A 57,671-nucleotide genomic window follows, 5' to 3' on the forward strand; every position below is an offset into this window, starting at 1 on the left:
TTTGAACGCCGATTGACACCTATGACTGGCAGAAGCAGTCGCCGCACGACGTGCTGCTTCTGATCGGCACCAACGACATCGGCTATCCGACCTGCGATATCGCCTGGGGTATCCTGACTGCGGTCAAGACCGTGCACGCTACATTCCCGAAGGCGCATGTCATGGTGGTCAGCATCCTGCCCCGGGGCACCAATCTGATGGGCGCGGATGACAAGATCCGCGCGGTGAACGCCACGTTGCAGCAGGCGTCGGCCTCCGCCAGGTTCGCCTTTCTCGACGTGCACGATGCCTTCGAATGCGGGCACAAGACGCCGTGTCCGCTGTTTCAGCCCGACCTCAATCTGCATCTGACCAGCGCCGGCTATGACCTGCTCACCGGGCTGCTGCGGAAGTCCATGGCCGCCGAGCCGCATAGAAACTAGCGCGTGATTTTCCTGCGCCTTCTGCGCCAGCGTGCGTTCCGCGAACGATCCGCCAGGATCGTGCGCTGCTGAAGCGTCGGCAACTGACCGGGTCTGCTGACTTTACCGTGCCGGCAGAACGAAGACCTGGCCGGGATAGATCAAATTTGGATTGCGGATCTGCTGCGAGTTGGCGCGATAGATCACCGCGTAGCGCTGCCCGGCGCCCAATGCGCGCTGGCTGATGCGCCACAGGCTGTCGCCGCGGGTCACCGTGGTCGTGGTGATGTTCGGCACGATCACCGCGGACGGCGAGCTCACATCAGGCGCGGTGGTTGCTGCCGCCGCAAGCTGCGGCGAGCCTGCACCACTGGACGACGCTGCCGGCGCCGGGATCGATGCCGTCGTCGTGTCCGGAACGTTGAACGGCACCTCGGCGCGTGCGCGCACCTTGCCGGAACTCGGGTCGACGTCGTCAAGCCGGATCCGATAGTCGCCGGGCGTCACGCCCTTGTTGATCGTGACCGAGAGGCGTCCGGCCTGGTCGGCCGTGCCTGACGTGATCAAGCTGCCGTTGAGATAGAGCCTGACGGTCGCGCCGGGAGCTGCCTGAGCACTCACATGGAGCTTGCCCCCCGGTTCGGTCTCGACTGTCTCGACAGCCATCTTCCCCGCAGCCGATGCCGTGGCCGCGGGTTGCGACAGCACCCGGACCGGCGTGTCCGGCGTCATCAGTGCCACCACCGGGCGCTCCCTGGCTGCGGCCTCGAGCGCCACCGCCACGCTCTGCTTCGAGGTCACCTGCTTGCCGTCGCGCGTGATGCGCAGGGTCAGGTCATGGTTTCCCGGCGGAAGCGGGCGCGGGACGATGACGAACTGGCCCGATTTGTCCGCCACGGCGCGATCGTACACCTCGCCATTGCGAAGCAATTCCACCGTCGCGTCGGGCAGCGCCCGGCCGGCGACGACAGTCTCGCCGGTCGGCTCGACGTTGACGATGTCGAACTCCGGCAACGCGTTGCCGTCAGGTGCTGGCGTCGGCCCTGCCAGCGCGTCGGTCAAGGCCGCGGTCTCGGTCTGCACCTTCGCCAACGCAGCCTGGTGCTGGTCTCGTGCGGAAGCCTCCGGCGCGGACGGCGCCGCCGCCATCAAGGGCGTGCTCGCGCCCGGACTTTGCTGGCTCTGACGGACGCCGAAGACGAACATCGCAGTGCCGCCGGCCGCAAGTGCCAGCAACGCTATGACCAGTTTCATCGCCGTGGCGTTCATGATCGTCATCCGCGGATGAACCCCCCGCGTGATCCAGCACCCCGTGGAAGTTCCTGGAGAGACTGCGCTCGTTTGCACCACCCATCAAGTCGGATGAAAGGATTACTCTTCTCGGGGAGCCAGGCTTGCTCTGAAGCTCACCGCCGCTCCGCGCCAAGGCATGCCGACGTCGGCGCTCGGCGTGACGCGTGAGACCGCAGTCGATGACGCGCGGCGCCATGGGCAGCTTCTGATGCAGGCTCAAAACTCCAGCGCCGCATTGTCCACCACCTCCTTCATCACGAAGAAGGTTCGGGTCTGCCGCACGCCGGGCAGCGCGATCAGCTGGTCGCCATGGATCCGGTTGAAATCCTCCATGTCGCCGACGCGGATCTTCAGGAAGTAGTCGAAGTCGCCGGCGACGAGGTGACAGTCGAGCACGAAGCTCAGCTTGGCCACCGCCTGTTCGAAGCTCGCAAAGCTTTCCGGGGTCGAGCGGTCGAGCACGACGCCGACCATGACCAGCGTGCCCTTGCCGAGCTTGCGCGGTGCCACCATGGCACGGACGCCGCTGACATACCCGTCGTCGAACAGCGCCTGGGTCCGGCGATGGCAGGTGGCGGGGCTGACGCCGACCTGATCGGCCAGCTCGGCATTGCTGAGCCGGCCGTCCTTTTGCAGCAATCTCAGTATCTTAAGATCGGTACGATCGAGCCAGTCAGGCATGGAAGAATCTTTCATCAATAACCAAATTAGTGAGAGAAAATATATCACTAGACGAAAATTCAGCAATATTCAGTAGATCGCGATGCAAAATTAGAGAGCACCTTTCGCGCCGGTGATGATAGGTCTTGTCGCTGTTCCAGACCACCAAAGAGGATGCCAGCATGCTGGAGAAATTCGCGCGCTATCCGCTCACCTTCGGGCCGACCGCCATCGAGAAGCTCGATCGGCTGTCCAAGCATCTCGGCGGCAAGGTCGAGCTCTATGCCAAGCGCGAGGATTGCAATTCCGGGCTCGCCTTCGGTGGCAACAAGCTGCGCAAGCTCGAATACATCATCCCCGACGCGATCGCCTCCAACGCCGACACGCTGGTCTCGATCGGTGGCGTGCAGTCGAACCACACCCGCATGGTTGCCGCGGTCGCGGCCAAGATCGGCATGAAGTGCCGGCTGGTGCAGGAAAGCTGGGTGCCGCATGAGGACGCGGTCTATGACCGCGTCGGCAACATCCTGCTCTCGCGCGTGATGGGCGCGGATGTGCGCCTGGTCGATGAAGGCTTTGACATCGGCATCCGCAAGAGCTGGGAGCAGGCGATCGAGGAGGTGAAGGCGGCCGGCGGCAAGCCTTACGCGATTCCGGCAGGCGCTTCCGTGCACAAATATGGCGGGCTCGGCTATGTCGGCTTCGCCGAGGAGGTGCGCGCGCAGGAGCGCCAGCTCGGCGTCAAGTTCGACTACATCATCGTCTGCACGGTGACCGGCTCGACCCATGCCGGCATGCTGGTCGGCTTCGCCGCCGACGGCCGCGCCCGCAACGTGATCGGCATCGACGGTTCGTTCACGCCCGTCCAGACCAAGGCGCAGGTGCTGTCGATCGCGCAGAACACGGCCGAGCTGGTCGAGCTCGGCCGCGACATCGTCGCGGATGATGTCGTGCTGATCGAGGACTATGCCTATCCCGCTTATGGTGTGCCCTCGGAAGAGACCAAGGAGGCGATCCGCCTCAGCGCGCGGCTGGAAGGCATGATCACCGACCCGGTCTACGAGGGAAAGTCGATGCAGGGCATGATCGACCTGGTGCAGAAGGGGTTCTTCCCGGCCGGGTCGAAGGTGCTCTATGCCCATCTCGGCGGCGCGCCGGCGCTCAACGGTTACGCCTACGCGTTCCGCAACGGATGACGCCTTGCTCCATCCGGGCTACGGGCTCTTACGGGCTGCCGCGTAAGGTCCGCGTCAGCTTGGCTCGCTACTTTCGTCGAACCGGGCGAGTCGGGAGACCATCGTGTGAAGATGAATGCGGCCGGCCGGGCCCTTGCCGCGCTCGGCATTGGCATCGTCGCTGTCGGGCATTGGTTCTGGGTTTCCGGGACCCATGGCATCGTGCCGCGCGTGCGCCTGCTGGCGATGGATAGCGCGGTCGAACTCTATGCCGGCATCTTCCTGATCGGCGTCGGCGTCCATGCTCTCGCAACCTGGTACTGGTTCAGCGATCCAAATCCGCCGACCCCGTCCTCCGTCCGGGAACAGTAGCCCTTCGGCGCCTGGCCGAATGTGTCTGGATTGACATCTTAGGAACATAATGTGAACATGCGCTCTGTAACCAGAGGGTGTGGCGATAGCCTCATCCGCAGGGGCATTGCCGGCCGAAAGCGCTGAAGATCGGGCCGCGCACCACTTGTGGGTGAATTTCTCCGCCTCCCGGGTTGGGTTGTGGCTGGGAGTGCACGTCATGCGAGTTGCGATCTGGGCGGCCGTTGCGGCCGCATGGTTGTTTGCGTCTGCAACTCCAACAAGTGCCCGCGGTCCCTACGGCTCGATCACGGTCGGCAATTGGAAAGGCGGCGCGTTCACCAACGACAAGGACGGCACGTTCACGCATTGCTCGGCGGGCACGGTCTATCAGAGCGGCATCTACTTCGTGGTGGCGATTACCGCGAATGGCAGTTGGCGGCTCGGCTTTGCCCATGAGAGCTGGCGCCTGACGCCGGGCGAGGCCTTTCCGCTCACGCTGACCTTCGACGGCCAGCCCGCGTTCAACGTCTACGGCATGCCGCTCGGCACCCAGCTCGTCAATGTCGAGATGCCGGTGACCTCCAACCTGATCAATCAGTTCCGCAAGGCGCGCCAGATGACGGCGTTCGCGCAGGGACAATTGTTCCAATTCAACCTGAATCAAACCGGACAATTGCTGCCCGCGCTGGTCAACTGCGTAGCTTCGGTGAAGAAGAACGGCATCGCCAATGCCGGGGAATTCGCGGTCGCCGCGAAGCCCGCGGCCGCACCGCCGCCGCAGCAGGCGGCTCCGAATCCGGCGCAGAAGCAGGCAAAGTCCGGCACCGGGACCGGCTTCGTGGTGAGCAGCAGCGGTCACGTCGTCACCAACCATCATGTCATCAATGGGTGCAGCGAGATCACCGGCAATTTGAGCGGCGAGGCACCGGTCAAATTGCGGCTGGTGTCTGGCGACGAGACCAACGATCTCGCGCTGCTGCAAGCGCCGTCGCCGTTCAAGGATGTCGCCAAGATCCGGCAGAATGCGATTCCGGTCGGCAATGGCGTGGTGGCGATCGGGTATCCCTATCACGGGCTGCTGACGTCCGATTTCACCGTGACCACCGGCATCGTCAGTTCGTTGAGCGGCATCCTGAACGATACCCGCTTCCTGCAGATCAGCGCCGCCGTGCAGCCGGGCAACAGCGGCGGCCCGCTGTTCGATCTCGGCGGCGGTGTGGTGGGCGTCGTGGCCGCGAAACTCGATGCCGTCACGGTCGCGCGGGCGACCGGATCGATTCCGGAGAACATCAATTTCGCGATCAAGACCGGTGCGTTGCGCGACTTCCTCGACAATAGCGCGGTGCAGTACCAAACCACCGAATGGCACGATGCGTCAAAGCGGGAGACGTCCGAGATCGCAAAGGACGCGCGCGGCTATACGCTTCTGATCACCTGCAAGGTCAACGAACAGAGCGCGGGCGCGAAGAAGCCGAAAAGCTGAGTTTGGTAGTTCAGCTCGCAGGATGGGTAGAGCGCAGCGAAACCCATCATCGTTCCGCGCATGAGATTGATGGGTTTCGCTGCGCTCTGCCCATCCTACGGTCCAAAGCATGATCCGGAAACGTGCGAAGCGGCTTTCCGGAAAGATCATGCGCAAACGAGAAGCCAAATCGAGATGTTGATTCAACCTTATCTCATCTCGCTTTAGGTCAGCCGCCGTAGCATATGCAGCGTAATCTCTGCCGGGCAATTCAGCCGCACCGGCGCGAGGCTGGTGCCGGCGCCGGCCGATGTATATCCGGCAAGTTCGCCGAAGCGCCATGCACCCCTGCCCATCCGGCGCGGCAACCGCGCTTCCAGCTTGATCGCGACGCCGCCGGGCAGGCAGAGCTGGCCGCCATGGGTATGCCCGCTCAGCATCAGGTCGAAGCCGCTTGCTGCCGCCTCGCGATAGGATTCCGGCGTATGTGCGAGCAGGACCGAGAATGCATCGCGCGGGATCGCCGTTGCGGCCCTTGGAATGTCGTCGGTGCGATAGAAATGCGCATCGTCGATCCCCGCGAGATGGATCGTTGCGCCATCGCGCGTGATCGGCTCCTGCTCATTGAACAGCATGCGGATGCCCATCGCTTCGAGTGCAGGCGTCATACGGATGCTGTCGTGGTTGCCGAGGATGCCGTAGAGCGGCCGCTTGATCCGCGCGCAGACATCCCGCATCAGCGCGAGGCTCTGCTCGAACGCGCCGAACGTCTTGCCGCGATAGTCGCCGGTCAGAACGCAGATGTCGCAGTCGATGTAGCGCACGATATCCATCAGATGGCGCATCGCACCCTGGCTGATGTCGGCATGAAGATCGCTGAGCTGAAGGATGCTGAAGCCGTCGAACGCCGTGGGCAGCCGCGTCGATGTCACCAGGTTGCGCCGCACCTCGACCCGATCGGCGTTACGCCGCGCGCGGCCATGGAGGCCGGCCAGCTTGAGCGCGGTCTCGACGATCCAAGGTGCCAGGCTCAAATTCTCGACGTTGAACAGCAGCGTGCCTTGGCCGATCAGCTGCTTCTCATGTTCGGTCTCGACAGCAAGCCGACGCGCGACATGGTCGGCGCCGATCCGCTCGATCAACTCTTGCAAAGCCGTGTCGGCCATTGTCCCCCGTGCGAACCCGCGGTGCGAAACGCGAGTCGGCGCGACACTAGCATGCGTGATCCCGGTGCGGGATACCGCTCAGACCATAGGAACGCGCTTGGCGGCGACCGCGGCCGGCGAGATCACCTCGATGTCGAGCGGCACCTGCCAGCGCTCGGTGAAGCGGACTTGCGGCGGCGCGTTGCCGTTGCGCCCACCCTCCAGCACGAAGCCGTCATAGCCGGAGTTCATCACCGCATTGCACTTCTGCACATAGATCGGGAAGCCGCCGATATACGGCATGAACACGCGGGGCCGGCCGGGAATGTTGGTGCCGACATACCAGGAGCTGCAAGTCGAGCGCAGCGAGACCGTGGAGACGTCGTTGACATGGGCGACCCAGGCGTCCTCGTCATCGCGGACCGCCTCGATCGTGCCGGCGCCGATGTCGCGCATGTGAGCGATGCAATCGGCCAGCCAGTCGACATGTTGCTCGATCGCCTGGATCATGCTTGCGAGCACCGACGGGCTGCCGGGACCGGTGATCATGAACAGGTTCGGAAAGCCCTCCGAGGCGAGGCCGAGATAGGCGCGCGGGCCGGCACGCCATTTCTCCGCCAGCGTCCGTCCGCCACGGCCGGTGATCGCGATCTTGTCGAATGAGCCGGTCATGGCGGCAAAGCCGGTGGCGGAGACGATCGCGTCGAATTTGTATTCGGTGCCTTCGACCACGATACCTTCGCTCGTGAAACGCTCGATCGGCGTCTTCGAGACGTCGACCAGCTTCACATGCGGCTGGTTGTAGGTCTCGAAGTAATTGGTGTCGACGCAGAGCCGCTTGCAGCCGAACACGTTCTGCGGGCACAGCAACTCGGCCGTCGCGGGATCCTTGACGATGCCGCGGATCTTCTCCCGCGCAAAATCGGCGATGGTGTCATTGGCCGCCTTCTCGAACAGCAGATCGCCGAAGGAGCCGAGGAAGGGCAGGCCGCCGCGCTGCCAGGCTTCCTCATAGAGCCGTTCGCGCTCTTCCTCGCTCGCCTGTAGCGCCGGCTGGGCGTTGAACAGAAAATAGAAGCCGGTCGGCCGTGCGCGCGCTTTCGCGCGCAGCTCCGGATAATGCGCCTTGGCTTCCTTCAGATAGTCCGCGGTCAGCCGCTCGTTCCACGCCGGCACCGACCAGGTCGCGGTGCGCTGGAACACGGTCAGCTCGGATGCCTGTTGCGCGATGATCGGGATCGACTGGATCGCCGACGAGCCGGTGCCGATCACGCCGACGCGGAGGCCGGTGAAGTCGACGCCCTCATGCGGCCATTCGCCGGTGTGGTAGATCGGCCCGCGGAAATCGGCCATGCCGGGAAAGGCGGGCCGGTTCGGCGCCGACAGGCAGCCGACCGCCATGATGCAGAATTTCGCGGTGACCCTGTCGCCGCGATCGGTCTCGATCAGCCAGGTGCCGTCGGCCTCGTCGAAGGTCGCCGCGGCGACGCGGGTGTCGAACACGATCTGGCTGCGCAGGTCGAAGCGATCGGCGACATGGTTGGCGTAGGCGAGAATTTCGGGCTGTGGAGAATATTTCTCCGACCAGCTCCACTCTTGATCCAATTCCTCGGAGAACGAGAAGGAATATTGCAGGCTCTCGACGTCGCAGCGCGCGCCGGGATAACGGTTCCAGTACCAGGTGCCGCCGACGCCACCGCCCGCCTCATAGACCCGCGCGGTGAAGCCGAGCCCGCGCAGCCGGTGCAGCATGTACATGCCGGCGAAGCCTGCGCCGATCACCACGGCATCGAACGATCCGGTTTCCGCAGGGCGCGCAGTTGTACGCGCGGCGCTCTCCTGAGCCATGGTCCGTCTCTTCCCTATGTCGTGTCGTCATGTCTTGGCCGCACCTCGTTGGACGCGACGACCGAAAGATTAGGGCGAGGGCGGTGCAGCCCGCAAGCGCATGGGCTGCCGCGTCGGGTATAGCTCCTATGCCGCGGTGCCGAGCGCTGCGGTATCCGGGCGCTGCCTCACTCCAGCCGCTGGACCTTGCGCAGCGCCGGGAACAGCCGCATCCAGAGCAGCGCCACCGCGACGGTGCCGATGCCGCCGATCAGGGCGGCCGGCACCGTGCCGAACAGCGCTGCCGTGACACCGCTTTCGAACTCGCCGAGTTGGTTGGAAGCGTTGACGAACAGATAGTTCACCGCGCCGACGCGGCCGCGCATCTCGTCCGGCGTCGCCAGCTGCACCAGCGAGAACCGGATCACGACGCTGACCGTGTCGGCCGCGCCCATCGCGCCGAGTGCTAGGGTCGAGAGCCAGATCTGGCGCGACAGCGCAAACACGCAGATCGCCACGCCGAATGCGATCACGCCCTGGAACATACGCAGCCCGACATGCTTCGAGATCGGATGCCGCGTCAGCATCGCGGTCATGATAAGCGCGCCGACCGCGGGTGCGGCGCGCATCACGCCGAGCGCCCACGGCCCGGCATGCAGAATATCACGGGCATAGATCGGCAATAGCGCGCTGGCGCCGCCAAGCAGCACTGCGAACAGGTCGAGCGAAATGGTGCCAAGGATCGCCGGATTGTTGCGGACGAATTTGACGCCGGCGAACAGCTGGTCGAGCGACGGCGGATCGGGCTCCTCCGCGGGGCGATCGAGCCGGATCGCGCCGCAGCAAGCCGCGCCGAGCAGCCAGAATGCTGCCATCACGACATAGGGCGCCGCCGGTGAGATCGCGTACGCGAGGCCGCCGATCGCGGGCCCGCTGATCGCCGATACTTGCCAGGCGCCGGTCCCGAGCGCGGTTGCCCGCTGTAACTGTCCATCCGGCGCAACGCCAGGCAGCAGCGCCGACAGCGCCGGGCTCTCAAATGCGCTGGCGATGCCGAACACCACCAGCACGCTGAAGATTTCCGTCACCGTCGCGCCGCCGACAAAGCTTCGCCAGCCGAGATAGGCTGCGGCAATGCCTTCCACGAGCTGACAGGCCTGGACCACCCTGCGGCGATCATAGCGGTCGGCGGCATGGCCGGCGATGAAGACCAGCAGCGCGCTCGGAATGAACTGGACCAGCCCGACCATGCCAAGATAGACGGCGCTGCCGGTCAGCTCATATATCTGCCAGCCCACCGCCACGGTCGCGATCTGGTAGGAAAATTCCGAGAAGCAGCGCGATGACAGGCACAGCAGCAGCGGCGAATGGCGCAGCAGGCTGGCCGATGCGGCTGGCGATGGCGTGGGCATATGCTACGCATGGCGGGGCGTGAGGTCGCAGTCAATAGCCTGGGCCTCGAGGCAGTTGAGAGGCGAGAGAAAGCTGCTTCGTTGCTTGCGGCAAACGGACTGTCACGGCCGAGCCGGGCACTGCCATGACAGAATGATTTGTGGCTCACGCGTTCGTCAGGCTGGTGGCGGCTTCGTCGATCAAGGCCGTCACCTCGCTCGGATGCGACGCCAGCGAGGCGTGGCCGGCTGCGAGCGTGATGATCTTGCGAGGATTCATCCGCTCCGACATCCGCTTCTGATTGTCGGGGTTGATCATCCGGTCTTCGCTGGAGATCTGATACCAGACCGGCTTTTTCCTCCAGGCCGGCGCGGTGATGTTGTCGCCGAACGTGCTGGCGAGCGGCGCCTTCTGGGTGACCGCCATCACCAGCGCTTCATCGGCGGGCAGGTCCTGGCAGAAGCTCTCGTGAAACTTGTCGGGCTTGATCCAGAGATATCCGTCGCTGTCCGGCGCCACGTTGGCAATCGCGGCCGGCGGTAGGCCTGCCGTGATGCCGCCGGGGCTCTCGCCGGCGTCGGGCGCGAAGGCCGCGATGTAGACGAGGCCGGCCACGTTCGGAAGATCGCCAGCCTCGGTGATCACAGCGCCGCCGTAGGAGTGACCGACCAGCAGCGTCGGGCCGGCCTGCTGCTTGACCATCTTGCGCAGGCGTTCGGCATCGTCGGCGAGCGAAGTGAGCGGCATCTCGACCGCTTGCAGGTCGGTGTGCCCTTTGTGCGAGAGCGCGACGATCACCTTGCTCCAGTGCGCCGCGCCTCCCCAGAATCCGTGAACCAGAATGATCGTCGGCTTGCTGCTCATGTTCAGCTCCTCTGGGGGACGTCGCCAGGGCGGTCAGCATGCGAGCACTTGACCGAGGACGTCAACAAGACAAAAAGCCCAGCCCAATAGGTGCCGTGTCAAGCTGGTGTCACAAATGAGCGTTGACGCCGAACAACAGCAGTGGCGGATGGCGGAACAGTTCCGCAGATGCGGCCTCAAGTTGCGCGGACATGCTGCTTTGATGGCTCGACGGAGCCGCTCAACATTCGGTTAATCTCGCGCCGATCTCATGACGCGCCATAAAGCGAAGCGGAACTTCATCAAACTGCTGACGTCGAAGCAGGACTCTTGAGGTCGTGCGATCCTGGAAGATTGCATGCTGTCGTCTGATCGCCGCCTTCCTTCGCGGGAGGGGCGCGCACGGTTGCCCTGGTGCCGACCATGATGGGGTGCCCGCATGAGGAGGGGATCGACCATCCCGAAGGGCAGGTTTGTCCGTATTGGGCCAACCGGGAATGCCCCCTGCCGCGTTGAGAGCGATCAGGGTGTTCGAAGACGACTTCGCCATTGCGCGGCGGCTGGCGTTGGCAGAATTTCTGAATAATGGAAAAGTACCCCTGATTTGCCCGGCGCGTCAAGCGCTTTTCGAGGTGCCCGCGGCTGCCTGCTGCCTTGCATGGGGTTGTTTTCGATATTTTCGGAGCGCGTCGCTGTGCTTCGTCGCTTCAGCGCAAACCGCCCTGCATGCTGTCGCGCGCCCCTCGCAATGAGGGAGCGTGACAGCAGGATTAGCCCTCCGTCTTGCTCACGATCCGGATCAACTCGTCGCCGTAGTGCTCGAGCTTCTTGTCGCCGATCCCGGCGATGTTGCGCAGCTCGTTCAGCGTGTCCGGACGCATCGCGGCGATGCCGTCGATGGTGGAATCGTGCAGCACCACATAGGCCGGCACGCCGCGCGCCCGCGCGACCTCCGAGCGCCAGGCGCGCAACGCCGCATGCAGCGCGGGGTTTGCGACGCCGCCCGGACTGTCGGCCGCGGGCGCGAGATCACCGCGGCGCGACTTGCCGCGAACCGCGCGGTTGCGCGCGCCTTCCGGCTGCTCGCGCAGCATCACCGCGGTCTCGCCCTTCAGCACGCCGCGGGCGCTGTCGGTCAGCTTCAGCGCACCGAAGGCGTCGCTGTCGGCGCGCAGATGACCCATCGCCACCAACTGCCGCAGCACCGCGCGCCATTGCTTCTCGTTGAGCTCGCGGCCGATGCCGAACACCGATAATTTATCGTGGTTGAACTGCTTGACCCGCTCGGTCAACCGTCCGACCAGCACGTCGATCAGGTGCATGGCGCCGAAGCGCTGCCCGGTGCGATAGACGCAGGACAGCAGCTTCTGTGCCAGCACCTTGCCGTCGCGAACCTTCGGCGGCGTCAGGCAGTTGTCGCAATTGCCGCAGCTTTCCTCGGTCCGCGCCTCGCCGAAATAGCCGAGCAGCCGCTGCCGCCGGCAATGCACCGTCTCGGCCAGCGCGACCAGCGCATCGAGCTTGCTGATCGAGACGCGCTTGAAGGCATCGGAGCCGGTCGATTCGTCGATCATGCGGCGCTGCTGCACGATGTCGGAGAGTCCATAGGCCATCCACGCCGCCGATGGCTTGCCGTCACGCCCGGCGCGTCCGGTCTCCTGGTAATAGGCCTCGATGCTCTTCGGCAGGTCGAGATGCGCGACGAAGCGCACGTCCGGCTTGTCGATGCCCATGCCGAACGCGATCGTGGCGACGATCACGATGCCGTCCTCGTTGAGGAAACGGTCCTGATGCCGGGCGCGCACGCCGGCATCGAGCCCGGCATGATAGGGCAACGCGGGAATGCCGGCCTCGCTGAGCGCCGCCGCGACGTCCTCGACCTTGGCGCGCGACAGGCAATAGACCACGCCGGCGTCGCCGGCATGGCGTTCCCTGATGAAATTCTTCAGTTGCGTGGTCGCGTTCTGCTTGTCGACGATCTCGTAGCGGATGTTGGGCCGGTCGAAGCTTGCGACGAACTCCGGCGCGTCGGTAAGTGACAGCCGCTCGGCGATCTCCTTCCGCGTCAGCGCGTCCGCGGTCGCGGTCAGCGCGATGCGCGGCACCTTGGGGAAGCGTTCGGCGAGCGCGGACAGGCCGATATATTCCGGGCGGAAGTCATGGCCCCATTGCGACACGCAATGCGCCTCGTCGATCGCAAACAACGCGATCTGCGCCTGGCCGAGCAGATTGAGGCAGCGCGGCGTCAGCAGCCGTTCCGGCGCCACATAAAGCAAATCGAGATCGCCCGCGATCAGCCGTCGCTCGACCTCGGACGCCTCCTCGTAGGACAGCGTCGAGTTCAGCACCGCGGCGTTGACGCCGGCCTCGGTGAGGCCCGCGACCTGGTCGCGCATCAGCGCGATCAGGGGCGAGACCACGATGCCGCAGCCGTCACGCAGCAGCGACGGCAACTGGTAGCACAGCGACTTGCCGCCGCCGGTCGGCATCAGCACCAGGCAGTTGCCGCCCTCGGTGACGTGGCGGATGATCTTCTCCTGCGCGCCGCGGAAGCCCGACAGGCCGAACACGGAACTGAGCACGGATCGCGCGTCGCGAGACGGATCGGATGTGCGATCGAGGGAGGGCTGGGCAGTCATGATCCCTTGCGATTTCCCCTGATTTTCTTGGGGGCAGCAGGCGGTGTTCGAACTCGTCCGGGCGAACGATACCGGAACGGAACGTGTTAATACACGTCCCAACGGCAAACTCAATTCGGGACTCGAGGCCTGGTCGGGTTGCCGCGGATCATCGCAGATATTTGCCGCGGTCGCCGGCGCGGCAGCGAGCCGTGCCGGTCCGGACGCCACTCGCGCCAGCGCCTTGTCGGAATTATCCCGGTGACCGAGAGCGGTACATTCAGGCGATCGGAGTTGGTGGCGCCGGCGGTGGCGTCATGGGTTCGACCTGGTAGCTCTTCGGCAGGTTGATCGGCCTGTAAGTCGGAACCTGCTCGATGCGTTCCAGCACCGAGGCATGGATGGTCGCGCCTTCGGGAATTGGCCGCGGCTCGCCGCGCGGCAGATAGAAGCCGAGAACGGACTTTCGCGCCGGCCATTCCTTCCACTTGTCGCTCTTCGGAATCCACTCCAGGATTTCCCAGGCGCCGGTCAGCGAATTGTGCAGCGGGGCCGTCGCGCTCGGCGGCACATATTCGTGGCTGTGTGGCGGCAGCGGCAACCCCCAGGCGAGATGGTCGATCAGTGCCTGATCCATATGCAGCCCGGCGGCCTTGGCCTGCTCGAGCATCCAGATCAGTGGAAACTTCGACGGCCCGCTCTCATCTTCCGGATAGCCGCCGCCGACGTCGGAGTGCACGCCGGCGAACCAGACCTGGCGGATGTCCTGGGGCACTTCTGTCTGCGGATCGAACGGATTCGACCGGTAGGGCTGCGGCTCCTTCCACTGGTTGAGGCGGAACATGCGCCGCCGCTCGTCGATCGAGATCGCCTGGCGGAAGCGCTTGACGCTGGAGTTGGTGCGGGTGAACAGCAGGGTCTGCATGTCGAACAGGAAGTTGTCCTGCCGCGGCACGATGATCGAGGCGACGGTGTCCCAGACGCCGACGAATTCGACGTCGATGTTGCGGCCGCCGGCGATCTGGCTGAAATGCCAGGCCTCCTTCAGCGGCGCATCGTCGAACGTGCCGTCGGGCTTCTGGGCGTCCGCGCTGGCCTTCTTGTAGGTCGAGAACGCATAGCCCGCGAGGTCGATCTGGTCGACCGGCAGCAGGCCCATCACGCGAACGAAAGCCGCCAGCACCCGCACGGTATAGGCGCCGCGGCTGAAGCCGAACATCCAGACCCGGTCGCCGGGCTCCCAGAGCCGGCACAGAAACTGGTAGGCGCCGAGCGTGTCCTCGTCGAGACCGGCGCCGAACGCCAGCCCGAACAGGCCGCGTACCTCCTGCTTGAAGCGGCCCCAACTGTTTTGCAGGCCGATCGTGCCGAGACCCGGATGATAATAAATCCGCTGCCGGTCATCCTTGTCGGTGACACGAAACAGCTTCAGCACGTTGGAAATATTGGCGCCGATCTCGTTGCCGGTGCCGTCGCAACAAATCACAATATCCTTCGGCATCCGTTTCCCCGCGGTCGCCGTGAAATTCGTGGCCCCAATCTATGGCAGGATGCGCGGAGGGTTCAATCTCCAATTGAAGACGGTTTAGTGTACGCGGTGTGACCGCCGGTGCCGCCGGCGCAGCCCCGATCCGATTGCCGCCATTGGCACCAGCTGCATACTCGCTCTCCGCGCTATCCGTAGAATTCAATTGCCACACCCCGGAAAAGGTGGGAATCTGAATGTCGATCATTGCTGTGATGCGTTGACATTCTCTCCCGTTCGGGGACTTCGCCGGTGCGCGCGATCATTTTACCTGCGGGTTGCCGCAGTTTTCTCATCATCGGCAGGAACGGATCGGCATGAGCCATCAAGCCCTCGTGACGGTCATTCTCGCGGGTCTGGTGGTGATTGCGTTCGGATTGTTCTGGTGGGTCGGTGTCTATTCCGATCGCGTCTTTGCCAAACGATTTCGCGCTCGCTTTCCCGAGAGGACATTGAGCTACACCGGCGACCAGCTTGGCGAACTGGTGCAGTCCGATCTTCGGATGAAATATGTCTTTCCGATCCTGTTCCCGCTCGATCTCATCGTCATGCTGGCGCTGGCGGGCGCGTTGGGCGCGGCGTCATCGCACTTGCTCAAGCAGTTCTATCCGGTCGCAGCGCCGCTCGGCCTGGTGGTGCCGGCGGTTTATCTGCTCAGCGACCTGATCGAGGACTGTCTGCTGGCATGGCTGTTGCTGCGCGGCGACCGGCACGAGGCCGCGCGCTCGGTTTCGGTCCTGAAGGCGATCACGACGATCAAGTTCGCGAGCATCTTCGCATCGATCGCGTTGACGCTGATCGCCTTCGTCGGCTGGCTGTTCCACAACGAAGCGATTGCGATCTGAGACGGGCTGAGACCGTCATCGGCGCTGCCGTCTATTGATAGGTCGCCACGATGTCGGACACCGCACGCTCGAGCTGCCGTGCGGTGGCGCATTGGCGCACCGCGGTGCAGAAGGTCGCGTAGCGCGGCATCTCGGAATCGCCGAAGCCCCAGACCATGCGGCCCTCGGGGTTGAGCCACACCAGCCGTTTGGAGCGTTCGCCGATGCGGCGCAGGATGTCGGCGCGCGGATCGAGGTTGTTGCTGCGGGCGTCGCCGAGCACGATCACCGTGGTCTGCGGCGTGATCGCGCTCATCCAATTGTCCTCGAAATCGGCGAACGAGTTGCCGTAGTCGGACGAGCCGAAGCCGACCTTGGACATGATCTCCTTCATCGCCTCTTCCGGCGACATCGATTCCAGGATGTCGCTGACCTCGATCAAATGGCCCGAGAAGGCGAACGAACGGACGTCGTCGACCACCTCATGCAGGCTGTGGATCAGGAGCAGGAAGAAGTCCGAGACGCGGGCGACCGAGCCCGAAACGTCGCACAGCGCCACGATCTTCGGTCGGTCGCGGTGCTTGCGCTTCCACGCGGTCAGGAACGGCACGCCGCCCCAGGCCGCGTTGCGCCGCAGCGTGCGGCGGACGTCGAGATGGCCGCGACGTTGGCGCTTGCGCGGCTTGGAATAGCGTTCGCGCAGCCGCCGCGCGATCTGGCGGATCAGCGCACGCATCTGCTCGACCTGCCGCGGCTCGATCCGCGCCAGCGGCGCGTTGCGCAGGATCTCGTTGCGCAGGTTCTCCGCTTCCTCGCGGCCGTAGAGCAGCAGCGCCTGCGAGACCGCGTCGCGAACCGTGCCGCGCAGGCCGTTGAGCGCCTCCTGCAAACGTTCGGCGAGCGCCGGATTGCGCGTGGTCTGCTCGTCGATGTCATCGCGCAGGCGCTGGATGCCCATCGCGTCGAGGATACGGGTCTGGAAGATGCCGCGCTGGGTGAAGTAGCGGATGTCGGGCAGCGAGGCGGCGCCGGAGGCGTTGGCGATCGCCGTCGAGATCGCGGAACGATCCTGCGACAGCAGCATCTGCGCCAGCGAGCCGATATTCTCGTTGGCCGCGCCGCCTGACGTATCGCCATGCTCATCGGCCGAGGGGTTGGCGCCGGATGCGCTGCTGTCGTCAGCCTTGTTCTGCTCGGTGCTCTCCTGCTGCGGCTCGGGCTGGCTGAAGAACAGGTCGAAGCATTCGCCGAGCGAGCGCTTCTCGTCCTGGGTCTTGGCGAGTGTCAGCAGGAAGGTGTCGCGCAGGACGTCGCGGTCGGCAAAGCCGACCTGGGCGACCGCCCGCATCGCGTCGATGCTTTCGGCGGGCGAGACCCGGACACCGGCCCCCCGCGCCGCACGAAAGAAGCGATGCAGGTTCTCGCGCATCTTCTAAAGCGCGATGAAATTGGATTGAATTGTCATCGCGCTTTAGCTCCTTCTTTGAGCATGATCTTGTCGGAAAACCGCTTCACACTTTTCCGGATCATGCCTTAGCTGAACACGCCCTGGCGCGATGCCTTGGCGATGAAGGACGAGATCTGCGGCGTCGCGGCCTCGATGTCGGCCTCGTATTTCAGCAGCACGTTGAGCGTGTCCTTGACGATCTCGTGGTCGAGCTCGTTCGTCTGCAGCAGCACCAGCACGCGTGCCCAATCGATCGCCTCGCTGACCGAGGGCAGCTTCTTCAGGTCGAGCGAGCGGATCTCGTGGATGAAGCCGACCATCTGCTTGCGCAGGGTCTGCGAGATGCCGGGCACCCGGCTCTCGACGATGCGCTCTTCCAGCTTCTGCTCGGGGAAACCGATATGCAGATGCAAGCAGCGCCGCTTCAGGGCGTCGCCGAGGTCGCGTTCGCTGTTCGAGGTCAGGATCACGGTCGGCGGCGCCACCGCGGAGACGGTGCCGAGCTCGGGGATCGTGACCTGGAAGTCCGAGAGGATCTCCAAAAGCAGCGATTCGAATTCGGCGTCCGATTTGTCGATCTCGTCGATCAAGAGCACGCAGCCGGCCGGCTGCTCCAGCGCCTGCAACAGCGGCCGCGGCTCGACAAACTCCTTGGAGAAGAACACGTCGCCGAAGGTGTGGAGCTGGTCGAGTGCCGCCGCCAGCGTCTGCGCGCCGCCGAGCACCTCGCCGAGCTTATCCTTCAGGATCTGGGTGTAGAGCAGCTGTTTGGCGTATTTCCACTCATACAGTGCCTTGGCCTCGTCGAGGCCCTCATAGCATTGCAGGCGGATCATCTTCATGCCGCGCCAGGCGGCGATCGCCTTGGCCAGCTCGGTCTTGCCGACGCCGGCAGGGCCCTCGACCAGGATCGGCTTCTCGATCTGCTGCGACAGATAGACCGCGGTCGCGATCTGCCGGCTTGCAATATAGCCTTGCGCGGCGAGGCCGCTTTCCACGGCCTCGATCGAGGCGGTGGGCCTGGTATCAGCCACGAGGGTCAGCTCCGAATTACCTTGAACTCGGACCTGTTCTGCGCCCGTTGCGGGCAAAGCACAAGGCTCGTTTGGCCCGCGATGGCTGGAGACCAAAGGCTGGGGTTAGCGCATGGTTCGGGGTATTTCCGCCGAGCGCAATACGGCTGAGACGCTGCCGCTAGCCGGCGCAGCTCTTCACGAAATCCTTGCGCTGCGGGCCGGTGATCTTCTGGTCGATGGCCTGTTTCAGGCAGTCGAGATGCGCCTGCGCCATGCAGAGCTGCATCTGGTCGCGCTTGTCCTGACCCTTCAGCGCCTGGGTGGAGCTCTGGCAGGCTGCGCGCTTGGCGCCGGGCACGGGCGCGGCCGCAGCAGTGCTCTCCTGCGCGGGAGCCGCCGCTGGCGCTGCTGCGGCAGGGGCCGGGGTCGATTGCGCGAGAGCCGCGAACGAGACCAGCAGGGAGCCGGCCGAGACGAGGGCGACGACGAGACGTTTCATGGAATCTGCCTCCGCAAGCATCGTCCGGAAACGGGGATGCTGTTTCCGGAAACACGCTCAGATCAGGAAAGAGGCTTATGATTAGGAAGCTTTGGCTGAATGCCCGGTGAATGTGGCCGGAACCGACTTCACCTCAGCGTGAGGCCGGTCGCGGCCTCGAGCTCGGAGATCGCCTGCGCGGCGTTCGCGACCTTGATCGTGGTCATGCCCATCTCGCGCGCCGGCTTCAGATTGACGCCGAGATCGTCGAGATAGACGCAGTTGTTTGGATTGACCTGGAGCGTCTCCACCATCATCCGGTAGATGCGCGGATCGGGCTTGCGCAGGCCGATCTTGGCGGACTCGATGACGTGATCGAACAGCGCCATCACCTCGGCGACATACAGCGTGCGTCCGCTGTGGCTGCCGATCGCATTCGACGGCAGGTTGTTGGTGATGCAGCCGGTCTTGAATTTCGCCTTGATGCGCTTCAGCGCCTCGACCATTTCGGGCCGCAGGTCGCCGGACAGCAGCGGCAGCACGTCCTTGCCGCGCACCTCGGCGCCGAGCGCCTTCGATTCCGATGCGAACAGCTCGTCGAACGCGTCGATACCGATCTCGGCGCGCTCGAACTTGGCCCAGGCGTTCTCGAGATGGTTGGCGGCGTTGGTGCGGCGGATGATGTCGATCGGCAGGCCGCGCTCGGTCTCATAGCGCGCGAATGCCTCGAACGGCGAGGTGGTCAAGACGCCGCCGAAATCCCAGATCACTGCCTCGATCATCAAAATCCCTGCCCGTTGCAAAGCGGCGGCTTCGCCTCGGTTCTTCCGCCGGTTCGGCGGAAGACAGGGAAACGCGCGTCAAGCCCTCTTTATTGGAAGTGGCGCCGGTCAGGCAAGCCGCCAGTTCGCGGCAAACTCCGCCGCGCGGAAGACTCACCACACCATCGGCACCAGGCGGTAGCGCACGCGGGTGAGATACTCGGCATAGCCATCGAGCTCGGCGGTGAGCATCCGCTCCTCCATCATCGACCGCAGGCCAAGCAACGCCATCATCACCGGCACGATGACGAGGCCCCACCAGGATCCCAGCAGCAGCGGCGTGCCGAGATAGGTCAGCAGGCCGCTGGCGTAGATCGGGTGGCGCACATAGGCGTAAGGCCCCGTGGTCACCGCGGCGTGCCCGCGCTCGCGCTGGATTTTCACCACCGGCGCGGCGTAGCTGTTCTCCCGGTAGGTCCGGTAGACGATGTAGAACGATGCCGCGATCATGACGGCGCCGGCGCATTGCAGCCAGAACGGGATGAACGAGGTCTGGTAGCGCATCGCGTCGAGCGCCATCAGCGGCAGCCATGTCAGCCACAATAACGGCATGATCGAGGTGATGACGCGATCCCACCCGGCCTGGCCGCGCGCGGTACGCCGCTCGGCCAGCAATCCCGGATCATGCCTGGCGAGCCAGGCTTCGGTGATCAGCCCGCCGATCGTGATCTCGGCGAGGAACACCCAGCCGCCGGCCCATCGCATGGTACCGGCCGCGAGAAAGAGGAGCGATCCGAGGCCCACGCATGTGAAGGCGGCGCGACGCAGATTGATGCGAGGAGAATTGCCGTTCTGGTCCATGTCTCTCTCCGACAAATGGCAACGGCCGCGCCGCCAATCGGGCGGGCCGTTGCAGGCCTGGGCAGCGGATCGCAGCGATAATCAGTGCGCGACGCCGATCACGGCCGACGCGTCCAGTTTCGCGCCTGTCCGGAGTAGACCTTGCTCGGCATTGCGCGGGCGGTGGGGTCGAGCAGGATCTTCATCGCGGTGTTGAGCCGCGCCTCCGAATGCGGCGAGCCGTCATGGCGCATCTGCTGCGGAGCGCCGGGGCCTTGCGGCGGCGCCATGTAACTCGACGTGGTCGGCGGGGCGGGCGTGGTGGCGATCTTCGGACGGGCGACAACGGCTGCCTCCAACGGGCGCCGCGCGTCGGCTATGCTCGACGCTGCGGATGGCGCTTCCGCCGGCGGCGGAGAGGCGGCGCTGTCGGATCCGGATTTGCGGGGCGTTCTTGCCATGGCATCGGCTCCATAGGTTCGGTGATGACGATAGTTTCAGGATTTGGACCTCAGGACTTGTCCTCGTCGGATGTGGTGCGTTTGGCGATGATCGGGTTGCGGTCGCTGATCGCGGCGAGCAGCGCGGCATGGGTCACGACTGACGATACGACGATCTTTCCGGAGGGTTCGATCCGGCGACCGTTCCGCGGTTGCTGTGGGCTCTTGGCGGTGGATTTTTCCATCATGGCAGCCTCCTCTCGGCAGGGGTGGGGCCCGACTGCGCCGGGCCCCGAGTTTGGCGATCAGATGCCGAAAGCACCGAGGACGCCCGGCAGCGCCTGCACAACGCCACCGACGATGTCCTGCCAGCCCTGCGGGTTGACCGAACCGTTGGTCGCCACTTCGGCAATCCGCTTCGGACCGCGCTCGATGCCCTCACACTGGATCGGGCTACGCACGCTGCCGAAGGTCTCAAAGTCGTTCCTTGCGTACATGTTCAGCTCCTTCTTTCGGTTTGAATTGACGGCGACTACGGGAGGTGAGCACCGACCGGGGCAGCCGTCGCTGGACGTCGCCCAGGGGATCGCTCATCGCGTCGATCCCCTGAACCACGTGACGCCAATTCGCGCCACGTTCTGATCTCCTCCGGACGCAGAGGAGCAATCGCGTCAATAGACCTGCCAGTTCCGCAGCGGCCCGACCGCCACCGGCACCACGTCGCTCACGTCGATCGTGTACTGATAGACTTCGCGCGCCTGGGTCAGGACTTGCGTCGGGTTGAAGAAGCGGTAGGTCACGTCGTGGCAGATCGAGTCGGGGCGGCAGATCACGCTCTGGTCGACCTCGACAGTGTCGAGCCGCAGGCCCTTCTTGGCGACGTCGCTGAAGATCTTCCGCGTGTTGTAGGCGTTCATCGCGGAGTAGTTCAGCGCGCGATCCTGCGGCGAGAGGCCGACATTGCGGAACTCATTGTAGATCCGCTCGAGGAAGCCCTCGGCGCCGGCCGGCCAGGTGTCGGCGTCGGGTCCGAACAGCGTGTAGAGATCCCACTGGTAGAAGCCGCGCCAATCGGTCACCAGCGTCGGCACGACGGTGCCGTTCAGCAGCTTGGTCGTGTTGGTGCTGTCGACCCAGCCGGCCATCGAGACCCGCGCAACACCGCCGCGCGGCGGGAATGCCGGGGGCGTGACCGGTCGCGCATCGGCTTCGGCCACGGCCGCTGTCGCGATCACCACCGTGCGGGTCGTCGCCGGATCGTCGTGCGAGACTTCCTGGTGCCACAGCGCGAGGATCAGCGCGGCGAAGAACCCGAGACCGAACACATCGAGCGGCTTGATCGCGTAGATCGGGATCGAATCGATCGTCATCGTCCAGGTGATCGCGTCGGCGTCCGGGAAGTTGTTGCCGGCGCCGGCCGGCGTCGCGGTCTCGCCTTCGGCCTGGTTCAGCAGATAGCGCGCCATGATCGCCGGATTGTAGGGGGCCGACGTATCGCCGGAGCGATCGCGCTCCGGTCCGAATGCCGGATCGCCGCGTCCGATCAGGCTGTCGCGCCAGTTGGCGATCGCCTGCACGAAGTAATCGAGGCGGGCTTCCTTGCCGAAATCGTAGAACAACCTGCCGATCGGGAAGGCGAGCTGACCGGTGGACTCCGGCGTCGCGCCCTGCGGGCGCATGCCGCCGCCACAGCCGCAGCTCTTCTCGCTGGTCCGCACCGCGGGGGCTTCATACATCGGCAGCGCCTGCGGCACTGCGACGGGATACGCATTGCTCGGCATCAGTGCCGGCAATTGCTGCGGTTGCAGCCAGGTTTGCGGCATCATGCCGGCGGCTGGCATCGCCATCTGCGGCATCATCATCGGCGGCATCACCATCTGCGGCGCTGGTGCCGGCATCCAGACCATGTCGCCGCCGGGATAAGGGGCGTGGTACGGATAGGGCGCGGGCGCTGCGATCGGCGCGGCGACGACGCCGTGATCAACGGGGGCCGCCATGGCCGCAGGTGCGGCCGGCTGGGCCTCGCTTGGCGTGATCCCGGCGCTGCTTCGCAGGACCGAGCCGTCCGGCCCGAAGATGCGCGGAGCCGATGGTGCAGACATTGCTGATAGATCTCCCATGGAACCCTCTCTGGTTGCAGTTGGCTGAGCGGCGGATGACGGTTGGACGAAAGGGCGCGCGGTCACTCCCCAGAAGCGGGGAGGCGCGGCCGTGGCACCCGACGGCATGACGGCGTCCGCCTGCTCGCCAAGCAGGGCGGCGACAGCCGCGGGAATATCGAGCCGTCCGGCGAGACAGCGCGAAGCGCCGCTGTCGCTGCGGCAGGGCACGGCGCTTTCGAGCAGCGCGGCACGGACGGCTTGCGGATCGGCCTTGCGTCCGTTTTGGCGCAGGCATGAAAGCAGCAGCGCGACGACGCCGGTGACGATCGGCGCGGCGAAGCTCGTTCCCGAACGCAGGCTGACATTGCGGACCGGCGAGGCGCCGGCGATGTTCTCGCCCGGCGCCAGGATGCCGTTCTCGAGATAGGCGTCGCCGAAATTGCTGAACGGCAGCGGATTGCCGGCCAGATCGCATGCGCCGACCGCGAGCACCGAGGCGAGGCTGCCCGGCACCTGAACGCAGCGGCAGCCGTCATTGCCGGCGGCGGCGACGATCAGCTTGCCGGCGCGTTCGCAGGCGCGCACCGCATCGACCAGGATGCGGTCGGCCTGTCCGGTCACGGACTGCTGGCCGCTGCTGATGTTGATGATGTCGGCGCCGACGGCGAGCGCCTGGTTGATCGCGAGCGCGAGAGTACTCTGCGAGGACGGCTCGATCTGGCCGCCGGCATTCTCGCGATAGATCGAGAACACGGTGGCGCTGCAATTCGGCGCGACGCCAAGCACCGGGCTGCCGGGCGTGCCCATCAGCACGCTCGTGACATGGGTGCCGTGCTCGGACTGGATCGTCGGCGAAGACGGCGCGACGAACTCGCCACCCATCGCGACACGGGCCTGCCTGAGCGAGGGATGATTGAGGTCGACGGGGCCGTCGATGATCGCGATCTTCACCGCGGGATCGCCACCCGACGTTCTCTGCCACAAGGCAGCCAGACCAGCGATCTCGGCAACTGGATTCATGAAATGATTCCCGACCGATCCGCCGCGCGTCCGCGCAGCCGATCCGCTTTTCGCGGCAATTGGATTCAGGCAACGAACGAAAATCGGCAGAATGTCGTTGCGCTGGTGCTGTTGTGGCAGGTCTGCCGCGAACAACCTATTCGCCGCGGTGGATCAGAAAGGATCGAGCCGACGATAGGGATCGATCGATCCAGGAGATCGATCCAGGAGATCGATCGCGCGCCGCAAAAGATCGATCAAAGGGTTGGGTTCGGATCATCTGACGGCGCAAGTTGCGTGCGCCTGCACGTGACGAGCCGCGTTGAGCGCCGGCGCGCGAACACGCCGTCGCCGGCTGAATACGGAATTCAGGATATTGCCGTCAGTCCAGCTCGCGCCGCCGGTCGGCAGCGGGCGCGAAGGTCGCGATCCACGGTGCTTCGCGCACCCGCCGCATCGCCTGGGTCCTGCGCGGCAGGCCGAGCTTCTGCAATACGTGATGGACATGATGCTTGACCGTCGCGAGGCTCAGATTGAGATCGCGCGCGATCTCCTTGTTGGACATGCCCTGTCCAATGAGCTTCAGGACTTCGCTTTCGCGGCGCGTCAGCCCCTGCTCCGCTTCGATCGTATCCGTCTGACGCTCCATGCAAAACAGCGCTCGCAGCAGGCCGCCGGAAATCTCGGCGCTGCAAGCGAGCCGTCCCGATGCGACGTCCGACAGCGCGCGGCAGAGTTCGTCAAAGCTGGCGTTGCGGGAAATATAGCCGCTGAACCCGGCGCGGCCGCAGCGGACCACGTCACGCCGGTCCTCGTTGAGGCCGAGCGCGACCAGGGCAATGTCCGCATTTTGGCTCGCGATTACGCGCACTTCGTCGAGATCGATGCCCTGTGTGACGTCGATCAGGATGACATTGACGCTGCTGGTTTCGAGTGCCTCGCGCAGGCCGGCGAGATCGGAAGCCGCAGCCTCGATCGCAAACTCGGCGTGGTCCTGGAAACTCGAGGTAAGCCCCTCGCTGAACAGCCTGATCGGCGTGACGACCGCGATCCTCATCATTATCCTCGAACTCAATAAAATGGCGGATGGAAAAGCCGTATGAAAAGTCACGGCACCGGCATCCAGAAAGTCATGAAGGTAAGTATGCGGTATGCTGCCAGAGGTTGTATCAATATCGGGACGAAATTACGGCCTCGATGATCGCATGATCAAGAGAGGCAGTTCACATTCGGAGCGTGGTCTGGAACGCGCGGCGCGGGTCGTCCCTGGGCGCGTATCGAGACAGGAGCGGTGACGCGGCGTGCCGTGCGTGATGGCGGTGCGGGAATCTGGCGGCGACGTCAACGCTGTAGTCATCGACGGCTCAATATTTAGACAATTGACGCGCACAGGCCCGGATGCTCTGTACGACATCGTGTGTTCGCCGAGGCCGTGTGTGAGCGACGCAATGTCGCGCCTCGGATCTGATCAGTTCCGATGCAAATCGACGGGATTCCATGACGAGATTGATTCGAGCGACAGCCCTCCTGACCCTGTTGATGGCAACGCCGGCATCGGCGATTGTCGGTGGCGGTGCGCCCTCGACCGACGGCGTTGCGCGCTCTGTCGTCACCATCGTTGGCTCGCGCGGCAATTTCTGCACCGGCGCGCTGATCGCACCGAAGGTGGTGTTGACCGCCGCGCATTGCGTGCAGCCCGGCGCCGACTACAAGATCGTCGACTCTGGTCCGGACCGGCAACCGAAATTGCAGGACGTCAGGACGGTCGCGATCCATCCCGGCTTTCGGATGCAGGCGATGGCCAATCACGTCGCAACCGCGGACGTCGCGCTGCTGCAACTCGCGGTGTCGGCCGCGGGCAAGGCGCCGGCGGTGCTCGGCATGCCCAACATTCCGATCCAGGTCGGCGGCCGCTTTACTATCGCTGGAGTCGGCGTCACCGTGCGTGGCGACGGCAAGAGCGGCGGCAGCATTCGTGTCGCCGGCCTGATCGCGAGCGGCAAGCCCGGCACGCTACAGATCCGGCTGGTCGATCCGGTCGGGCAGGGCGTGCGCGACGGGCTCGGCGCCTGCACCGGCGATTCCGGTGCGCCTGTGTTCGAGGACAAGCAAGGCGGCCCCGTGATCGTCGGCGTCGTGAGTTGGTCCACCGGCCCGAACGGCAGCGACGGCTGCGGCGGCATCACCGGCGTGACGCCGCTGACGCTCTATCGCGACTGGGTGATGCAGACCGCGCTGCAATGGGGCGCGAGCTTCTAGGGCGCGGCTGTCCGAAATGCACCTTTGCCCACCCTACACGCTGATGAAGCCGCGGGCGCGCACCAAGTTCCGTCATCCTGAGGTGCGAGCGGAGCGAGCCTCGAAGGATGAATCGGCCACAGTAGGGCCGTGCATCCTTCGGGACGCGCTACGCGCCCCTCAGGATGACGGGACTGAGAGAGCCCGCGCCCGAGCCTAGTGCCCCGCCGCCTTGTTTGCGGCGGCGTTGTTGAGCACGATCAGGCCGTCGACGGCGACGCCGAGCTTGCTGTTGATCAGGAACGGGTTGACGTCGATCGAGGCGATGCGGGTGCCGGCGTCGGCCATCAGGTTGGAGAGCCCGACCAGCGCTTTCACCGCCGACGCCTCGTGCAGTGCGGGCTTGCCGCGATAGCCCTTCAACTTGATGCCGGCCTTGGTCTTCGCGATCAGCTCCTTCGCCTCGGCGGCATCGAGGGGCGCGCCGGCCAGCGCCACGTCCTTCATCAATTCGATATCGACGCCACCGGTGCCGAACAGCACCACCGGCCCCATTTCGGCATCGAGCGAGGCGCCGACCACGAGCTCGAGATCGGCCTTGACCTGCTGCGCGATCAGGATGCCCTCGAGCTTCGGCTTGCCTTTCAGCTTCTTCACCCGCGCGGTGATGTCGTTGAATGCTTTCTTTACCTCGGCGGCGTTGGCGAGGTTCAGCACCACGCCCCCGATATCCGACTTGTGCAGGATGTCGGGGCTGACCACCTTGGCGACCACCGGGAAGCCGATCTGCTTGGCGATCTTCACGGCTTCCGCCGCGGTCTGCGCGACGTCTTCCTTCGAGATCGGGATGCCATAGGCCTTGAGCAGCGCCTTCGAGGCGACCTCGTCGAGCGCGGCGGCGCCGTTGGCGGCCTTCAGCGTCTTCTCCAGCACAGCGCGTGCCGAGGCCTTCGAGCTCGACACGATGTCGGGCACCTCCTTGCGCAGGCCGGCATATTCAATCAGCGACTTGATCGCGCCGACCGCGCGGTCGAGACCCTGCATGACCGCGATGTTGGGCAACGACTTGCGCAATCCCTTGGTGAACTCGGTGAAGCCGATCGACATCGCGCTGATATAGATCACCGGCTTGTTGGCCTGGCCCGCCATCTCGTTGACGATCTTCAGGTTGCGCTCGCGCAGCTCGTGCGGCGCCTTCGGCAGCTCGGCATCGATGATGACGATGTCGGTGTCGGGATCGTCGATCATGATCTTGATCGACTTCATGTAGACGGAGGGATCGACCACCGCGGCGAAGCCGGCGTCGAGCGGGTTGCCGACGATGCTGCCGGGGCCGAGCATCTTCGCCAGTTGCTCCGATGCGCTCTCGCTCAGCGGCGCGAAATTGAGCCCGGCGGAATAGAATGCGTCGATCAAGAGTCCGCGCTTGCCTCCCGAGAGCGACACTGCCGCAAGCCGATTGCCCTTCGGCGGGTCGGCATGGACGAAGCACTCGGTGGTTTCGATCAGTTCATCCAGCCCGCGCACGCGGATCACGCCCTCGCGGGTCGAGATTGCGTCGAACGTCTCGATCGAACCGGCGAGCGCGCCGGTATGCGCCATCGCCGCGGCACGGCCGCCTTCGGAGGCGCCGAGCTTGAGTGCGATGACGGGCTTGCCGGCGGCGCGTGCCGCCTTGCAGGCATCGCGGAACACCTTCGTGTTCCTGACGCCTTCGAGATAGACCACGATGACGCGGATGCTCGGATCGGCGGCGAAATAGCTCATCAGGTCCGGCGTCTCGAGCCCGGATTCATTGCCGGTCGTCACCATGTAACCGACGCCGACACCGCGATCCTCCAGCGCCTGGCGGATCGCCATCACGATCGCGCCGGATTGGCCGGCGATCGCCACTGCGCCCGGCTCCATGGTGACGATGCGATCGTCGATATTGGTGAACAGGTTCTCGCCGGCGCTCAGATTGCCGAGGCAGTTCGGGCCGGTGACCGCAAGCCCGGTCTCCTTGATCGCCTGCTTCAGCTCGACCGCGAGCCGCTGGCTCTCTTCATCCTGCAACTCGCTGAAGCCCGAGGTGACGATGGTCGCCGAACGCGCGCCGGCCGCGGCCGCGTCGCGGATCACCTGCACCGCGAAGCGCGCCGGCACCAGCACCAGCACATGGTCGGGCTTTTCGGGAAGGCTGGCGAAATCCTTGTAGCAGGTGACGCCCCAGATCGTTTCCCGCTTGGCGTTGATCGGAAACAGGCCGCCGGCATACTGGTACTTGACCAGGTTGTTCCAGATTCGTTCGGCGTAGTTGCCCGGCTTGTCGGTGGCGCCGACCAGCACGATGTTGCGCGGGTGCAGCATCGCATGGATGCTCTTGACGATATCGCTGGCGTCAGCAGGCGGCGCCCATTTGTGGGACACATGAGACGCGGTGCTTGCGAGAGCTTCCATGGAGCCTGCCCTTATCCTTGTTGTATTGTTCTGTTTCCTCTGGCCCACGGTCGATCACCGCAGGGCCCGATTTTTCATTGTTTTTATGGCTGAGGGAAGGGGGTAGCAACTCACGCTGGCGCAAGTCAGGGCGTCACACGCGATATCCCGGCATGCGCAAAATTCATGTACCTCAGGAACCCGATTCGGCCGGACTCGAATTCGGTTCGATCATGGTCGCATGCAACAGGTAACGCTCGGGACCCGACGTGAGCGCGTCAAACGGCCAGCATGTCGACAGCACGAGTTCATACCGGTCGGTCAGCGGATCGATGCCGGACTGGTCGAAGCGGACCACCGAGCTGCGATCGGCCCGGTAGCGGAAGATTTTGCCGTCGCTTCGCGTGACCTCGATCTCGTCGCCGATCGTGACATCCCTGAGAAAGCGGAAATGGGTGTCGCGATGCGCGGAATAGACCGCGACACCCGGCTCGCCGGCATCGACGCTCTGCTCGACATGGCCGGGACCGAATGCCAGCGCCTGGCCGCTGCTGCCGGCGAGGACGATCGCGGACGCGTGCAGGCGCTTCACCTCGATCCGGGCCACCGGCCAGGTATCGGCCCAGCTCCATGGCTTCACCGGCTGGCCGGTCGCGATCGTCCGTGCGAAGGCGCGCTCCAGCAGCACCTGCGCGAGCAGCGCCTTGCCGTGGATATAAGTGCCCTGGCCGAACAGGATCAGGCCGATGAGCGCGAAGGCGAGGGGGAGGACGAAGCGGCGCATTTGCAGCAATCCTCGTCATTGCGAGGAGCGAAGCGACGAAGCAATCCATCTTTCCCCGAACGGTGACATGGATTGCTTCGCTTCGCTCGCAATGACGGTTGAGAAAGAGTGGCGCGCGCGGCCCCTGGGGGACGGGTGGGAAGGCCGCGCGCGCTCTTTGAAGGAGGAGGTCGGGGGGCACCTCCTCCTCTCATCCGACGTCATTGGGGCGACGTCTGACGCCGGTTGAACACCAGAAGCAGAAGGCTGACCGTGAGCATGATCACACCCGCGATCATCTTCAGTTCGGCATCGGTCGCCGTCTTCGGCAGCAGGATCGTGCCAGGACCTTGCTTCGCGACCGGGGACCGCTTCAGCGCGGCGAGCTGCATCTTGCCGTCGCTCCCGTCGGCGCGGCGCTCGCCCGGTACGGCCGGCAGGTCCTGACGCTCACCGAACACTTTTGCAAAGTCCCAGCCGGCGGGCAGGTTGAGCGGCAGTTCGGAGAGCTTCAGCGGCTCGCCTTCGGGACGGCTCGGCGTCTTGTCGACCGCGACGAGGCTGGTCAGCCGCGTGACGAGCTGATGCTCCAGCGCCAGCGCGAGGATGGCCTTGTCGGCATCTTCAGGGCTCTCCTGCCGCGTCGTGCGCGCGACCTCTGCATCCGCGATCTTGCGGCGCGCCCACAGTTTCGACAGGCCCTTGCCCTCGGCGGCGTTGGCGAGCGGCAGCGTTACGCTCCACGGACGGTCGCCGATGCGGCCCTTGATCTCGACCGAGCCGGCGAGCTTGTCGAGCTTTGCGGCCAGCACCAGCGGCTCGTCGCGATAGACGTCGGGCAGTGCCGACGGGGTCAGGTCGGCGGTCGCGTCGGAGAACTTTGCGGCGAGATTGGTCACCGCGGGATTCTCCAGCTTGGCGAACAGGTCGCGCATGCGCTCGTCGACCTGCTCGACCGAGCCGATATGGGTGAAGGTGCCGCGGCCGAGCTCGGCAGCGCGCGTCATCAGATAGGTGTTCGGCGCCGAGCCAATGCCAACCATGAACACCCGCGAGCGGCCCCGCAGCGCGTTGATGGTCTCGAACAATTGCTGCTCGTTGCCGATGGCGCCGTCGGTCAGGAACACGACCTGGCGGACATGATCGGCGTCGTCATGGTTGGTGTCGGACAGCGCTGCGCGCATTGCCGGCACCATCTCGGTGCCGCCGCGCGCCTGGATCGCGCTGACGAAGGACGTCGCGTTGCCGATGTTGGCGCTGTTGGCCGCGACCGGCGACGGGAACAGGGTGTCCATGGTGTCGTCGAAGCGGATCACGTTAAAGCGATCGGTGGGTTGCAAGCGGCCGAGCGCGTAGAGCAGGCTCGCCTTGGCCTGGATGATCGAGGTGCCGCCCATCGAGCCGGAATTGTCGATCACGAAGATCACCTCGCGCGGCAGCGGCTTCTGTTGCGCCTGCTCGACCGATGGCGGGGTGATGAAGGCCAGCAGATAATCGGAATTGCCGACATGCTCGCGGAACAGCCCGACCGACGGCGCCTTCTCTGCGGCCGGCTTCCAGGTCAGCTCGAAATCGCGATCGGCCGGCACCGGGCCTTCGGCGAGCTTGATGACGCGCGTGGCGCTGTCGGGGCTGTCGATCTTGACCTGATGGAAGTGGCTCTTCACCTCGCCGAGCGGGAAGCCGGCGTTGAGATGCACCGTGATGTTGGTGGGATTGATCGGCGCATTGGTCGCGGGATCGAGCACCTCGGAGGCGATGCGATCGCGATCCGGCACTGGATCGGTCGTGGTCGCGCCCCAGCCGCTGCCATCGGCGCGGAGATCGACGCTCTGCACCACCGGGCGCGGATTGTAGCGCGGGCCGACCACCATCGGCACCCGCAGCGAGAATTCGTTGCCGTTCTGCTGCACCGGCTCCTGATACTCGATCTGCACCAGCACGGTTTCGCCGGGGCCGATATTGGCGACCGAGTTGGTGAAGATGTTCGGCCGCTCCTGCTCGGTCAGCGCAGCCTTCTGGCCGTTCTGCTTGGCCTGCTCATAGATGGCGCGGGCCTGCTGCCGCTCCTTGATGTCGCCGACCACGATGCGGTCGCCGACCACTATCTTCAGCGTGTCGACCGCGCCGCCCGCCGGCAGCGGGTAGACATAGGTCGCCTCGACCCAGTCCTTGGTCGGGTTGCGGAAGATCTGCGTGACGCGGGCGCGGACGGTCGGGCCCGACACGGTGAGATCGACATCGATGCCGAGCCTCAGCGCGTCCTTGTAGCCGTCGTTGGTCTTGAACAGCAGCGAGCCGGAGCGCGCATCAGATGGCCGCAGTACCGCCTGTTGCGGCAGCTCGGCCGACCACACCGGGTCGAAGCTCAGGAACAGCGCCGCAAAGCCGATTGCCAGCGCGGCGACACCTTCCACCAGGAAGAACAGCGCAATGCGCATCCTGCGCGACATGCGGATCTGCGGACTGCTCTCACATGCATCGTAAATCGTCATCTTCGTCACTCCCGAGCGAGACTTTCGCTGCCTCGCGATCATGGAGAACGGCGGTTTTGGCGCGAGCAGAATGATCGGCAATGATTGGCCGCCGGCCGGCGCCGTCCGCCGCCGGCCGAGGCGGGTTTGTGCGGTTTTGTGATGGATTGTCCGGTCTGCTAGACTGTGCCGATTCATGGGGAACCCGCGCAGGAGCACGATGCCGACGCCTGACAAGCAGCTGTCCGCCGAGCAGAGCCTCCAGGTCGCAGAGACCATCCGCGAGGAGATCGCGCGCCGCCGCATCTCGCGGCAGACGCTGGCCGAGCAGGCCAAGCTCAGCCTGTCGACATTGGAGAAAGTGCTCGGCGGCCGCCGCCCGTTCACGCTCGCGACCACGGTGCGGCTCGAGCAGGCGCTCGGCGTGTCGTTGCGCAAGCTACCCGAGGCGATCTCGGTGCTCGCGCCCGCCAATGGCGGGATCGCGCCCGACAGTCTCGGATCCTATTCCCGCCGCGCGGTGGCACGGATCGAGGGCACCTACATCACGGTGCGTCCGTCGTTCGGTGAGCCGGGCGCACTCTATGCCTATCGGACCGAGATCGCCTGGGACGAGGCGGCATCATCGCTCGGCTTCCGCGAGGGCGAGCGGCAGGATTCCGACTACACCCAGTATGGCGAGGTGGCGGTGCCGAATGAATCCGGCTTCGTCTATCTCGTCACCAACCGGCACGGCCAGCATCGCGTGATCACGGTGTCGCGCCCGCGCAACTCCGGCGAAATGTACGGCATCATCACGACGCTGCTCGCCGGCCGCGGCTCGCTGCTGACGCCGGTCGCCGCGCCGATCGCATTCCTGCCGATCAAGAACGTGCCGAAGCCGAGCCTCGGCCGGGTGTCGGCCGACGACGCGAACTTTGCGCTCTACAATGAGCACCTGCGTCGCACCATCGACGAACCGTTCGCGATCTTCCTGCCGGCATAAGCTCGGAAGAGATCACGCCGGTCTCGGCCGCGCGGGCGCGACGACGCCCGCGATCAGCACGGCCAGAATGCCGGTCAGGAAAATCCCGTCGAACGTGCCGGCGCCGCCGATCGACGCAATCGGCGCGCCGAGGCTGCCGATCTTGTCGAGGTTCAATAGATCGGCGCCGAGCAGCGTGCCCATCGAACCGCCGATATAGGCCAGCGGCGCGGCGTATTCACGCGACAGCAGCAGCGCGAGGATGGCGGTGGCCACGACCGGCACGAACACGGGGACGGCGATCCCCATTCCCGGCACCGGCGTCGCGCTGGCATGGACGATGGCCGCGATGACGAATGTTGCGGTCGCAGCCCTCAGCCAGAGCTGATAGCGCAACATCAGATAAGCAGACATGATCGTCGGAATCACCGCGCCGCCGACGTTGATGGCGAGGATCGTGCTCGGCGACGCCAGATAAGGCACGACGTAGCGCATGCCGAAGAAGTCGACGATCTGCCCCGATCGCACCGGCGGTCCGGACAGCACCGTGATCGGAATGTTGAAATAGCTGCCGATCAGCGAGCCGAACAGCAGCAGCAACGCGACGCCGGGACCGATGCCGAGCCGCATATAGGCGTAGCGCAGGATGCGCAGCTGGATCAGCACCACCAGCGCCAGGGCGGCGAACACCAGGATCGAGAAGAACCCCGGCGTCAGCGGCAAATAATGAACGTTGGAATCCATCGGTTCGACAGTCCGTGTTCGGCGCAGCCTACCTGGTTATCTAGGAATTTCGGACAGGATCACAAGCAGGCGTTCCGTCATCCTGAGGAGCGCGTAGCGCGTCTCGAAGGATGCACGGCCACCAGCGGGGGCCGTCGACCCTTCGAGATGCCGCTTCGCGGCTCCTCAGGGTGACGGTGAGAAACCTCATCCGCCGATCAATCTGCAAAGCGAACGAAGCCGCCCGAACGGGCGGCTTCGCAACGACTGACGTACCGTGTCGTCCGATCGGCGCTAGCCGCCGGTCTCGGCGCTGATGATGTCGCCGAACAGCTCCCACTGTCCGTTCTTGAACTGCATCATCTTGAGCTGCTCGACCGGGGCGAAATCGGTCGCGCTGGTGTTGATCTTGATGCCGGGGATCAGCGTATCCGGCGCAAAATCCTTCAGGCTGGCGGCCTGCTTCATCACGTTCTCGCGGGTCAAATTGTCGCCGCACTGCTTCAGCACCTGCACCATGGTCTGCGCCGCGGCGTAGCCATAGACCAGGTTGGCGTCCGACAGATTGGCACCCGGCATGTACTTCTCGGCGAAGGCCATGAACTTCTTCATGCCTTCGTCATTCTTCCACTGCGGATCGGAGGCGTCCTTCAAATAGCCGGCCGACAGCACGCCTTCGGACGCTTCGAGCCCGGCGGGCTTCATCACGGCGCCGATCGAGATCGAGACGTCGGTCATCACCTGCATCGGCTTCCAGCCGAGCTCGGCGATCTTCTTGATCGCCTGCGCGGCGAATTTCGGCGTCGAGATGTTGACGAACACGTCGGCGCCGGTGTCCTTCAGCTTGACGATGTGGGAATCGATCGACGGCTCGGTCGTCTCGTAGCTTTCCTCGGCGACGATCTTGGCGCTCGACTTGTCGAGCACCTCCTTGAGGCCGACCAGGTAGTCCTTGCCGAAATCGTCATTGGCATAGAAGATCGCGACCTTGGCGTCTGGCTTGGCCTTCAGGATGTACTTGCCGAAGATCCGCGCCTCGACGCGGTAGCTCGGCTGGAAGCCCATGGTCCACGGAAACTCCTTCGGATCGTTCCATTTGCTGGCGCCGGTGGCGAGGAAGAGCTGCGGCACCTTCTTGGCGTTGTGATACTTCTGCACCGCGGTCTGGGTCGGCGTGCCCAGCGCGTTGAACACCAGGAACACCTCGTCGCTCTCGATCAGCTTGCGGATCTGCTCCACGGTCTTCGGCGGCGAGTAGCCGTCGTCATAGGAGATCCAGTTGATCTTGCGGCCGTTGATACCGCCCTGATCGTTGATCATCTTGAAATAGGCTTCCTCGGTCTTGCCGATGACGCCATAGGCGGATGCGGGGCCGCTATAGGCCTCGACATTACCGATCTTGATCTCGGTGTCGGAGGCGCCGGTGTCATACTTCTTTTGCGCAAAGGCGGCCTGGGTGGAGAGCAGGCAGAGCGCCGTGGCGGCGGCCAGCAGCGACAGTTTTGTGGTTTTCATAAAGGCAATTTCCTCGATCTATTTGGTTGGGGACTCAACGCAACGAACCCGCGGCCGGTCCCGGCAGACGGTCACGGGCAACTCTCGACATCACCAAGGAGACGCGACGTGCGTCCCCGGGATCATGCGGCAGTATCAGTTGGCTTCGGCGCGCTGAATTGCTGCCGGAGCGTCGGTTTATGAATTTTGCCTGTCGCGTTCCGCGGCAGGGCATCGATGAATTCGATCAGGCGCGGGCATTTGAACCGCGCCAGATTGGCCTGGCAATGCGCGTGGATTTCGGCCGGCGTCAGTGAATGGCCCGGCTTCACGGCGATCACGGCCATCCCGACCTCGCCCCATTGCTCGTTCGGGATGCCGATCACGGCGGCTTCGGCCACGGCCGCGAGTTGATGCAGCACGCTTTCGACCTCGGCCGGATAGACGTTCTCGCCGCCGGAAATGTACATGTCCTTCCAGCGGTCGACGATGTAGTAGAAGCCCTCCTCGTCGATCCGTGTGGCGTCGCCGGTATGCAGCCAGCCGTCGGTGAACGAAGCGGCATTGGCGTCCGGCCGGTTCCAGTAGCCCGGCGTGATGTTCGGACCCTTGACCCAGAGCTCGCCGAGTTCGCCGACCGCGGCGTCGCTGCCGTCGGGCCGCACGATGCGTACTTCCGTGTGCAGCACCGGCTTGCCGGACGAGCCCGCCTTGCGCGCGGCATCCTCGCGGTCAAGCACCATCACGGCCGGCGAGGTCTCGGTCATGCCGTAGCCCTGTTGCAGCGCGACCCCGCGCGCCTCCCAGGTCTTGAGCAGCGGCACCGGCATCGGTGCGCCGCCGACGCCGCCAATCAACAGGCGGCTGAAATCCGCCGTGGCGAACGAAGGATGCTGCGCCATGAACTGATAGATCGCGGGCACGCCGAAGAACACGTTGATGCCTTGTGAGGGATCGCCGATCAACTTCAGCGCCGCGCCGGGATCGAACGCGCGCATGATCAGCACGGTGCCGCCGGCATGCAGCACCGGATTGGTGTAGCAATTCAGTCCGCCGGTGTGGAACAGCGGCAGCACGGTCAGCAGCACCGAGGCTGGCGAGATATAGGCGGGGCCGCCGAGATTGACGCAATTCCAGAACGTCATCCCATGCGTGATGATCGCGCCCTTGGGTTGGCCGGTGGTGCCCGAGGTGTACATGATGGTCGAGATGTCATCGAGCGTGACCTCCTCGAACCGTTCGAGCGGCTTCGCCGCGGCAATGCCGGCCTCATAGGCGCCGCCGGGGCCGAGCCGCACGGTCGCGGCGACATCGCAGAGCTTGGCGACCGCAAGCGCGGTCTCGGCGAGGTCGTCGTCATGGATCATCACCTTGGGCGAGGCGTCACCGGTGATGTAGCACAACTCGGGAACGGTGAGGCGGGTGTTGAGCGGCAGGAAGACCGCGCCGATCCGGAAGCAGGCGAACTGCACCTCCAGCGTATCGGTGGTGTTCAGCGCCAGTACCGCGACGCGGTCGCCGCTCGCAACTTTCAGGGTGTCGCGCAAATAAGCGGCGAGCCGCGATATGCGGGCGTCGAGCTCCGCATAGCCAAAGCGGCGTCCGCTTGCGAGATCGACAAGCGCCATCTTGTCCGGCGTGCGCCGGCGATGATGCGCGATCCAGTCGTAGTAACGAACCGGCACATGTCCCTCCTCCGGAACGGCAGTCTTGCGCCGCCTGTTCCTGGCTCGATTGATGCCATGAATTGGCAGTGGAGGGGGCGTATCGGGATACTGTCTTGCGTCTACAGGCTGGCCGTTTGTCGAATGGAATGCCGGCCGGGCCGGCAGCCACTCGACGCAAGTGGCCTGAGAAAAATCCGGACATCGTCCGACCCGGGAATCAACGGAGCAAGCGGATGGCAAACCCGTTCTATACCGGCGAGCATGAGGCCTTTCGCGAGGTGATGCGGCGCTTCGTGGCCAGGGAAATCGAGCCTTATGCCCATCAATGGGACGAGGAGGGCGAGTTTCCGCGGGCGCTCTACGCAAAAGCATCCGAGATCGGGCTGCTCGGGCTCGGTTTCCCCGAGGAATTTGGCGGGATCGCCGCCGACCAGTTTATGAAGATCGTGGCCTCGCAGGAACTGGCGCGCGCCGGCGCCGGCGGCGTCTCCGCGAGCCTGATGAGCCACAGCATCGGCTCGCCGCCGATCGCACGCGCCGCCCGCCCCGAGGTCAAGGCCCGGGTGCTGCCGGAGGTGCTCGCGGGTAGGAAGATCTCGGCGCTGGCGATCACCGAGCCGGGCGGTGGCTCGGATGTCGCGAACCTGCGCACCAAGGCGCGGCGCGACGGCGACCATTATGTTGTTTCTGGCGAGAAAACCTTCATCACCTCGGGCATGCGCGCCGATTATCTGACGGTCGCGGTGCGCACCAGTGGCGAGGGTCCCGGCGGCGTCAGCCTGCTCTTGATCGAGGGTGATACGCCGGGTCTGTCCCGCACCAAGCTGAAGAAGATGGGCTGGTGGGCGTCGGACACCGCGACGCTGCACTTCGACGAATGCCGCGTGCCGGTCGAGAACCTGATCGGCGAGGAGGGCCAGGGCTTCAAGCAGATCATGTACAACTTCAACAGCGAGCGCATGGGCATGGCGGCAAGCTGCACGGCGTATGCGCGGGTCTGCCTCGACGAGGCGATCGCCTACGCCAAGGAGCGCAAGACGTTCGGCAAGCCGATCGCGCAACATCAAGTCATCCGCCACAAGATCGTCGACATGGCACAGAAGGTCGCGGTTTCGCAGGCGATGCTGGAGATGCTGGCGTGGCGGCTCGGCCAGGGCGAAAGCCCGGTCGCCGAGATCTGCATGATGAAGAACCAGGCCACGCAAACCATGGCGCATTGTGCCTCCGAGGCGGTGCAGATCTTCGGCGGCGCCGGCTTCATGCGCGGCATCAAGGTCGAGCGCATCTACCGTGAGGTCAAGGTCAACGCCATCGGCGGCGGCACCGAGGAGATCATGAAGGATCTCGCGTCGCGGCAGATGGGGTTGTGAATGCTTCTCGCTCACCACCGTCATTCCGGGGCTCGCGAAGCGAGAGCCCGGAATCCATCGGGCGGCAGATTCGAGGTTGAATGGATTCCGGGCTCGTCCGCTTCGCGGCCGCCCCGGAATGACAAGGGATAAACCAGACAATGCTCTTCACCGCCGACCACGACGAACCCCGCCGGCTCTTGCAAAAGTTCATCGCGGCCGAGATCAATCCCCATGTCGACGAATGGGAGAAGGCCGACATCTTCCCGGCGCACGAGCTGTTCAAGAAGCTCGGCGATCTTGGCTTCCTCGGCCTCAACAAGCCGGTCGAGTTTGGCGGCCAGGGGCTCGACTATTCCTACGCGCTGATGATGGCCGAGGAACTCGGCGCCATCACCTGCGGCGGCGTACCGATGGCGATCGGGGTGCAGACCGACATGGCGACACCGGCGCTGGCGCGGTTCGGCTCCGACGAGGTGCGGCGCGAATTCCTGGTGCCGACGATCGCGGGCGATCAGGTCGCCTGCATCGGCGTCTCCGAGCCCGGTGCCGGCTCGGACGTTGCCTCGATCAAGACCAATGCCCGCTCCGACGGCGACGATTACGTCATCAACGGCGGCAAGATGTGGATCACCAACGGCACCCAGGCCGACTGGATATGCCTGCTGGCCAACACCAGCGACGGCCAGGTCCATCGCAACAAGTCGCTGATCTGCGTGCCGATGAAGTCCAAGGGCGTGCAGGTGGCGCGCAAGCTCGACAAGCTCGGCATGCGCTCGTCGGATACGGCGCAGATCTTCTTCGACAATGTCCGGGTGCCGAAGCGCAACCGGATCGGAGAGGAAGGCCAGGGCTTCACCTACCAGATGATCCAGTTCCAGGAGGAGCGGCTGTGGGGCGCAGCGGCCTGCCTCAAGGCGCATGAGTTCATCATCGACGAGACCATCGATTACACCCGCAACCGCAAGGCGTTCGGCGGCTCGATCCTCGATAACCAGGTGGTGCACTTCAAGCTCGCGGAGATGCAGACCGAGGTCGAGCTCTTGCGTTCGCTGATCTATCGTGCTGGTGAGGCGCTGGTGGCGGGCGAGGATGTCACCCGGCTTGCGACCATGGCGAAATTGAAAGCCGGCCGGCTCGGCCGCGAGCTCACCGATGCCTGCCTGCAATATTGGGGCGGCATGGGCTTTACCAACGAGACCCCGGTCAGCCGGGCCTACCGTGACAGCCGCCTGACCTCGATCGGCGGCGGTGCCGACGAGGTGATGCTCATGGTATTGTGCAAGATGATGGGCACGCTGCCCGGCCTGAAGCAAAAGGGAAACGCCTGATGATCACGCTCTATCACTGCGACGCCGCGCGCTCGTTCCGCCCGCTGTGGATGCTGGAGGAGCTCGGGCTGCCCTATGAGCTGAAGATGCTGCCGTTCCCGCCGCGCGTGTTCGCCAAGGAGTATCTCGGCATCAATCCGCTCGGCACCATCCCGTTCATGGTCGATGGCGAGACCAAGATGACGGAGTCCTCCGGCATCTGTCATTATCTCGGCACCAAGCATGGCCCGACGCCGTTGGTCGTGGGCGTCGACGAGCCGGCCTATGGCGCGTTCCTGAACTGGATGTATTTTTCCGACGCAACGCTGACCTTTCCGCAGACATTGGTGCTCCGCTACAGCCAGCTCGAGCCGGAGGAGCGGCGCAGCCCGCAGGTCTCGGGCGACTATGCAAAATGGTTCCTGGGACGCCTCCGCGCGGTGGAAGCCGCCGCCGCCAAGTCTGAATTCCTCTGCGCGGAACGCTTCACCGCCGCCGACATCGCCAACGGTTATGCGCTCCGGCTCGCCAGCAATATCGGCCTCGCCAAGGATTTCGGGCCGAATGTCGCGGCCTATTGGGCGCGGCTGCAACAGCGTGACGGTTACAAGCGTGCGGTGGCGTCGGAACAGAAAGCCGGGCAGGAACAGAATGTTGCGCCGCGGGCGCGACCCTGATTGCGGCAGCGTCGATGTGTCCCGGAATTGATCCAGCGCATCGGTGACAGGTTGCGAATTTGCGCTATGGTGGATCAGCCGCAGCGGCCCCAAGAGCCGCGCGAGGAGGAACCGCCATGGACGCGATCGTGGACGCCAAGTGCCAGAAATCCGGCCAGCAGCAGTCCGGCCACCGGATGCTGATCACGCCGGAACGGGTGTTCTATGCCGGGCTGCTTGGCCGCCCGCGTGAACGCTGTCCCGGCGCCTTCCATGTCTATGTCGCGATCCGCGATGGCTTGCATCTGTCGACCAGCGAGGGCCGCGAGTCCCACGGCGAACTCGCGGTGACGATGCCGAACCTGCGCCACACCATCACCAGCGAGTATCGTTCCGCGATCTGCGTCGCGATCGAACCGGAGAGCGTGCCCGACGGCACGCTCGAGGCAGTCGCGCGCCGTCTCGAAGGCCCGGACTGCCATCTGTTCGCGAACCGGATTCGCGCCGCCTATGCGACGCTGGCCGAGATGCAGCATCGCGACGCGATCGCGAACGCCGAGTTCGACACCATGTGCTTCGGCGATGCGCTGCCGCAGCGCATGCTCGATCCGCGCGTCGTGCGCGCGATCGGTCGTATCGGGCAGTTCTCCGGCGAGCCGGTGACCGCGGCGGGCTGCGCCGCCGAGGCCGGCCTGTCGCCGTCGCGCTTCCTGCATCTGTTCAAGGAGGAGACCGGGATCTCGTTCCGCTCCTTCCGCGCCTGGAAGCGGGCGCGGCATCTGCTGCATTTCGCCAACCAGGACATCAACCTCGCGCATCTCGCGCAGGATATCGGTTATCCCGACAGCACCCATTTCAGCCACTCGATCCGCCGCTTCTACGGCCTGAAGCCGCGCGCGATCTTCTCCGGCTCGCGCGACCTCGCGATCTACCGGACCGGGCAGGAGCGCGCACTGACGTAAACATCCGTCGTCCCGGCGAAGGCCGGGACCCATACCGCGTGATTCATCAATGAAGCGGGATGGCAGAGACCTACGGAAACAATGACCCGCTGTGGTTATGGGTCCCGGCGTTCGCCGGAACGACGGTTAGAGATTCGCGCCCTCGATCACTTCGCCGAACCGCAACCAGCCCGGGCCTTCGATCCGCTGCAATTGCAGTTGTCGCAGCGGATGATGGTTGGTCGGACTGGTGTTGACCTTGATGCCGGGCAACAGCGTCGGGACATAGACGTCCTTCAAATTGTTCGCCTGCGCCATGATGGTGTCGCGGCTGAAATTGCCCTTGCATTGCTCGAGTACGATCTTGAGCACGTTCGCCACCATATAGGCGTAGAGATTGTAGCCTTCCTTGGGATTGCCGTCGGGAAAGTATTTTTCCATGAAGGCGAGGAACTCCTTCACGCCGGGATCATTGGCCCAGGCGGGGTCGGCGACATCCTTCACATAGGCCGACGAGATCGTGCCCTGCGCCTTGTCGAGGCCGACGGGAACGATGGTCGAGGACAGCGAGGCAGCACCGCTGGCGATGAAATGCATCGGCTTCCAGCCGAGCTCGTAGATCTTGCGGATCGACTGCGCGCAGAATTTTGCCGTCGTGCCCGAGATCAGCACGTCAGGATTGGCGCCGCGCAGCGCCACGATCTGGGAATCGATGGTGGGATCGGTGACCTCGTGCGAGGCCACCACGGCCGATGTCGCGAACCGCTCGCCGAGCACATCCTTGGTGCCTGCGACGAAATCCTTGCCGAGATCGTCGTTCTGGTAGAGCACTGCGATCTTGGCGTCCTTGTGCTGGCTCAGCGCATATTTGACGAACACCTGCGCCTCGGTCCGCGCGCTCGGCGCAAAGCCCATGGTCCAGGGATAGGTCTTGTAGTCGCCCCATTTGTCGCCGTTCACCGACAGGAACAGATGCGGCACCTTGGCGGCGTTGATGTATTTGACGACGGCCGAGTTCGGCGCGGTGCCGAGCATGTTGAACAGGAAGGCGACATTGTCGCTCTCGATCAGGCGCCGCACCTGCTCGACCGTCTTCGCCGGATTGAACGCGTCGTCGTAATAGATGTACTTGATCTGCCGCCCGGCGATGCCGCCCTGCTCGTTCAGCATCTTGAAATAGGCTTCCTGGCAACGCGCCTGCACGCCGAGCGCCGACACCGGTCCGCTGAGTGAAGTGGTACTGCCGATCCTGATCTCGGTCGCGGTGACGCCGGGCGTATCCTCGGCGAGCGAGGGCCGGACGCCGGCGACTGCGGCCAAGCTCGCGCCTGCGGCGCCGGTGAGCCATCTGCGCCGGTTGATCGAGACCATGACGTTCTCTCCGTGATGCCGGCTTGTTGTGCCGTGTCTGCTTGCAGCAGAGCCTATGCGTGATGCGAGCCTGGCGTCTTGTGTTAACCGGCTGGCGGCGAATTGACGCGCGGGCGCATTGACTTAGCCAGTCAACGCAAGATGGCGCGAAGGCAAATTTCTCATCATGGCAAGATCAGCAGCGCATGTGCACTGCAAAGCGGACAACAGACCCATGAGCGACAAGGCCGTCATCACCTGCGCGCTGAACGGCGTGCTTACCGATCCGAAGCAGCACAACGTTCCGGTGACTCCGGAGCAGATGGCGCGTGAAGCCAAGGCCGCGTTCAACGCCGGTGCCAGCATCATGCACATCCATTTGCGCCAGCAGGAGCCGAACAAGGGCCACCTGCCGTCCTGGGACCTCGGCGTCAGCAAGGAGATCCAGCAGGCGATCCGCGAGGCCTGTCCCGGCGTGATCATCAACCACACCACCGGCACGTCGGGACCGAACTATCAGGGCGCGCTCGACTGCGTGCGCGAGACCAGGCCCGAGATCGCTGCCTGCAACGCCGGCTCGTTGAACTATCTCAAGGTCAAGGCCGACAACACCTGGGCCTGGCCGCCGATGATGTTCGATAACGCGGTCGAGAAGGTGCAGGATTATCTCGACGTGATGAAGGTCGCCGGCACGATCCCCGAATTCGAGTGCTTCGACGTCGGCATCGTGCGCTGCGTCGGCATGTACCGGCAGACCGGGATGTATTCCGGTCCGCTCGAGTACAATTTCGTCATGGGTGTCGCCTCGGGCATGCCGGCCGATCCGGAGCTGTTGCCGATCCTCCTGAAGCTGAAGGCATCGGACGCGCATTGGCAGGTCACCGCGATCGGCCGTGCCGAGATCTGGCCGTTGCACCAGCGGGCCGCCGATCTCGGCGGCCATCTGCGCAGCGGACTGGAGGATACCTTCTATCTCGGCGACGGCACCAAGGTGACGTCGAACGGGCAACTCGTCGAGGGGCTCGCCGCCTGCGCGCGGCGTGCGGGGCGCGAAATCGCAAGCCCGGCGGAAGCGCGGCAGATTTTTGGGGTCAGGCACTGACGTCATTCCGGGGCACGCGAAGCGTGAGCCCGGAATCAATCAGGCCGCACGTCCTGTGGCGCCATGGATTCCGGGCTCAGCCCTTCGGGCTGCCCCGGAATGACGGCGAATGAGGAGCAAGGCATGGACAATCTCGCAGCCACCGGCGGCGTCACGGGCCCGGGCCGCATCGGGCGGGTCGCGATCGGCGACCTGCTGAAGCGCGCCGCGCGGCGGTTTCCGGATCGCGTCGCGCTGACCGATGGCAACAGGCAAGTCACGTTCACCGAGTTGGAGTGCGACGCCAATCGCTTCGCCAACCATCTGGTGCAACGTGGATTGAAGCCGGGCGAAAAGATTTCGACCATCTGCAACAACTCCGTCGAGTTGGTCAAAGCGCTGTTCGGCATCCACCGCGCCGGCCTGGTCTGGGTGCCGATCAACACCATGCTCGGCCCGGCGGACATGGACTACATCCTCGGCCATGCCGAGGTCCGATTCGCCATCATCGACGACAACCTCCATGCCCAGCCCGACCGCCGCGCCGCGCTGGAAGCGCGTGGCATGGAGATGATCGCGGTCGACCTGACCGGCCATGCGGAAAAGACCGGATTGGAGGAATTCAACGGCCTGCTGGCGGGCCAGTCCGACATCGAGCCTGAGATCGAGATCAACGACCGCGATCTCGCGATGATCATCTACACGTCGGGTACGACGTCGCGGCCAAAGGGCGCGATGCATTGCCATCTCGCCGTGGTCATGGCCGTGATGAGCAACTGCATCGAGATGCAGCTCTCGCGCGATGACGGGATCACCGGGCAGTTTCCGCTGTTCCACTGCGCCGGCCATGTGCTGCTGCTCAGCTATCTCTCGGTCGGCGGCCGCATGGCGCTGATGCGCGGCTTCGATCCGGTGGTCTGCATGGAGGCGATCGTCCGCGACAGGCTCACGATGTTCGTCGGGCTGTCCTTGATGTACCAGGCGATCCTCGATCATCCGCGCCGGCGCGAGTACGACTTGTCGGTTCTTCGCTGCTGCATCTACACCATGGCGCCGATGGGCAAGCCGCTGCTCGAACGCGCCATCGCTGATCTCTGTCCGAATTTCGTGCTCACCAGCGGCCAGACCGAGATGTATCCGGCGACGACGATGTCGCGCCCGGAGGTGCAGCTCGACCGTTTCGGCAATTACTGGGGCGAATCGCTCGTTGTCAACGAGACCGCGATCATGGACGACAACGGCAACCTGCTGCCGCGCGGCGAGGTCGGCGAGCTGGTGCATCGCGGCCCCAACGTGATGATGGGTTACTACAAGGACCCGAAGTCGACCGAGGAGGCCCGCAAGTTCGGTTGGCATCATACCGGCGATCTCGCTTTGATCGACGGCAATGGCGAGGTGCTGTTCCTCGACCGCAAGAAGGACATGATCAAGTCGGGCGGCGAGAACGTCGCCTCCGTCAAGATCGAGGAGACGCTGCTGGCGCATCCCGCGGTGCAGAACGCCGCAGTGGTCGGGCTGCCGCATCCGCAATGGGGCGAGGCGGTCTCCGCCTTCGTCAAGCTGAAGCCCGGCGCGGTGGCCGACGTGGCCGGCATCGAGGCGCATTGCCGGAAGCATCTCGGCGGCTTCCAGGTGCCGAAGCTGGTGCGTATCCTGGAGGAGATGCCGATGACCGCGACTGGCAAGCTGCGCAAGGTCGAGCTGCGGCAGCAGTATCGTGAGCATTTTGTGGAGAAGAGCGCGTGATGGGTCGCATATTCAGTTTCATCATTCCGGGGCGCGCGCAGCGCGAGCCCGGAATCCATCACCACGATCGTGAGTATGGATTCCCCGACGCGCAATTGCGCATCTGCGGCCTGCGCCTTTGGCGCATCCCGGAATGACGGGAGGAGGTGATCCCATGGCCATCATCGAGAACACGATTTCCACCGGCAGCATCGCGTTCCAGGGCAATCGCGATGGCATGCTGGCGCTGATCGCCCGGATGCGAGGATTGGAGGAGCGCACGCGCAAGGCCTCCGCCGCCGCCAAGGATCGCTTCCACAAGCGCGGCCAGTTGCTGCCGCGCGAGCGCGTCGCGCTGGTGCTCGATCCCGGCGCGCCATTCCTCGAATTGTCGACGCTCGCCGGCTACATGTTCGATGTGCCGGATGCGGACAAGAGCGTGCCCGGCGGCGGGCTGGTCGCAGGGATCGGCTTCGTCTCCGGCATCCGCTGCATGGTCAGCGCCAATGACGCCGGCATCGATGCGGGCGCGCTGCAACCCTACGGTCTCGACAAGACGCTGCGGGTGCAGGAGCTCGCGCTGGAGAACAAGCTGCCTTATGTGCAACTGGTCGAGAGCGCCGGCGCCAATCTGCTGCGTTACCGGGTCGAGGATTTCGTCCGCGGCGGCAACATCTTCCGCAATCTGGCGCGGCTGTCCGCGGCCGGGCTTCCCGTCGTCACCGTGACGCACGGCTCCTCGACCGCGGGCGGCGCGTACCAGACCGGGCTGTCCGACTACATCGTGATGGTGCGCGGCCGCACCCGCGCCTTCCTCGCCGGGCCACCCCTGCTCAAGGCCGCCACCGGCGAGATCGCGACCGAGGAGGAGCTCGGCGGTGCCGAGATGCACACCCAGGTCTCGGGCCTTGGTGACTATCTCGCCGAGGACGACCGCGACGCGCTGCGCATCGCCCGCGAGATCCTGGCCAAACTCCCCTGGGATCGTCCGAGCCCGGAACCTGCTGCATTCAAGCCGCCGCGCTATGACGCGGAGGAACTGCTCGGCATCATGCCGATGGATCACAAGCGACCCGTCGACATGCGCCAGGCGATCGCGCGCTTCATCGATGATTCCGATTTCACCGAGTTCGGTGCCAACTACGGACCGGCCACGGTCTGCGGCCATGCCCGTATCGAGGGCCAGGCGATCGGCATCATCACCAACAACGGCCCGCTCGACGTGCCCGGCGCCAACAAGGCGACGCATTTCATCCAGGCCTGCTGCCAGTCGCGCACGCCGATCCTCTACATGAACAACACCACCGGCTACATGGTCGGCCGCGCCTACGAAGAGGCCGGCATGATCAAGCACGGCTCGAAGATGATCCAGGCGGTGACCTCGGCGACGGTGCCGCAGATCACGCTGTACTGCGGGGCCTCGTTCGGCGCCGGCAATTACGGCATGTGTGGCCGCGGCTTCCATCCGCGGTTCTGCTTCTCCTGGCCGAATGCCAAGACCGCCGTGATGGGCGGCGAGCAGGCCGCCGAAACCATGGCTATCGTCACTGAAGCGGCCGCGGCGCGGCGCGGCAAGCCGATCGAGAAGGAGAAGCTGGAGGCGATGAAGGCGCAGATCACCGGGGTGTTCGACAGCCAGATGGACGTGTTCTCGACCAGCGCCCGTGTGCTCGACGACGGCGTGATCGATCCGCGCGATACGCGAACGGTGCTGTCAGAGGTGCTTGCGATCTGCCGCGAGGCCGAGGCGCGGACCCCGCAGCGCATGCAGTTCTCGGTGGCGCGGCCATGAGCGGAGCCATCGTGAAGCGGACGCCGTTCTTCAAGATCCTGATCGCCAACCGTGGTGAGATCGCGTTGCGTATCATGCGCACGGCGCGACGGCTCGGCTACGGCGTCGTCGCGGTGTATTCCGACGCAGACCGCGACGCGCTGCATGTGCGCGAGGCCGATCAGGCGGTGCGGATCGGCGAGGCGCTGCCGGCGCAATCCTATCTGAAGATCGACGCGATCATCGCAGCCGCCAAGGCCAGCGGCGCCAGCGCGGTGCATCCCGGCTACGGCTTTCTCGCCGAGAACGAAGACTTTGCGCAGGCGTGCCGCGATGCGGGTCTGGTGTTCATCGGGCCGTCGCCGGAGGCGATCCTCGCGATGGGCAACAAGGCTGGCGCCAAGGACATCATGCAAAAGGCCGGCGTACCTTGCGTGCCCGGCTATCAGGGCGCCGACCAGGGCGATGCCGGGATGCTGGCCGCGGCGAAGAGCATCGGCTTCCCCGTGATGATCAAGGCGGTCGCCGGCGGTGGCGGCCGTGGCATGCGGCTGGTCACGGACGCGGCGGCGTTTCCGGATGCGCTGCGCAGCGCGCGATCGGAAGCGCAGGGCGCGTTCGGCGATCCCGCCGTCATCCTCGAGCGCGCGATCGTCGATCCGCGCCATATCGAGATCCAGGTGTTCGGCGACCGTCATGGCAACGCCATCCATCTCGGCGAACGCGATTGTTCGGTGCAGCGGCGGCACCAGAAGCTGATCGAGGAGGCGCCGTCGCCGGCGGTGACGCCGGAGCTGCGCGCGCGGATGGGCGCGGTCGCGGTGCAGGCGGTCAAGGCAATCGGCTATGAGGGCGCCGGCACGCTGGAGTTTCTGCTCGATCGCGCCGGCAATTTCTATTTCATGGAGATGAACACGCGGCTCCAGGTCGAGCATCCCGTCACGGAGGCGATCACCGGGCTCGATCTGGTCGAATTGCAGCTCCGCGTTGCCCGCGGCGAGCCGCTCGGCGTGGCGCAGGAGGACATCGCGTTCTCCGGCCACGCCATCGAGGTGCGGCTGTGCTCGGAGGATGCCGGGCACGATTTCATGCCGCAATCCGGTACGATGGCGCGCTGGCAGATGCCCGACGGCCTCCGCGTCGAGCACGCCCTTAAATCCGGCTCGGAGATCCCGCCGTTCTATGATTCGATGATCGCCAAGGTCATCAGCCATGGTGCGACGCGCGACGAGGCGCGCGGCAAATTGATTTGCGCGCTGGAGCAGGTCACGGCGTTCGGCGTCACCACCAATCAGGGCTTCCTGATCGACTGCCTGCGCCATCCGGTCTTTGCCAGGGGCGAGGCAACCACGGGCTTCATCGGTGACAACCGCGAGGCGCTGCTGGCGCCTCGGGCTGATCGCAGCAGCGACCTCGCGCTCGCGGCCCTGCTGCTCTACGTCACCAATCCGCATGCGCCGCCATGGCAGTGCGGCCGGTCTCTGTCCGCGACATTCCCGCTCGGCTTGCGGATCGATCTCGGCCGTGGCGTGCGGCAGATCGAGATCGTCCGCGAACGCGACGGCAGCTACCTCGTGACCTGCAACGGCGATCGCTTCAGCTTCGCGATCGATGAGCTCAGTCACGACACCATTCGCCTCCATCACGATGGCCTGATGGAGCAGGCCACATTCCTGCGCGATGGTGACCGGCTTTTTGTCCTGCATCGTGGCGTCACGCTGTCGGCGCGCGATCTGACGCTCGCACCGCCGGAGAGTGCGTCAGCCGCCGGTGGCGACGGCAAGGTCCGCGCCGCCATGAACGGCCGGGTCGTCTCGGTGCTGGTGAAGGCCGGCGACAAGGTCGCGGCCGGCCAGCCGGTGATGACGCTGGAGGCGATGAAGATGGAGCATGTCCACACCGCCGGCGTCGCGGGCACGGTGTCGTCGATCGACGTCGCCGAGGGCGAGCAGGTGACGACGGGGAAGATCGTGGTGGAGATCGAGGCGGCGGCATAAATCGAGGCGCTCGTATAAGGACTATCGTCCCGGGCAAGCGAAGCGCGACCCGGGACCCATAACCATTGATCGATGTTGTTAACGTGCGCTGGAGCCACAGCGTTGCAAATCAACGAGCAACGGTGGTTATGGGTCCCGGCTTTCGCCGGGACGACGGCCTTACTCAGCACGCCCCGTCCCGTCATTCAGCCAGCACGCGACCTGATGCCCCGCGCCCGCCGTCTGTAACGCCGGCCGTTCCGTCTTGCAGCGATCGATCGCGTAGCGGCAGCGGGTGTGGAAGGCGCAGCCGGGCGGTGGGTTGATCGGGCTTGGCACGTCGCCGTCGATCAGCGGCGCGGCGCGTTTGGCCTTGGGATCGGCGATCGGCACCGAGGCGAGCAGGGCCTGCGTATAAGGGTGCCGCGGATTGGCGAACAACTCGTGCTTGTCGGCGATCTCGACGATGCGCCCAAGATACATCACGGCGACGCGGTGGCTGATATGGGCGACAACGGCGAGATCATGCGCGATGAACAAATAGGAAAAGTTCTGCTTGCGTTGCAGGTCGATCAAGAGATTGATCACTTGCGCCTGGATCGAGACGTCGAGCGCGGAGACCGGTTCGTCGCAGACGATCAACCGCGGCCCGAGCGACAGCGCCCGCGCGATGCAGATGCGCTGGCGCTGGCCGCCGGAGAACTGATGCGGGAAGTTCTTCATCTGGTCGGCGCGCAAGCCGACCTGCTGGAACAGCTCCGCGACCCGCTCCTGCTTCTTCGTCCCACTCGCCAGTCCATGCACGGTCAGAGGCTCGCCGACGATGTCGCCGGCCGTCATGCGTGGGTTGAGCGAGGCGAACGGGTCCTGGAACACAATCTGCATCGAGCGGCGGTAAGGCCGCAGTGCGGTCTTGCTCAGCGGCGCGATGTCCTCGCCGTCGAGCCGGATCGCGCCGCTGGTCGGCTCGACCAGCCGCAGCACGGTGCGCGCCACCGTCGACTTGCCACAGCCGGATTCGCCGACGAGGCCGAGCGTCTCGCCGGCGCCGAGCGCAAAGCTGACGCCGTCGACCGCATGCACGGTGCCGACCTGCCGGCGCAGCACGCCGCCGCGCACCGCGTAGTGCTTGACCAGATCGGTGACTTCGAGGAGCGGGCGCTGCTCGGTCACGACGCCTCCGCCATCTCGCCGGCGCGCCAGCATGCGGCCCAGTGATTGCGTTTGACCTCGTCGAGCGGCGGATACTCCTGGCGACAGCGCTCGACCGCGAGCTTGCAGCGCGGCGCGAAGGCGCAGCCGGGCGGCAGCTTGGTCAGCGACGGCACCATGCCGGGGATTTCGACCAGCCGCACGTCGGTTTTGGCGCCGGGGGAGGGCACTGCCGGGATCGAGGCCATCAGGCCACGTGTGTAGGGATGCAGCGGCGTCTCGAACAGCTCTTCGACCGTCGCCTCCTCGACCTTCTTGCCGGCATACATCACGATCACGCGCTGCGCGGTCTGCGCCACGACGCCGAGATCGTGGGTGATCAGGATCAGCCCGGTGCCGAGCCGTTGCTGCAAATCGACGATCAGCGCCAGGATCTGGGCCTGGATGGTGACGTCGAGCGCGGTGGTCGGCTCATCTGCGATCAACAGCGCCGGCCGGCATGCCAGCGCCATCGCGATCATGGCGCGCTGCCGCATGCCGCCGGAGAGCTGATGCGGATACTCGTGGGCGCGGCGCTCCGGTTCTGGAATGCGCACCAGCCGCAGCATGTCGACGGCCTGCTTCCAGGCCTCCCTGCTGCTCACCTTCTGATGCAACCGGACCGCCTCGATGATCTGGTCGCCGATCCGCATCACCGGATTGAGCGAGGTCATCGGCTCCTGGAAGATCATCGAGATGCGGTTGCCCCTGATGGCGCGCATCGCGGCATCGTCGAGCTTCAGCAGGTCGGTGCCTTCGAGCGTGACCGAGCCGCCGACGATGCGGCCGGGCGGATCGGGCACCAGGCGCATGATCGACAGCGCGCTGACGCTCTTGCCGCAGCCGGATTCACCGACGATCGCCAGGGTCTCGCCGCGGCGAACCGTGAACGAGACGTCGTCGACCGCGCGGAACAGGCCGGAATTGGTGAAGAACACCGTTTGCAGGTTCCTCACGTCGAGAACCGTCTCTGCCGGAAGTGCCTCGCTCATCAGCCGCGCTGCCTCGGATCGAGGATGTCGCGCAGCGCGTCGCCGAACAGGTTGGTGCCGAACACCGCGAGGCTGATCGCGATGCCCGGGAAGATCACCAGCCAGGGTGCGGTGCGGACATATTCGGCGGCGGATTCAGACAGCATGCGGCCCCAGGACGGATAGGGCTCGGGAATGCCGAGGCCGAGGAAGGATAGCGACGCCTCGGTCAGGATGGTCGAGCCAAGCTGCGCGGTGGCCAGCACGATCAGCGGTGCGATGGTGTTCGGCAGCACGTGGCGCAGCGCGATCCGCGTCTCGCTCATGCCGATCGACTTGGCAGCCTCGACGAACGGCTGCTCGCGCAACGCCAGCGTGTTGGCCCGAATCACGCGGGCAACGGTCGGGATCAGGGGAATGGCGATCGCGAGGATCACGTTCGGCAGCGAGGGGCCGAGCGCCGCAGTCATGACCAGCGCGAGCACCAGCAGCGGCAACGATTGCAGGATGTCGGTCACCCGCTGGAACACGAGGTCGACCCAGCCGGAGAGATAGCCGGAGGCGAGGCCGACGATGACGCCGAGCGTGGCGCCCAGCGTCGTGGAGCCGATGCCGACCGCCAGCGAGATCCGCGCGCCGTGGATGATGCGGCTCCAGACATCGCGACCGAACGAATCGGTGCCGAACCAGTGCAGCGCCGATGGCGCGGCCAGCCGGTGCGCGGAATCGACGCTGAGCGGATCGTAACGGCAGATCAGGTCGGCTGATATCGCGGTCAGCACGAACAGCAGCATGATGATCAGGCCGATGGTGCCGAGCACATGGCGCTGCGCGAGGAACGCCAGCCGTCCCCAGCCGCCGGTGGCGTTGGCCCCGGCGCGTCGCAATTCGCTGTCGAAATTGATCGTCGCCATGATCTCTCTTTAGTTGAGCATGATCTTGTCGGAACACCCGCCACCACTTCTCCGGATCATGTTCTAGTCTCCGAATCTGATGCGCGGATCGATCGCCGCATAGAGCATGTCGACGATGAAATTCACGACCACCACGACGACGGCGATCAGCATCACGAGGTTCTGCACGATTGGATAGTCGCGCCAGCGCAGCGCCTCGACCAGGAAGCGGGCGATGCCGGGGATGTTGAACACGGTCTCGGTCACGATCAGGCCACCGATCAGGAACGCGGCCTCGATGCCGATCACGGTGATGACCGGCAGCACCGCGTTCTTCAGTGCGTGGTGATAGTTCACCGAGGCCTCAGAAGCGCCCTTGGCACGCGCGGTGCGGATATAGTCCTGGCGCAGGATCTCCAGCATCGAGGAGCGGGTGATGCGCATGGTCAGCGCCGCGCTGCGGAAGCCGACCGCCATCGCCGGCACCGCATAGATGCTGAACGCCTCGAGCCAGGTCTTCGGGTTCGGATTGAAGATCGGCATGGTCCCGAACAGCGAGACCGAGGCCATCAGGATCAACAGGCCGAGCCAGAACGACGGCAGCGACAGGCCGCTGAGGCTGACGACCCGCAGTGCATAATCGAGCTTCGAGCCCTGGTGCACGGCGCTGATCACGCCGAGCGGGATGCCGATCGAGGCGGAGAACAATAGCGCCAGGCCCGCGAGCCGTGCGGTGATCGGGATCCGCGGCAGGATCTCCTCCAGCGCCGGCTTCTCCGAGACGTAGGAATAGCCGAGATCGCCGTGCAGCAGGCCGCCGATCCAGTGCAGATACTGGATCGCGATCGGCTGGCTGAGGCCGAGTTCGCGCTCCAGATTGGCCTTGTCGGCGGGATCGACGAAGCCCGCGGCGTCGAACAGGATGTCGACGATGTTGCCGGGAACGACGCGCAGCAGCACGAAGATGATGACCGAGATCCCGAACAGGGTCACGAGCATCAGGAAAAGCCGCCGCACGATATAGGCAAACACCCTGGCTCTCTCCCTGATCTCTCGCCTGTGGTTTTCTTTTTAACGCGTTTTCTTGACGCGAACCGGTATCCGCTTCGCTTGAAAACGCTATGCCTATTTATCCAGCCAGACGTCTTCGTAGCGATAGCCGTTATAGGAGCTGTTGGACATGATCGTGACATTCTTCACGTAGGGCTTCCAGCAGGTGCCGGTGCGGGCATGGAAGATGATCGGACGGGCGACATCCTCCTGTAGCTTCTTGTCGATCTCCCAGACCAGCTTCTTGCGCTTCTCGACATCGGTCTCTTCCGACTGCTGGTCGAACAGCTTCTCGATGTCCTTGTTGCAATAATTGGTGTAGTTCCGCTCGGAGCCGCAGGCGTAATTCTCGTAGAACGACTGGTCAGGCTCGTCGACGGCATTGCCGGTGAGGTTGAGGCCGAGCGAATAGTCCTTGCGTGCGATCTTCGGGAACCATTGCGCGGTGTCGACGACGTCGAGCTCGGCGTCGATATAGATGCTCTTGATCTGGTCGATCAGGATGATGGCGGGATCGCGATAGACGGCGATGTTGCGGGTCGACACCTTGATCTGCAGATGCTTGTCCGGGCCATAGCCCGCCTTCTGCATCAGCTTGCGGGCTTCCTCGCGGTTCTTCTCGATGTCGGGGCCGTAGCCCGGGATCTGCTCCAGCATGTTCTTGGGCATCGCCCACAGCCCGGCGGGTGCCGGCTCCATGGTGCCGCCGATGTCGCCCTGGCCTTCGAACATGATCTGGATGAACGCCTTGCGATCGAGCGCGAGTGCCAGCGCCCGGCGGATGTCGAGATTGTCGAACGGCGGCGCGGTCGAATTGATGATGATGTTGGTGGAGACGTTGTTCGGTTCCACAACGCAGACCGCTGTCGGGTCCTGCGACTTGACGTCCTTCAGCAGCGGGATCGAGACTTCGGTCGGGAACGTCATGTCGAACTTGCCGGAGACGAAGCCGAGGATCGCGGTCGAGCGGTTCGGGATGATGGTGAACTCGATGCCGTCGAGATAGGGCAGGCCCTTCTTGAAGTAATCGGGGTTCTTGGTGAGCTTGATCGATTCGTTGGCCTTGAACTCGACGAACTTGAACGGGCCGGTGCCGACGGGCTTGGTGCGCATTTCTGCCGGCGAGACGTGGCAGGGATAGACCGGCGAGTAGCCCGAGGCGAGCAGAGACAGCAGCGCCGGCTGCGGCCGCTTCAGCTTAAACGACGCCTCATAGTCGCCGCTGGTCGTGACCTCGTCGACCTGGTCGTACCAGGACTTGCGCGGGTTCTGCCGGAACTTCTGCGGCGACTTGCCCATCAGCATGTCGAAGGTGCATTTGACGTCGGCCGAGGTGAACGGCTTGCCGTCGTGCCATTTCACGTCCTTGCGCAGCTTGAAGGTCAGCGTCTTGTTGTCGCCGCTCCAGGCCCAGCTCTCCGCAAGCTCGGGCCGGATCGTGCTCGTGCTGTTCTGCGCGACGTGCTGATCGAAGATGACGAGATTGTTGAAGATCGGCATGAACGGAATGTTCACCGAATAGGTCGAGCCCTCGTGGATCGAGGCGCTGCCGGGACTGTCGCGGTGATAGATCCTGAAAATGCCGCCGGATTTCGGCTCGGCTGCGTGTGACGCGTCGTTGACAGTCAGCACAGACAACACCGCGACGGCCAGCGCTTGCACGCTCCGCATGGTCCCCTCCCACATTCCGGTCTCAATGGCCGATTGGCATCGACGATACCACGGTGAGGCGATCGGGCAACCGGCGCGGGTCGTGCGCGGATTGGCAATTCGGATGACGTGAGGGCGTTAAAACGTACATACTGACCGTGATGGCGTGGAACTCGCCCGGTTTTGCTATGTAATGATCGATCTGCGTTCGATTTCGAATGTCGACGTCGAGATGCGCGGTGAGAGCGCCCCGCAATCAGCGACAGTTTGTCGCCGACGTTTCGCACAACGGCTTGTCCCGTCATCCAGAGGTGCGAGCCTTGCGGCGCAATCGCGCCGCTGGGCGAGCCTCGAAGGATGCACGGCCACCGGCCAGGCCGTTCATCCTTCGCCGCTCCACGGCTCCTCAGGATGACGGTGAGATAGCATCACCTCACTCCGCCGCCTGCGGCGAGGGCAGGTGCATGGTCGCGACACCATCGGCGTCAGTCGCAGAGATGGTGGTGCGGATCATCAGGCGGCCTTCATGCGCCGGCCAGGGGCGCCCGCGATGCATGGTGGCGCGGTTGTCCCACATCACGACGTCGCCCTGCTTCCACTGATGCAGATAGCTGACGCCGGGCGCGGTCGCCGCCTCGGTCAACTGCTCGATCAGCACCTTGCCGGCATCGGCATCCATGCCCTCGACGCCATAGGCGTGGGAGGCGAGATACAGCGCGCCACGGCCGTTGACCGGATTGCGCCACACCATGCGCCAGCATACCGGCGGCAGCGCGTCGGTTTCTTCCGTTGTCGCAAGCCCGGCCGCCACCTTGCTGCGCGAATGCGCATAGGAGTGCCAGGCGAACGAGTTCTCCAGCCGCTTCGCCACGTCCTTGTCGAGCCGCTCGAAGGCAAGCCGCATCGAGACGAATTCGGTCTCGCCGCCATGCTCCGGGATGATGCGCGCGGACAGGATAGAGGTCAGCGCCGGCACGCGCTTGAAGGAGGAGTCGGTGTGCCAGAGCTGGTTGGCCTTGGCGCGCAGCTGTTGCCGATGGTCCGATGGAACCACCTTGCCGTCGGGTCCGAAGGTCGAGAGGATCACGAAATGCGATCCGGTGCCCATCGAGCCAACCTTGGTCGTCTCGGGCGGACCGAAGCGGCGCGAGAAGGCGAGCTGGATGTCGTCGCTGACCTCCTGGCCGCGCAACACCAGCACCGAATGCTCCTCGAACGCCGCGCGCACTGCCGCATAGGCCGCATCGCTGGCGGCGACGTCTGACAACGTGACGCCGCGCAATTCGGCACCGAAGCCGTCGCGCAGTGGGATCACTTCCATCGGCAAGTCCTCCCTTGTTCTTTCTTGTCGTTGCGAGCTTACGGCAGGGCTGCAAGCGCGACAAATTCGTCGTGCGCGGAGCAGGTGCGCGTCAGCTTCACACGATCCGTGAGGTCTTGTTGCCCCAATAGCGGTCGCGCAGCAGGCGCTTGTAGAGTTTTCCGGTCGGCAGCCGCGGCAGCTCGGCCTCGAAATCCACCGAGCGCGGCACCTTCTGGCGCGACAGTGAGCCTGCGCAGAACGCAATCAACTCCTCGGCGAGCTCCGGCCCCGGCGCGATTCCCTCGGCCGGCTGCACCACCGCTTTCACCTCCTCGCCGAGATCGACATTGGGCACGCCGAACACCGCGGCGTCGGCAACCTTGGGATGGGTGATCAGCAAATTCTCGCATTCCTGCGGATAGATGTTCACGCCGCCGGAGATGATCATGAAGGTGGCGCGGTCGGTGAGATAGAGGAAGTTGTCGTCGTCGACATAGCCGACGTCGCCGACCGTGCTCATGCTGCCGTCGGCCGAGCGCGCTTCGCTGGTCTTGGCGGGATCGTTGAAATATTCGAATGGCGATCCGGTCTTGAACCACACGGTGCCGGGCGTGCCCTTGGGGCAGGGCTGCATGTTCTCGTCGAGGATATGCAGGTCGCCGAGCAAGACCCTGCCGACGGTGCCGCGATGTGCGAGCCATTCCTCGCTGTTGCAGGCGGTGAAGCCGAGGCCTTCGGTCGCGCCGTAATATTCGTGGATGATCGGTCCCCACCATTTGATCATGTCGTCCTTGACCAGCGCCGGGCAGGGCGCGGCGGCATGAACGGCGATCTCGAGCGTCGACAGATCGTAGCGGCTGCGAACCTGTTCGGGCAGCTTCAGCATGCGCGAGAACATGGTCGGCACCAGCTGGCTGTGGGTGATGCCCCATTGCTCGACCAACTGGAGATAGCGCTCGGGATCGAAGCTCTCCATGATCACGACGGTGCCGCCCATCCGGATGGTGAGATTGACCGCGGCCTGCGGCGCCGAGTGATAGAGCGGCGCCGGCGACAGATAGACCATGCCCTCGCGGTAGTGCCACAGCTTGGTCAGGAAATCGAACAGCGGCAGGTTCTGCGACGGCGGCTGCTCCGGCAGCGGCCGCACGATGCCCTTGGGCCGGCCCGTGGTGCCGGACGAATACAGCATCGCGGTGCCGGCATATTCGTCCGCGATCGGCGTTGCCGGCAAGCCCGCGGTCACCTGTTGCAGCCCGACGATCCGCTCGCTCTCGCTGTCGCCGTCGACCACGATGCAGAGTTCGACCTGCGGACACTCCTTCAGCGCCTCGCGTGCGATCTCGAGCTTCAGCTTCGAGGTGATCAGGATCCGCGACTGGCTGTTGGTCAGGATGTAGGCGAGTTCGCCCGCCGTGAGGTAGGAATTGACGCAGGTGTAATAGAGTCCCGCACGTTCGCCGGCGCCGCAGGCTTCGAGGTAGCGGTTGTTGTTCTCCATGAAGATCGAATAATGATCGAGCCGCTTCATGCCGCGGTTGCGGAACAGATGCGCGAGGCGGTTGTTGCTCGCCTCGAGCTCGCGATAGGTGACGATCTCGCCGGTCCCGGCCATGATGAAAGCGGGTTGCAGCGGACGCAGGTAAGCATGCTTGCCGGTGTACATCGAACTCCATTCCCCCTCTTCGCGGCTGGTTCTTGTTCTAGGCCGCCATCAGCAGAATCTCGCGCACCTGGGACGGGCCGTCGATCTTGCGTGGATTGCGCGGCACCCAGGGTGTGCGCATCGCGCCTGCCGCGACGCGATCGAAATGTTCGGGGCCGACCTGCACCTCCTTGAGGCTGCGGGGCATGCCGAGGTCGCGGATGAAGCCGTCGAGCACATCACCGGCGTCCTCGCCCGGATGCCCCATCGCGGCCGCGACCAGCGCCTGCCGGTCGGCATTGTCGCGCTTGTTCCAGCGCATCACCGCGGGCAGCATCACGCACGAGGTGTAGCCATGCGGCACGTCGAACTCGGCGCCGAGCACGTAGCCGATGCCGTGGCTGGCGCCCATCGGCACACCGGAGGCGAGCGGGCCGGTCGAGAGCCAGGTGCCGATCTGGCAATC

General features: G+C 64.8%; 48 protein-coding genes (1 of these 48 running past the window's edge). 15 read left to right on the forward strand and 33 right to left on the reverse strand.

All coding sequences use genetic code 11. From position 1 onward, the window contains the following. Positions 1–50: 50 nt before the first annotated feature. Positions 51–422: an SGNH/GDSL hydrolase family protein gene (locus tag B2W55_RS28035; RefSeq protein ID WP_291532485.1), complete on the forward strand. Its 372-nt coding sequence runs from the start codon at positions 51–53 to the stop codon at positions 420–422. A 102-nt stretch (positions 423–524) separates the two neighbouring features. Here the strand turns inward: B2W55_RS28035 and B2W55_RS28040 are convergent, their stop codons facing one another. Both B2W55_RS28040 and B2W55_RS28045 read right to left on the reverse strand, forming a co-directional pair. Continuing rightward, positions 525–1,670, reverse strand: coding sequence for a LysM peptidoglycan-binding domain-containing protein (locus B2W55_RS28040; protein ID WP_244442110.1), 1,146 nt, complete (start codon positions 1,668–1,670; stop codon positions 525–527). 240 nt (positions 1,671–1,910) lie between these two features. Beyond that, entirely contained in the window at positions 1,911–2,375 is a 465-nt protein-coding gene (locus tag B2W55_RS28045) for an Lrp/AsnC family transcriptional regulator (RefSeq protein ID WP_024578694.1), read from the reverse strand. A gap of 161 nt (positions 2,376–2,536) precedes the next feature. Here B2W55_RS28045 and B2W55_RS28050 point away from each other — a divergent pair, with 161 nt between their 5' ends. The 3 genes from B2W55_RS28050 (at position 2,537) to B2W55_RS28060 (ending at position 5,366) form a co-directional block, all read left to right on the forward strand. Next, positions 2,537–3,550 carry a 1-aminocyclopropane-1-carboxylate deaminase gene (locus B2W55_RS28050; protein WP_024578695.1) on the forward strand — a complete coding sequence of 338 codons (1,014 nt, stop codon included), beginning with the start codon at positions 2,537–2,539 and terminating at the stop codon, positions 3,548–3,550. Between the two features lie 111 nt (positions 3,551–3,661). Then, on the forward strand, positions 3,662–3,901 hold the full coding sequence (locus tag B2W55_RS28055) for a hypothetical protein (RefSeq protein WP_024578696.1): 240 nt from the start codon (positions 3,662–3,664) through the stop codon (positions 3,899–3,901). Positions 3,902–4,100: 199 nt separating this feature from the next. Then, complete coding sequence (locus tag B2W55_RS28060) at positions 4,101–5,366, forward strand: S1C family serine protease (protein WP_024578697.1); 1,266 nt, start codon at positions 4,101–4,103, stop codon at positions 5,364–5,366. A gap of 203 nt (positions 5,367–5,569) precedes the next feature. Here B2W55_RS28060 and B2W55_RS28065 read toward each other — a convergent pair whose 3' ends face one another. From B2W55_RS28065 to B2W55_RS28090, 6 genes are all read right to left on the reverse strand, one after another. Further along, the gene (locus B2W55_RS28065) at positions 5,570–6,511 is read right to left on the reverse strand and encodes a metallophosphoesterase (protein ID WP_024578698.1); all 942 of its coding nucleotides are present in this window, start codon (positions 6,509–6,511) and stop codon (positions 5,570–5,572) included. Positions 6,512–6,589: 78 nt separating this feature from the next. Next, positions 6,590–8,338, reverse strand: a complete 1,749-nt coding sequence (locus B2W55_RS28070; protein WP_024578699.1) for a flavin-containing monooxygenase — start codon at positions 8,336–8,338, stop codon at positions 6,590–6,592. A gap of 167 nt (positions 8,339–8,505) precedes the next feature. Continuing rightward, a complete protein-coding gene (locus tag B2W55_RS28075) occupies positions 8,506–9,729 on the reverse strand; it encodes an MFS transporter (RefSeq protein WP_024578700.1) in 1,224 nt (407 codons plus the stop codon). A gap of 145 nt (positions 9,730–9,874) precedes the next feature. Next, entirely contained in the window at positions 9,875–10,573 is a 699-nt protein-coding gene (locus tag B2W55_RS28080; protein WP_024578701.1) for an alpha/beta hydrolase, read from the reverse strand. Positions 10,574–11,322: 749 nt separating this feature from the next. Further along, a complete protein-coding gene (recQ, locus tag B2W55_RS28085; RefSeq protein ID WP_024578702.1) occupies positions 11,323–13,191 on the reverse strand; it encodes a DNA helicase RecQ in 1,869 nt (622 codons plus the stop codon). Between the two features lie 259 nt (positions 13,192–13,450). Next, entirely contained in the window at positions 13,451–14,671 is a 1,221-nt protein-coding gene (locus tag B2W55_RS28090) for a DUF2235 domain-containing protein (protein ID WP_024578703.1), read from the reverse strand. A gap of 341 nt (positions 14,672–15,012) precedes the next feature. Here B2W55_RS28090 and B2W55_RS28095 point away from each other — a divergent pair, with 341 nt between their 5' ends. Further along, positions 15,013–15,540 (forward strand): hypothetical protein, encoded by a 528-nt coding sequence (locus B2W55_RS28095; protein ID WP_244442111.1) that lies wholly within the window; start codon positions 15,013–15,015, stop codon positions 15,538–15,540. Between the two features lie 31 nt (positions 15,541–15,571). Here B2W55_RS28095 and B2W55_RS28100 read toward each other — a convergent pair whose 3' ends face one another. The 10 genes from B2W55_RS28100 to B2W55_RS28145 all read right to left on the reverse strand — a co-directional run bounded on the left by B2W55_RS28100 (position 15,572) and on the right by B2W55_RS28145 (position 24,659). Next, positions 15,572–16,948, reverse strand: a complete 1,377-nt coding sequence (locus B2W55_RS28100; RefSeq protein ID WP_024578705.1) for a vWA domain-containing protein — start codon at positions 16,946–16,948, stop codon at positions 15,572–15,574. A 104-nt stretch (positions 16,949–17,052) separates the two neighbouring features. Then, the gene (locus B2W55_RS28105; RefSeq protein WP_024578706.1) at positions 17,053–18,000 is read right to left on the reverse strand and encodes an AAA family ATPase; all 948 of its coding nucleotides are present in this window, start codon (positions 17,998–18,000) and stop codon (positions 17,053–17,055) included. 160 nt (positions 18,001–18,160) lie between these two features. Next, the gene (locus tag B2W55_RS28110; protein ID WP_024578707.1) at positions 18,161–18,481 is read right to left on the reverse strand and encodes a hypothetical protein; all 321 of its coding nucleotides are present in this window, start codon (positions 18,479–18,481) and stop codon (positions 18,161–18,163) included. Between the two features lie 128 nt (positions 18,482–18,609). Then, complete coding sequence (locus B2W55_RS28115) at positions 18,610–19,242, reverse strand: HAD-IA family hydrolase (protein ID WP_192827255.1); 633 nt, start codon at positions 19,240–19,242, stop codon at positions 18,610–18,612. Positions 19,243–19,395: 153 nt separating this feature from the next. Then, positions 19,396–20,082: a methyltransferase family protein gene (locus B2W55_RS28120; RefSeq protein WP_024578709.1), complete on the reverse strand. Its 687-nt coding sequence runs from the start codon at positions 20,080–20,082 to the stop codon at positions 19,396–19,398. Between the two features lie 98 nt (positions 20,083–20,180). Then, the gene (locus B2W55_RS28125) at positions 20,181–20,522 is read right to left on the reverse strand and encodes a hypothetical protein (protein WP_145987216.1); all 342 of its coding nucleotides are present in this window, start codon (positions 20,520–20,522) and stop codon (positions 20,181–20,183) included. Between the two features lie 50 nt (positions 20,523–20,572). After that, on the reverse strand, positions 20,573–20,749 hold the full coding sequence (locus tag B2W55_RS28130) for a hypothetical protein (protein WP_168200235.1): 177 nt from the start codon (positions 20,747–20,749) through the stop codon (positions 20,573–20,575). A 57-nt stretch (positions 20,750–20,806) separates the two neighbouring features. Next, a complete protein-coding gene (locus B2W55_RS28135; protein WP_021078101.1) occupies positions 20,807–20,998 on the reverse strand; it encodes a hypothetical protein in 192 nt (63 codons plus the stop codon). Positions 20,999–21,172: 174 nt separating this feature from the next. Then, positions 21,173–23,623 carry a S8 family serine peptidase gene (locus B2W55_RS28140; RefSeq protein WP_024578710.1) on the reverse strand — a complete coding sequence of 817 codons (2,451 nt, stop codon included), beginning with the start codon at positions 23,621–23,623 and terminating at the stop codon, positions 21,173–21,175. A 361-nt stretch (positions 23,624–23,984) separates the two neighbouring features. After that, entirely contained in the window at positions 23,985–24,659 is a 675-nt protein-coding gene (locus B2W55_RS28145) for a LuxR C-terminal-related transcriptional regulator (protein WP_024578711.1), read from the reverse strand. Positions 24,660–25,099: 440 nt separating this feature from the next. Between B2W55_RS28145 and B2W55_RS28150 the strand changes: the two genes are divergently transcribed. Then, entirely contained in the window at positions 25,100–25,861 is a 762-nt protein-coding gene (locus B2W55_RS28150) for a S1 family peptidase (protein ID WP_024578712.1), read from the forward strand. Positions 25,862–26,056: 195 nt separating this feature from the next. Here B2W55_RS28150 and B2W55_RS28155 read toward each other — a convergent pair whose 3' ends face one another. From B2W55_RS28155 to B2W55_RS28165, 3 genes are all read right to left on the reverse strand, one after another. Then, positions 26,057–28,279, reverse strand: coding sequence for an acetate--CoA ligase family protein (locus B2W55_RS28155; RefSeq protein WP_024578713.1), 2,223 nt, complete (start codon positions 28,277–28,279; stop codon positions 26,057–26,059). 172 nt (positions 28,280–28,451) lie between these two features. Further along, positions 28,452–29,042, reverse strand: coding sequence for a class GN sortase (locus B2W55_RS28160; RefSeq protein ID WP_024578714.1), 591 nt, complete (start codon positions 29,040–29,042; stop codon positions 28,452–28,454). A gap of 200 nt (positions 29,043–29,242) precedes the next feature. Further along, on the reverse strand, positions 29,243–31,462 hold the full coding sequence (locus B2W55_RS28165) for a marine proteobacterial sortase target protein (protein ID WP_371412477.1): 2,220 nt from the start codon (positions 31,460–31,462) through the stop codon (positions 29,243–29,245). A 253-nt stretch (positions 31,463–31,715) separates the two neighbouring features. Here B2W55_RS28165 and B2W55_RS28170 point away from each other — a divergent pair, with 253 nt between their 5' ends. Then, complete coding sequence (locus B2W55_RS28170; protein WP_024578716.1) at positions 31,716–32,480, forward strand: helix-turn-helix domain-containing protein; 765 nt, start codon at positions 31,716–31,718, stop codon at positions 32,478–32,480. Between the two features lie 12 nt (positions 32,481–32,492). Here B2W55_RS28170 and B2W55_RS28175 read toward each other — a convergent pair whose 3' ends face one another. The 3 genes from B2W55_RS28175 to B2W55_RS28185 form a co-directional block, all read right to left on the reverse strand. Then, positions 32,493–33,203 carry a DUF1614 domain-containing protein gene (locus tag B2W55_RS28175; protein ID WP_024578717.1) on the reverse strand — a complete coding sequence of 237 codons (711 nt, stop codon included), beginning with the start codon at positions 33,201–33,203 and terminating at the stop codon, positions 32,493–32,495. Between the two features lie 273 nt (positions 33,204–33,476). Next, positions 33,477–34,697 carry an ABC transporter substrate-binding protein gene (locus B2W55_RS28180; RefSeq protein ID WP_029878739.1) on the reverse strand — a complete coding sequence of 407 codons (1,221 nt, stop codon included), beginning with the start codon at positions 34,695–34,697 and terminating at the stop codon, positions 33,477–33,479. A gap of 122 nt (positions 34,698–34,819) precedes the next feature. Then, positions 34,820–36,361, reverse strand: coding sequence for an acyl-CoA synthetase (locus tag B2W55_RS28185; RefSeq protein ID WP_024578719.1), 1,542 nt, complete (start codon positions 36,359–36,361; stop codon positions 34,820–34,822). Between the two features lie 215 nt (positions 36,362–36,576). Between B2W55_RS28185 and B2W55_RS28190 the strand changes: the two genes are divergently transcribed. The 4 genes from B2W55_RS28190 to B2W55_RS28205 all read left to right on the forward strand — a co-directional run bounded on the left by B2W55_RS28190 (position 36,577) and on the right by B2W55_RS28205 (position 40,620). Then, complete coding sequence (locus B2W55_RS28190; protein WP_024578720.1) at positions 36,577–37,713, forward strand: acyl-CoA dehydrogenase family protein; 1,137 nt, start codon at positions 36,577–36,579, stop codon at positions 37,711–37,713. Between the two features lie 140 nt (positions 37,714–37,853). Beyond that, the gene (locus B2W55_RS28195; RefSeq protein ID WP_024578721.1) at positions 37,854–39,023 is read left to right on the forward strand and encodes an acyl-CoA dehydrogenase family protein; all 1,170 of its coding nucleotides are present in this window, start codon (positions 37,854–37,856) and stop codon (positions 39,021–39,023) included. Continuing rightward, positions 39,023–39,679, forward strand: a complete 657-nt coding sequence (locus B2W55_RS28200; protein WP_024578722.1) for a glutathione S-transferase family protein — start codon at positions 39,023–39,025, stop codon at positions 39,677–39,679. Before B2W55_RS28195 ends, B2W55_RS28200 begins: the two co-directional genes overlap by 1 nt. 116 nt (positions 39,680–39,795) lie before the next feature. Further along, positions 39,796–40,620, forward strand: coding sequence for a helix-turn-helix domain-containing protein (locus B2W55_RS28205; protein ID WP_024578723.1), 825 nt, complete (start codon positions 39,796–39,798; stop codon positions 40,618–40,620). 126 nt (positions 40,621–40,746) lie between these two features. Here B2W55_RS28205 and B2W55_RS28210 read toward each other — a convergent pair whose 3' ends face one another. Next, the gene (locus B2W55_RS28210; RefSeq protein WP_024578724.1) at positions 40,747–41,970 is read right to left on the reverse strand and encodes an ABC transporter substrate-binding protein; all 1,224 of its coding nucleotides are present in this window, start codon (positions 41,968–41,970) and stop codon (positions 40,747–40,749) included. 214 nt (positions 41,971–42,184) lie between these two features. Between B2W55_RS28210 and B2W55_RS28215 the strand changes: the two genes are divergently transcribed. From B2W55_RS28215 to B2W55_RS28230, 4 genes are all read left to right on the forward strand, one after another. Further along, on the forward strand, positions 42,185–43,051 hold the full coding sequence (locus B2W55_RS28215) for a 3-keto-5-aminohexanoate cleavage protein (protein WP_024578725.1): 867 nt from the start codon (positions 42,185–42,187) through the stop codon (positions 43,049–43,051). A gap of 123 nt (positions 43,052–43,174) precedes the next feature. Then, positions 43,175–44,776 carry an AMP-binding protein gene (locus tag B2W55_RS28220; RefSeq protein WP_024578726.1) on the forward strand — a complete coding sequence of 534 codons (1,602 nt, stop codon included), beginning with the start codon at positions 43,175–43,177 and terminating at the stop codon, positions 44,774–44,776. A gap of 154 nt (positions 44,777–44,930) precedes the next feature. Further along, positions 44,931–46,547 carry an acyl-CoA carboxylase subunit beta gene (locus B2W55_RS28225; protein ID WP_024578727.1) on the forward strand — a complete coding sequence of 539 codons (1,617 nt, stop codon included), beginning with the start codon at positions 44,931–44,933 and terminating at the stop codon, positions 46,545–46,547. After that, entirely contained in the window at positions 46,544–48,523 is a 1,980-nt protein-coding gene (locus tag B2W55_RS28230; protein WP_024578728.1) for an acetyl/propionyl/methylcrotonyl-CoA carboxylase subunit alpha, read from the forward strand. Before B2W55_RS28225 ends, B2W55_RS28230 begins: the two co-directional genes overlap by 4 nt. Positions 48,524–48,682: 159 nt before the next feature. Here B2W55_RS28230 and B2W55_RS28235 read toward each other — a convergent pair whose 3' ends face one another. The 8 genes from B2W55_RS28235 to B2W55_RS28270 form a co-directional block, all read right to left on the reverse strand. Beyond that, complete coding sequence (locus B2W55_RS28235; protein ID WP_024578729.1) at positions 48,683–49,675, reverse strand: ABC transporter ATP-binding protein; 993 nt, start codon at positions 49,673–49,675, stop codon at positions 48,683–48,685. Further along, positions 49,672–50,685, reverse strand: coding sequence for an ABC transporter ATP-binding protein (locus tag B2W55_RS28240; RefSeq protein WP_024578730.1), 1,014 nt, complete (start codon positions 50,683–50,685; stop codon positions 49,672–49,674). The genes B2W55_RS28235 and B2W55_RS28240 overlap by 4 nt, the downstream gene beginning before the upstream one ends. Next, entirely contained in the window at positions 50,685–51,578 is an 894-nt protein-coding gene (locus B2W55_RS28245; protein WP_024578731.1) for an ABC transporter permease, read from the reverse strand. Before B2W55_RS28245 ends, B2W55_RS28240 begins: the two co-directional genes overlap by 1 nt. A 63-nt stretch (positions 51,579–51,641) precedes the next feature. After that, a complete protein-coding gene (locus tag B2W55_RS28250; RefSeq protein ID WP_024578732.1) occupies positions 51,642–52,589 on the reverse strand; it encodes an ABC transporter permease in 948 nt (315 codons plus the stop codon). A gap of 93 nt (positions 52,590–52,682) precedes the next feature. Then, on the reverse strand, positions 52,683–54,278 hold the full coding sequence (locus tag B2W55_RS28255) for an ABC transporter substrate-binding protein (RefSeq protein ID WP_024578733.1): 1,596 nt from the start codon (positions 54,276–54,278) through the stop codon (positions 52,683–52,685). A 412-nt stretch (positions 54,279–54,690) separates the two neighbouring features. After that, complete coding sequence (locus B2W55_RS28260) at positions 54,691–55,578, reverse strand: TauD/TfdA dioxygenase family protein (RefSeq protein ID WP_024578734.1); 888 nt, start codon at positions 55,576–55,578, stop codon at positions 54,691–54,693. Between the two features lie 97 nt (positions 55,579–55,675). Next, positions 55,676–57,226: an AMP-binding protein gene (locus B2W55_RS28265; RefSeq protein ID WP_024578735.1), complete on the reverse strand. Its 1,551-nt coding sequence runs from the start codon at positions 57,224–57,226 to the stop codon at positions 55,676–55,678. Positions 57,227–57,263: 37 nt separating this feature from the next. Next, positions 57,264–57,671, reverse strand: partial view of an iron-containing alcohol dehydrogenase gene (locus B2W55_RS28270; RefSeq protein WP_024578736.1) — the end only. 747 nt of this gene lie beyond the right edge of the window; 408 of the gene's 1,155 nt are visible here — the last part of the coding sequence; its start codon lies off the right edge, out of view; the stop codon is at positions 57,264–57,266.

The sequence above is a fragment of the Bradyrhizobium sp. UBA2491 genome (genome assembly GCF_002341725.1).
GTDB lineage: Bacteria > Pseudomonadota > Alphaproteobacteria > Rhizobiales > Xanthobacteraceae > Bradyrhizobium.

Bases quoted from the DNA above. Each gene is read 5' to 3' on its own strand.
- B2W55_RS28120 (WP_024578709.1), bottom strand. From the start codon at position 20,082: ATGGACCAGAACGGCAATTCTCCTCGCATCAATCTGCGTCGCGCCGCC.
- B2W55_RS28200 (WP_024578722.1), top strand. From the start codon at position 39,023: ATGATCACGCTCTATCACTGCGACGCCGCGCGCTCGTTCCGCCCGCTG.
- B2W55_RS28225 (WP_024578727.1), top strand. From the start codon at position 44,931: ATGGCCATCATCGAGAACACGATTTCCACCGGCAGCATCGCGTTCCAG.
- B2W55_RS28080 (WP_024578701.1), bottom strand. From the start codon at position 10,573: ATGAGCAGCAAGCCGACGATCATTCTGGTTCACGGATTCTGGGGAGGC.
- B2W55_RS28190 (WP_024578720.1), top strand. From the start codon at position 36,577: ATGGCAAACCCGTTCTATACCGGCGAGCATGAGGCCTTTCGCGAGGTG.
- B2W55_RS28150 (WP_024578712.1), top strand. From the start codon at position 25,100: ATGACGAGATTGATTCGAGCGACAGCCCTCCTGACCCTGTTGATGGCA.
- B2W55_RS28240 (WP_024578730.1), bottom strand. From the start codon at position 50,685: ATGAGCGAGGCACTTCCGGCAGAGACGGTTCTCGACGTGAGGAACCTG.
- B2W55_RS28045 (WP_024578694.1), bottom strand. From the start codon at position 2,375: ATGCCTGACTGGCTCGATCGTACCGATCTTAAGATACTGAGATTGCTG.
- B2W55_RS28220 (WP_024578726.1), top strand. From the start codon at position 43,175: ATGGACAATCTCGCAGCCACCGGCGGCGTCACGGGCCCGGGCCGCATC.
- B2W55_RS28110 (WP_024578707.1), bottom strand. From the start codon at position 18,481: ATGAAACGTCTCGTCGTCGCCCTCGTCTCGGCCGGCTCCCTGCTGGTC.
- B2W55_RS28070 (WP_024578699.1), bottom strand. From the start codon at position 8,338: ATGGCTCAGGAGAGCGCCGCGCGTACAACTGCGCGCCCTGCGGAAACC.
- B2W55_RS28090 (WP_024578703.1), bottom strand. From the start codon at position 14,671: ATGCCGAAGGATATTGTGATTTGTTGCGACGGCACCGGCAACGAGATC.
- B2W55_RS28075 (WP_024578700.1), bottom strand. From the start codon at position 9,729: ATGCCCACGCCATCGCCAGCCGCATCGGCCAGCCTGCTGCGCCATTCG.
- B2W55_RS28135 (WP_021078101.1), bottom strand. From the start codon at position 20,998: ATGTACGCAAGGAACGACTTTGAGACCTTCGGCAGCGTGCGTAGCCCG.
- B2W55_RS28245 (WP_024578731.1), bottom strand. From the start codon at position 51,578: ATGGCGACGATCAATTTCGACAGCGAATTGCGACGCGCCGGGGCCAAC.
- B2W55_RS28265 (WP_024578735.1), bottom strand. From the start codon at position 57,226: ATGTACACCGGCAAGCATGCTTACCTGCGTCCGCTGCAACCCGCTTTC.
- B2W55_RS28060 (WP_024578697.1), top strand. From the start codon at position 4,101: ATGCGAGTTGCGATCTGGGCGGCCGTTGCGGCCGCATGGTTGTTTGCG.
- B2W55_RS28260 (WP_024578734.1), bottom strand. From the start codon at position 55,578: ATGGAAGTGATCCCACTGCGCGACGGCTTCGGTGCCGAATTGCGCGGC.
- B2W55_RS28215 (WP_024578725.1), top strand. From the start codon at position 42,185: ATGAGCGACAAGGCCGTCATCACCTGCGCGCTGAACGGCGTGCTTACC.
- B2W55_RS28195 (WP_024578721.1), top strand. From the start codon at position 37,854: ATGCTCTTCACCGCCGACCACGACGAACCCCGCCGGCTCTTGCAAAAG.
- B2W55_RS28055 (WP_024578696.1), top strand. From the start codon at position 3,662: ATGAATGCGGCCGGCCGGGCCCTTGCCGCGCTCGGCATTGGCATCGTC.
- B2W55_RS28065 (WP_024578698.1), bottom strand. From the start codon at position 6,511: ATGGCCGACACGGCTTTGCAAGAGTTGATCGAGCGGATCGGCGCCGAC.
- recQ (WP_024578702.1), bottom strand. From the start codon at position 13,191: ATGACTGCCCAGCCCTCCCTCGATCGCACATCCGATCCGTCTCGCGAC.
- B2W55_RS28040 (WP_244442110.1), bottom strand. From the start codon at position 1,670: ATGAACGCCACGGCGATGAAACTGGTCATAGCGTTGCTGGCACTTGCG.
- B2W55_RS28140 (WP_024578710.1), bottom strand. From the start codon at position 23,623: ATGAATCCAGTTGCCGAGATCGCTGGTCTGGCTGCCTTGTGGCAGAGA.
- B2W55_RS28145 (WP_024578711.1), bottom strand. From the start codon at position 24,659: ATGAGGATCGCGGTCGTCACGCCGATCAGGCTGTTCAGCGAGGGGCTT.
- B2W55_RS28125 (WP_145987216.1), bottom strand. From the start codon at position 20,522: ATGGCAAGAACGCCCCGCAAATCCGGATCCGACAGCGCCGCCTCTCCG.
- B2W55_RS28050 (WP_024578695.1), top strand. From the start codon at position 2,537: ATGCTGGAGAAATTCGCGCGCTATCCGCTCACCTTCGGGCCGACCGCC.
- B2W55_RS28160 (WP_024578714.1), bottom strand. From the start codon at position 29,042: ATGCGCCGCTTCGTCCTCCCCCTCGCCTTCGCGCTCATCGGCCTGATC.
- B2W55_RS28095 (WP_244442111.1), top strand. From the start codon at position 15,013: ATGAGCCATCAAGCCCTCGTGACGGTCATTCTCGCGGGTCTGGTGGTG.
- B2W55_RS28255 (WP_024578733.1), bottom strand. From the start codon at position 54,278: ATGCGGAGCGTGCAAGCGCTGGCCGTCGCGGTGTTGTCTGTGCTGACT.
- B2W55_RS28165 (WP_371412477.1), bottom strand. From the start codon at position 31,462: ATGCGCATTGCGCTGTTCTTCCTGGTGGAAGGTGTCGCCGCGCTGGCA.
- B2W55_RS28230 (WP_024578728.1), top strand. From the start codon at position 46,544: ATGAGCGGAGCCATCGTGAAGCGGACGCCGTTCTTCAAGATCCTGATC.
- B2W55_RS28210 (WP_024578724.1), bottom strand. From the start codon at position 41,970: ATGGTCTCGATCAACCGGCGCAGATGGCTCACCGGCGCCGCAGGCGCG.
- B2W55_RS28180 (WP_029878739.1), bottom strand. From the start codon at position 34,697: ATGAAAACCACAAAACTGTCGCTGCTGGCCGCCGCCACGGCGCTCTGC.
- B2W55_RS28155 (WP_024578713.1), bottom strand. From the start codon at position 28,279: ATGGAAGCTCTCGCAAGCACCGCGTCTCATGTGTCCCACAAATGGGCG.
- B2W55_RS28130 (WP_168200235.1), bottom strand. From the start codon at position 20,749: ATGATGGAAAAATCCACCGCCAAGAGCCCACAGCAACCGCGGAACGGT.
- B2W55_RS28170 (WP_024578716.1), top strand. From the start codon at position 31,716: ATGCCGACGCCTGACAAGCAGCTGTCCGCCGAGCAGAGCCTCCAGGTC.
- B2W55_RS28115 (WP_192827255.1), bottom strand. From the start codon at position 19,242: ATGATCGAGGCAGTGATCTGGGATTTCGGCGGCGTCTTGACCACCTCG.
- B2W55_RS28175 (WP_024578717.1), bottom strand. From the start codon at position 33,203: ATGGATTCCAACGTTCATTATTTGCCGCTGACGCCGGGGTTCTTCTCG.
- B2W55_RS28205 (WP_024578723.1), top strand. From the start codon at position 39,796: ATGGACGCGATCGTGGACGCCAAGTGCCAGAAATCCGGCCAGCAGCAG.
- B2W55_RS28100 (WP_024578705.1), bottom strand. From the start codon at position 16,948: ATGCGCGAGAACCTGCATCGCTTCTTTCGTGCGGCGCGGGGGGCCGGT.